General features: G+C 39.3%; 56 protein-coding genes (1 of these 56 running past the window's edge). 3 read left to right on the top strand and 53 right to left on the bottom strand.

Going from position 1 to position 57,671, the window contains the following annotated elements; all coding sequences use genetic code 11:
• The 11 genes from BMX10_RS03010 to kal all read right to left on the bottom strand — a co-directional run.
• Window positions 1-73 carry the 5' portion of a DUF1385 domain-containing protein gene (locus BMX10_RS03010; protein WP_090439145.1) on the bottom strand. 863 nt of this gene lie to the left of the window's left edge, so the window shows 73 of its 936 coding nt (coding positions 1-73); it begins with the start codon at window positions 71-73; its stop codon lies off the left edge, out of view.
• 445 nt (window positions 74-518) lie between these two features.
• Window positions 519-686, bottom strand: a complete 168-nt coding sequence (locus tag BMX10_RS17905; protein WP_170834655.1) for a hypothetical protein — start codon at window positions 684-686, stop codon at window positions 519-521.
• Between the two features lie 16 nt (window positions 687-702).
• On the bottom strand, window positions 703-1,290 hold the full coding sequence (locus BMX10_RS03005; RefSeq protein ID WP_090439142.1) for a thymidine kinase: 588 nt from the start codon (window positions 1,288-1,290) through the stop codon (window positions 703-705).
• 98 nt (window positions 1,291-1,388) lie between these two features.
• A complete protein-coding gene (gene rpmE, locus BMX10_RS03000; RefSeq protein WP_090439139.1) occupies window positions 1,389-1,586 on the bottom strand; it encodes a 50S ribosomal protein L31 in 198 nt (65 codons plus the stop codon).
• Between the two features lie 144 nt (window positions 1,587-1,730).
• Window positions 1,731-3,080, bottom strand: coding sequence for a transcription termination factor Rho (gene rho, locus BMX10_RS02995; protein WP_090439137.1), 1,350 nt, complete (start codon window positions 3,078-3,080; stop codon window positions 1,731-1,733).
• A gap of 152 nt (window positions 3,081-3,232) precedes the next feature.
• Window positions 3,233-4,201: a class II fructose-bisphosphatase gene (gene glpX / locus BMX10_RS02990; protein WP_090439134.1), complete on the bottom strand. Its 969-nt coding sequence runs from the start codon at window positions 4,199-4,201 to the stop codon at window positions 3,233-3,235.
• A gap of 42 nt (window positions 4,202-4,243) precedes the next feature.
• A complete protein-coding gene (glpX, locus tag BMX10_RS02985) occupies window positions 4,244-5,245 on the bottom strand; it encodes a class II fructose-bisphosphatase (protein WP_090439131.1) in 1,002 nt (333 codons plus the stop codon).
• Between the two features lie 258 nt (window positions 5,246-5,503).
• Window positions 5,504-6,244: a 3-oxoacyl-ACP reductase FabG gene (fabG, locus tag BMX10_RS02980; protein ID WP_090439128.1), complete on the bottom strand. Its 741-nt coding sequence runs from the start codon at window positions 6,242-6,244 to the stop codon at window positions 5,504-5,506.
• A gap of 19 nt (window positions 6,245-6,263) precedes the next feature.
• Window positions 6,264-6,908 carry a fructose-6-phosphate aldolase gene (gene fsa, locus BMX10_RS02975; RefSeq protein WP_090439125.1) on the bottom strand — a complete coding sequence of 215 codons (645 nt, stop codon included), beginning with the start codon at window positions 6,906-6,908 and terminating at the stop codon, window positions 6,264-6,266.
• Between the two features lies 1 nt (window position 6,909).
• Window positions 6,910-7,728, bottom strand: coding sequence for a 3-keto-5-aminohexanoate cleavage enzyme (gene kce / locus BMX10_RS02970; protein ID WP_090439122.1), 819 nt, complete (start codon window positions 7,726-7,728; stop codon window positions 6,910-6,912).
• A gap of 15 nt (window positions 7,729-7,743) precedes the next feature.
• On the bottom strand, window positions 7,744-8,127 hold the full coding sequence (gene kal / locus BMX10_RS02965) for a 3-aminobutyryl-CoA ammonia lyase (protein WP_090439119.1): 384 nt from the start codon (window positions 8,125-8,127) through the stop codon (window positions 7,744-7,746).
• Between the two features lie 633 nt (window positions 8,128-8,760).
• Here kal and BMX10_RS02960 point away from each other — a divergent pair.
• Window positions 8,761-10,176, top strand: a complete 1,416-nt coding sequence (locus BMX10_RS02960; RefSeq protein WP_090439116.1) for a sodium-dependent transporter — start codon at window positions 8,761-8,763, stop codon at window positions 10,174-10,176.
• 76 nt (window positions 10,177-10,252) lie between these two features.
• Here the strand turns inward: BMX10_RS02960 and BMX10_RS02955 are convergent, their stop codons facing one another.
• The 12 genes from BMX10_RS02955 to hisZ all read right to left on the bottom strand — a co-directional run bounded on the left by BMX10_RS02955 (window position 10,253) and on the right by hisZ (window position 21,474).
• Window positions 10,253-10,996, bottom strand: coding sequence for a TIGR03915 family putative DNA repair protein (locus tag BMX10_RS02955; protein WP_090439113.1), 744 nt, complete (start codon window positions 10,994-10,996; stop codon window positions 10,253-10,255).
• Between the two features lie 35 nt (window positions 10,997-11,031).
• Entirely contained in the window at window positions 11,032-12,291 is a 1,260-nt protein-coding gene (locus tag BMX10_RS02950) for a putative DNA modification/repair radical SAM protein (RefSeq protein ID WP_090439110.1), read from the bottom strand.
• 214 nt (window positions 12,292-12,505) lie between these two features.
• A complete protein-coding gene (gene hisIE, locus BMX10_RS02945) occupies window positions 12,506-13,129 on the bottom strand; it encodes a bifunctional phosphoribosyl-AMP cyclohydrolase/phosphoribosyl-ATP diphosphatase HisIE (RefSeq protein ID WP_090439107.1) in 624 nt (207 codons plus the stop codon).
• Between the two features lie 9 nt (window positions 13,130-13,138).
• Window positions 13,139-13,897, bottom strand: coding sequence for an imidazole glycerol phosphate synthase subunit HisF (hisF, locus tag BMX10_RS02940; RefSeq protein WP_090439104.1), 759 nt, complete (start codon window positions 13,895-13,897; stop codon window positions 13,139-13,141).
• On the bottom strand, window positions 13,890-14,609 hold the full coding sequence (hisA, locus tag BMX10_RS02935) for a 1-(5-phosphoribosyl)-5-[(5-phosphoribosylamino)methylideneamino]imidazole-4-carboxamide isomerase (protein WP_090439101.1): 720 nt from the start codon (window positions 14,607-14,609) through the stop codon (window positions 13,890-13,892). Before hisA ends, hisF begins: the two co-directional genes overlap by 8 nt.
• Window positions 14,606-15,211 carry an imidazole glycerol phosphate synthase subunit HisH gene (hisH, locus tag BMX10_RS02930; protein WP_090439097.1) on the bottom strand — a complete coding sequence of 202 codons (606 nt, stop codon included), beginning with the start codon at window positions 15,209-15,211 and terminating at the stop codon, window positions 14,606-14,608. The genes hisA and hisH overlap by 4 nt, the downstream gene beginning before the upstream one ends.
• Before the next feature lie 38 nt (window positions 15,212-15,249).
• A complete protein-coding gene (locus tag BMX10_RS02925) occupies window positions 15,250-16,437 on the bottom strand; it encodes an HD-GYP domain-containing protein (RefSeq protein ID WP_090439094.1) in 1,188 nt (395 codons plus the stop codon).
• Between the two features lie 207 nt (window positions 16,438-16,644).
• A complete protein-coding gene (hisB, locus tag BMX10_RS02920; protein ID WP_090439090.1) occupies window positions 16,645-17,235 on the bottom strand; it encodes an imidazoleglycerol-phosphate dehydratase HisB in 591 nt (196 codons plus the stop codon).
• 10 nt (window positions 17,236-17,245) lie between these two features.
• The gene (hisC, locus tag BMX10_RS02915) at window positions 17,246-18,322 is read right to left on the bottom strand and encodes a histidinol-phosphate transaminase (RefSeq protein ID WP_170834654.1); all 1,077 of its coding nucleotides are present in this window, start codon (window positions 18,320-18,322) and stop codon (window positions 17,246-17,248) included.
• A 1-nt stretch (window position 18,323) separates the two neighbouring features.
• On the bottom strand, window positions 18,324-19,610 hold the full coding sequence (hisD, locus tag BMX10_RS02910) for a histidinol dehydrogenase (RefSeq protein ID WP_090439084.1): 1,287 nt from the start codon (window positions 19,608-19,610) through the stop codon (window positions 18,324-18,326).
• A 15-nt stretch (window positions 19,611-19,625) separates the two neighbouring features.
• A complete protein-coding gene (gene hisG / locus BMX10_RS02905; protein WP_090439081.1) occupies window positions 19,626-20,249 on the bottom strand; it encodes an ATP phosphoribosyltransferase in 624 nt (207 codons plus the stop codon).
• 1 nt (window position 20,250) lies between these two features.
• Window positions 20,251-21,474 carry an ATP phosphoribosyltransferase regulatory subunit gene (hisZ, locus tag BMX10_RS02900; RefSeq protein ID WP_090439078.1) on the bottom strand — a complete coding sequence of 408 codons (1,224 nt, stop codon included), beginning with the start codon at window positions 21,472-21,474 and terminating at the stop codon, window positions 20,251-20,253.
• 260 nt (window positions 21,475-21,734) lie between these two features.
• Here hisZ and BMX10_RS02895 point away from each other — a divergent pair, with 260 nt between their 5' ends.
• Window positions 21,735-22,265: a ferredoxin domain-containing protein gene (locus tag BMX10_RS02895; protein ID WP_090439075.1), complete on the top strand. Its 531-nt coding sequence runs from the start codon at window positions 21,735-21,737 to the stop codon at window positions 22,263-22,265.
• 214 nt (window positions 22,266-22,479) lie between these two features.
• On the opposite strand, the gene BMX10_RS02890 is transcribed toward BMX10_RS02895, so the two are convergent.
• From BMX10_RS02890 to BMX10_RS02815, 16 genes are all read right to left on the bottom strand, one after another.
• Window positions 22,480-23,193: an ABC transporter ATP-binding protein gene (locus tag BMX10_RS02890; protein ID WP_090439072.1), complete on the bottom strand. Its 714-nt coding sequence runs from the start codon at window positions 23,191-23,193 to the stop codon at window positions 22,480-22,482.
• Between the two features lie 15 nt (window positions 23,194-23,208).
• Complete coding sequence (locus tag BMX10_RS02885) at window positions 23,209-23,991, bottom strand: ABC transporter ATP-binding protein (protein ID WP_090439069.1); 783 nt, start codon at window positions 23,989-23,991, stop codon at window positions 23,209-23,211.
• Window positions 23,992-24,005: 14 nt separating this feature from the next.
• Window positions 24,006-25,274, bottom strand: coding sequence for a branched-chain amino acid ABC transporter permease (locus BMX10_RS02880; protein ID WP_090439066.1), 1,269 nt, complete (start codon window positions 25,272-25,274; stop codon window positions 24,006-24,008).
• A gap of 3 nt (window positions 25,275-25,277) precedes the next feature.
• A complete protein-coding gene (locus tag BMX10_RS02875; protein WP_244272619.1) occupies window positions 25,278-26,237 on the bottom strand; it encodes a branched-chain amino acid ABC transporter permease in 960 nt (319 codons plus the stop codon).
• Between the two features lie 77 nt (window positions 26,238-26,314).
• Window positions 26,315-27,532, bottom strand: a complete 1,218-nt coding sequence (locus BMX10_RS02870) for a branched-chain amino acid ABC transporter substrate-binding protein (protein ID WP_090439978.1) — start codon at window positions 27,530-27,532, stop codon at window positions 26,315-26,317.
• Window positions 27,533-27,876: 344 nt separating this feature from the next.
• The gene (locus BMX10_RS02865) at window positions 27,877-28,632 is read right to left on the bottom strand and encodes a transposase (RefSeq protein ID WP_090439063.1); all 756 of its coding nucleotides are present in this window, start codon (window positions 28,630-28,632) and stop codon (window positions 27,877-27,879) included.
• A 410-nt stretch (window positions 28,633-29,042) separates the two neighbouring features.
• A complete protein-coding gene (locus BMX10_RS02860) occupies window positions 29,043-30,341 on the bottom strand; it encodes a methyl-accepting chemotaxis protein (RefSeq protein ID WP_090439060.1) in 1,299 nt (432 codons plus the stop codon).
• Window positions 30,342-30,640: 299 nt separating this feature from the next.
• Window positions 30,641-31,336, bottom strand: a complete 696-nt coding sequence (locus BMX10_RS02855) for a DUF4956 domain-containing protein (RefSeq protein WP_244272618.1) — start codon at window positions 31,334-31,336, stop codon at window positions 30,641-30,643.
• 12 nt (window positions 31,337-31,348) lie between these two features.
• Window positions 31,349-32,089, bottom strand: coding sequence for a polyphosphate polymerase domain-containing protein (locus tag BMX10_RS02850; protein WP_090439057.1), 741 nt, complete (start codon window positions 32,087-32,089; stop codon window positions 31,349-31,351).
• A 25-nt stretch (window positions 32,090-32,114) separates the two neighbouring features.
• A complete protein-coding gene (locus tag BMX10_RS02845) occupies window positions 32,115-32,576 on the bottom strand; it encodes a hypothetical protein (protein ID WP_090439054.1) in 462 nt (153 codons plus the stop codon).
• A gap of 188 nt (window positions 32,577-32,764) precedes the next feature.
• A complete protein-coding gene (locus BMX10_RS02840) occupies window positions 32,765-33,265 on the bottom strand; it encodes a COG2426 family protein (protein ID WP_090439051.1) in 501 nt (166 codons plus the stop codon).
• 1 nt (window position 33,266) lies between these two features.
• On the bottom strand, window positions 33,267-33,707 hold the full coding sequence (locus BMX10_RS02835) for a GtrA family protein (RefSeq protein WP_090439048.1): 441 nt from the start codon (window positions 33,705-33,707) through the stop codon (window positions 33,267-33,269).
• Between the two features lie 13 nt (window positions 33,708-33,720).
• Window positions 33,721-34,662: a glycosyltransferase family 2 protein gene (locus tag BMX10_RS02830; RefSeq protein WP_090439045.1), complete on the bottom strand. Its 942-nt coding sequence runs from the start codon at window positions 34,660-34,662 to the stop codon at window positions 33,721-33,723.
• Window positions 34,659-36,146, bottom strand: coding sequence for a glycosyltransferase family 39 protein (locus tag BMX10_RS02825; RefSeq protein ID WP_170834653.1), 1,488 nt, complete (start codon window positions 36,144-36,146; stop codon window positions 34,659-34,661). Before BMX10_RS02825 ends, BMX10_RS02830 begins: the two co-directional genes overlap by 4 nt.
• Window positions 36,147-36,286: 140 nt before the next feature.
• The gene (galU, locus tag BMX10_RS02820) at window positions 36,287-37,207 is read right to left on the bottom strand and encodes a UTP--glucose-1-phosphate uridylyltransferase GalU (protein WP_090439040.1); all 921 of its coding nucleotides are present in this window, start codon (window positions 37,205-37,207) and stop codon (window positions 36,287-36,289) included.
• A 103-nt stretch (window positions 37,208-37,310) separates the two neighbouring features.
• Window positions 37,311-38,525, bottom strand: coding sequence for an S-layer homology domain-containing protein (locus tag BMX10_RS02815; protein ID WP_090439037.1), 1,215 nt, complete (start codon window positions 38,523-38,525; stop codon window positions 37,311-37,313).
• 336 nt (window positions 38,526-38,861) lie between these two features.
• Here BMX10_RS02815 and BMX10_RS02810 point away from each other — a divergent pair, with 336 nt between their 5' ends.
• The gene (locus tag BMX10_RS02810; protein WP_090439035.1) at window positions 38,862-40,034 is read left to right on the top strand and encodes a hypothetical protein; all 1,173 of its coding nucleotides are present in this window, start codon (window positions 38,862-38,864) and stop codon (window positions 40,032-40,034) included.
• A gap of 65 nt (window positions 40,035-40,099) precedes the next feature.
• Here the strand turns inward: BMX10_RS02810 and BMX10_RS02805 are convergent, their stop codons facing one another.
• The 14 genes from BMX10_RS02805 to BMX10_RS02740 all read right to left on the bottom strand — a co-directional run bounded on the left by BMX10_RS02805 (window position 40,100) and on the right by BMX10_RS02740 (window position 57,559).
• Window positions 40,100-40,882: an ATP-grasp domain-containing protein gene (locus BMX10_RS02805; RefSeq protein WP_170834652.1), complete on the bottom strand. Its 783-nt coding sequence runs from the start codon at window positions 40,880-40,882 to the stop codon at window positions 40,100-40,102.
• Window positions 40,882-41,766: an ATP-grasp domain-containing protein gene (locus tag BMX10_RS02800; protein WP_090439029.1), complete on the bottom strand. Its 885-nt coding sequence runs from the start codon at window positions 41,764-41,766 to the stop codon at window positions 40,882-40,884. The genes BMX10_RS02805 and BMX10_RS02800 overlap by 1 nt, the downstream gene beginning before the upstream one ends.
• Window positions 41,763-42,398 carry a hypothetical protein gene (locus tag BMX10_RS02795; RefSeq protein WP_090439026.1) on the bottom strand — a complete coding sequence of 212 codons (636 nt, stop codon included), beginning with the start codon at window positions 42,396-42,398 and terminating at the stop codon, window positions 41,763-41,765. Before BMX10_RS02795 ends, BMX10_RS02800 begins: the two co-directional genes overlap by 4 nt.
• 163 nt (window positions 42,399-42,561) lie before the next feature.
• Complete coding sequence (dprA, locus tag BMX10_RS02790; protein ID WP_090439023.1) at window positions 42,562-43,668, bottom strand: DNA-processing protein DprA; 1,107 nt, start codon at window positions 43,666-43,668, stop codon at window positions 42,562-42,564.
• A 12-nt stretch (window positions 43,669-43,680) separates the two neighbouring features.
• Window positions 43,681-45,219, bottom strand: a complete 1,539-nt coding sequence (locus BMX10_RS02785; protein ID WP_090439020.1) for a YifB family Mg chelatase-like AAA ATPase — start codon at window positions 45,217-45,219, stop codon at window positions 43,681-43,683.
• A 22-nt stretch (window positions 45,220-45,241) separates the two neighbouring features.
• The gene (locus BMX10_RS02780) at window positions 45,242-46,078 is read right to left on the bottom strand and encodes a transposase (RefSeq protein WP_090439017.1); all 837 of its coding nucleotides are present in this window, start codon (window positions 46,076-46,078) and stop codon (window positions 45,242-45,244) included.
• 86 nt (window positions 46,079-46,164) lie between these two features.
• Window positions 46,165-47,409 (bottom strand): hypothetical protein, encoded by a 1,245-nt coding sequence (locus BMX10_RS02775; protein WP_090439014.1) that lies wholly within the window; start codon window positions 47,407-47,409, stop codon window positions 46,165-46,167.
• Window positions 47,410-47,560: 151 nt separating this feature from the next.
• Window positions 47,561-47,905, bottom strand: a complete 345-nt coding sequence (locus BMX10_RS02770) for a hypothetical protein (RefSeq protein WP_090439011.1) — start codon at window positions 47,903-47,905, stop codon at window positions 47,561-47,563.
• A 68-nt stretch (window positions 47,906-47,973) separates the two neighbouring features.
• Window positions 47,974-48,306: a nucleotidyltransferase domain-containing protein gene (locus BMX10_RS02765; RefSeq protein WP_090439008.1), complete on the bottom strand. Its 333-nt coding sequence runs from the start codon at window positions 48,304-48,306 to the stop codon at window positions 47,974-47,976.
• Window positions 48,303-48,701 carry a nucleotidyltransferase substrate binding protein gene (locus BMX10_RS02760; RefSeq protein WP_090439003.1) on the bottom strand — a complete coding sequence of 133 codons (399 nt, stop codon included), beginning with the start codon at window positions 48,699-48,701 and terminating at the stop codon, window positions 48,303-48,305. The genes BMX10_RS02765 and BMX10_RS02760 overlap by 4 nt, the downstream gene beginning before the upstream one ends.
• Window positions 48,702-48,868: 167 nt before the next feature.
• A complete protein-coding gene (locus BMX10_RS02755; protein WP_170834651.1) occupies window positions 48,869-50,083 on the bottom strand; it encodes a tetratricopeptide repeat protein in 1,215 nt (404 codons plus the stop codon).
• The gene (locus BMX10_RS02750) at window positions 50,080-53,730 is read right to left on the bottom strand and encodes a tetratricopeptide repeat protein (protein WP_090438996.1); all 3,651 of its coding nucleotides are present in this window, start codon (window positions 53,728-53,730) and stop codon (window positions 50,080-50,082) included. The genes BMX10_RS02755 and BMX10_RS02750 overlap by 4 nt, the downstream gene beginning before the upstream one ends.
• Before the next feature lie 26 nt (window positions 53,731-53,756).
• Window positions 53,757-55,448, bottom strand: a complete 1,692-nt coding sequence (locus BMX10_RS02745; protein ID WP_090438993.1) for a hypothetical protein — start codon at window positions 55,446-55,448, stop codon at window positions 53,757-53,759.
• Between the two features lie 182 nt (window positions 55,449-55,630).
• Window positions 55,631-57,559, bottom strand: coding sequence for a hypothetical protein (locus BMX10_RS02740; protein ID WP_090438990.1), 1,929 nt, complete (start codon window positions 57,557-57,559; stop codon window positions 55,631-55,633).
• Window positions 57,560-57,671 lie beyond the last annotated feature (112 nt).

The raw sequence follows: 57,671 nt of genomic DNA, 5'->3' as shown, positions 1-57,671 counted from the left end.
CTTTAGGACCCCGCATCATAACGCCTTCAATTAATGCCTGGCCCCCTATACTGGTTCGTCGTACTTCTCCCATAAATTATATTCCTTTCTAAAAATAGTTTTACTATCTTATTATATACCATCTCATGCAAATTTACTATTCTTAAATAATAACTCTTATCATTTTGCAATTCTATATTTTTTTTATTTTTTTTTATATTTAGGGTTTAAACCTTCCAAGTTTTGCGTATATATATAATATAATAGAATCCGGTAGCTCCCTATCAATCATTTCAACAAGAAATTGGCTTTTATTAGGAAGCTGTAACCTTAGAAACACAAATATGCTCCATAGTTTTACAAAACTTTTTGAAAAAACTAATGTAGAGAGGCGTTGATAGGTGAAAAATGAAAAATCTTAGTCCACCAAAGCAATTAAAGGATTGGTATAGCTACTTCCGAATCTATTATCAATAAAACGAGTGCATTCAAGTAATAAATTGAAGGCACTCGTTTTAAATGGTTTCATCTATGTTTTTTTACTCTATCCCTAAGATTACACCTAGTATAAAAATCAAAAGGGATAATAATGTAATCAATACCCATCCTTTAGAACGTTTTGATTTTTTATTTAACACCCTGAACACCGGAGAAATCACACCTGCAACTAATCCCAATAATCCTATAATCATCAAAGCATTAGACATAAAAAACCTCCTTTTTCTATTTGGCTACCGCATGGCATTTTCTACATCTAGCTTCATAGCTTTCCTTTGCCCCTACCAAAATAATAGGATCACTATATTTTGCCGGCTGCCCGTTTACCAATCTTTGGGTTCTGGTAGCAGGCATTTTGCATACCATACAAACTGCCGTCAGCTTTGTCACATACTCCGCCATCGCCATCAAATGAGGCAATACACTAAAGGGTTCACCTCTAAAGTCCATATCTAGTCCTGATACAATGACTCTCTTTCCTTTGTCAGCAACTCTTTGACAGACCTCTATAACCGCTTCTCCTAAAAACTGTACCTCATCTATGGCCAGCACATCAAAATCTTCTTTCTCTATGTAATTCATTATTTCTTCAGCACCATCTATCGCTATACATTTCAGTTGTTTGCCATTATGGGAAGTAATATTGCCGCCACAGTATCGATCATCAATAGCTGGTTTAAAAACCACTACCTTTAGCTCAGCAATCTGAGCTCTATTGACCCTTCTAATCAACTCTTCACTTTTCCCTGCATACATGGGTCCCACAATCACTTCTATACTGCCACTTTGGGCATATTCTACGATATCTACCATCAGTTCATCCCCTAACCCTAAATAGAAGTTTTTTTTGCAAAAAATCAAGGCTAGAAAGGATTCCTTCTAACCTTGATTGAGTGCTTATATTAGGAAACTTACATGCCGAATTTTTTCTTGAATTTTTCAACACGTCCACCTTTTTCTACAGACTTTTGCTTGCCTGAGTAGAAAGGATGACAGTCTGAACAAATTTCAACTCTGATTTCCTTTTTTGTTGATTTTGTTTTGAAGCTATTTCCACATGCACAAAAAACATCTACTTGATTGTATTCTGGATGGATATCCTTTTTCATTGCTTTCACCTCTTTCCGTTAAAAAACTTATGATAAAAGAATATAAACTAGTTTTATTAAGTATTGACGTACCATTGTTTTTGGTCAGCAATTTAACTACTACATTATAGCATAGTTCCTTAATAGTGACAAGAAAAAAAATCCTTAAATACTTTTCCTAATCTTTTCTATAAAATCCCTGTTTTTCTTAGTTTCCATCAGGTTATTAACAATTTTTTCAGTAACCTCCTGTACAGGATTATTGCTCATGGCTCTCCTAATGCTCCATATAGCCTCCAGCTCTGTCTGATCTAACAATAATTCTTCCCTTCTAGTACCGGATTTATTAATATCCACAGCAGGGAAAATCCTTTTCTCTGAAAGCTTTCTATCCAAGTGAAGCTCCATATTTCCTGTACCCTTGAATTCCTCAAAAATCACATCATCCATTCTACTGCCAGTTTCTACTAAAGCAGTGGCTATAATGGTAAGACTGCCTCCTTCTTCGAGATTTCTAGCAGCACCAAAAAATCTTTTGGGTTTATGTAATGCTCCTGGATCCAGTCCACCAGAAAGAGTTCTGCCGGTAGGTGGGATGGTTAGATTGTAGGCTCGCGCCAGTCTAGTAATGCTATCCAATAGAATCAATACATCCTTCCCATGCTCCACTAACCGCTGGGCACGGTTCAACACCATTTCCGCCACTTTGATATGATGACTTGGAAGTTCATCAAAAGTAGAATAAACCACTTCCCCTTTGATGGATCTTTGCATATCCGTTACTTCCTCAGGCCGTTCGTCGATTAGCAATACTATGATATCGATTTCTGGGTAATTAATGGCCACACTATTTGCAATTTTTTGCAAAAGAATAGTTTTTCCAGCCTTGGGTGGGGCAACAATAACTCCTCTTTGTCCTTTACCTATAGGGGCAATCATATCAATTAAACGAGTAGACAACTCGCTGGTTTGGTTTTCTAAGTTAATTCTTTCTTTGGGATAAATAGGGGTAAGATCTTCAAAGTTTGGTCTTCGAATAGCGGATTCAGGATTTAATCCATTAATTTTTTTTACATATAGAAGAGCTTTAAACTTTTCGCCGCTTTTAGGAGGTCTAGTTATACCAGTGATTTTGTCACCAGTCCTCATGTTAAACCTTCTAATCTGAGATGGCGATATATAAATGTCACTATCACTAGAAAGATAGTTTTCCCTTCGTAAAAAGCCATAGCCATCTTGATGTATCTCTAGTATGCCCTCTGCTATGTTCATTTCTTCGCCTTCTGGTATCTCATCAGATAGATGCTGAGGTAATTCTCTATTTTTTGCATTTATATTTTTATTTGTTTTGTCTTTAGATACTTCCTCTTGTTCTTTTTTCTCTTTTTCCTTCATTTGTGAAATGACATCTATTAATTCGGCCTTTTTATACTTTGCCCAATTCTTCAGCCCTAGCTTCTTTGCTTCCTCACGAAGCTCCGGTAGTTTCATTTCGTGTAAATCCGAATTATCCAACACTACACCTCCAAGTAATGAATACAACAGGGACAAAGAAGGATAAGCTTTGTCCCTAAACAATATTATTTTTTAATCATGCTATCATGTTTTGTCATATCTGTCAATTATTTCATGAGATTTGTTGCCTAGAGCTTATGCTGCATCTTAGATTAATAAGCGTAGGAGGGTTTTTTGTTAAGCTTATGGATAGCTTCTATAAAACGTATAGTTGCGGTTTCAGAGCGCATTACTACAGAATGGGTTTTTACTATATGATTTCCTTTATACATAACTCCCTTTAACAAATCCCCATCAGAAATCCCAGTAGCAGCAAAATATACTTCTTCTCCCTTTACCAGGTCCTCCATGTATAGTCTTTTATTGACATCTACCCCCATTTTTATACATCGCTGTTTTTCTTCCTCTTCATAAGGAACCAGCTTTCCCTCAAAATGGCCTCCTAAGCATTTTAAACCAGCAGCGGCAATAACTCCTTCAGGAGCACCTCCGATCCCCAGCATGATATCTACTCCAGTATATTCAAAGCAGGTAGCCAAGGCTGCTGCCACATCTCCATCCTTAAATAAGGTAATCCTTGCACCAGCTTCTCTACATTGCTTTATGACCTCCTGATGTCGAGGTCTATCCAGCATCGTCACCGTCAAATCTGTAATACTTTTATTTAAGGCATCTGCCGTTGCTTTAAGATTCTCCAGAACAGTAGCACTTAAACTCACCTTTCCAGCTGCCTTAGGCCCAACAGCAATTTTATCCATATACATGTCAGGAGCATTTAATAGACAGCCCCTAGGGGCCATGGCAACTACTGCGATGGCATTAGGAAGCCCTTTTGCTACAGAGTTGGTTCCCTCCACAGGGTCTACAGCAATATCTACCTTCATAGCTTTTTCCCCTTTTTTGCCTACAGTTTCTCCTATATAAAGCATAGGCGCTTCATCCATCTCACCCTCGCCTATCACAACGATGCCTTCTATGTTCATACTCTCAAACATCTTCCGCATGCCGTCAACGCCTGCTTGATCAGCAGTATTTTTATCCCCTCTACCCATATGCTTTGCAGCTCCTAGCGCAGCTGCCTCAGTAACTCTAACTAAATCCAATGCTAAGTTTCTATCCATACAGATCACCTGCCTTTCAAAAATTTGCTTGCCTTCTGTCCCTTAATATTTCTTATGCTTCTTTAATACCTCTATCATGGTTTCATTTTTATCTAAACGATGGATGGCCTCCACAAATCTTATGGTACCAGTCTCTCCCCTCATAACAACTGAATGGGTTTGCGCCTTATTGTTTCCTAGATAAAGTACACCCTTTAATAAATCTCCTTGAGTAATACCTGTAGCAGCAAAGAAACAATCGTCACTGCTGACTAGATCATCAAGTGACAATACTCGATTTACATCTTCCTCACTTAAGCCTAATTCCCTGCACCTTGCTGTTTCTTCATTACTCATAGGATAAAGAATTCCCTGCATGTCTCCACCTAAGCATTTTAAGGCAACAGCAGCAATCACACCCTCCGGTGCCCCGCCAATCCCCAGCATAATATCTACACCGGTTTCTTCAAAACCAGTAGCCATAGCAGCCGCCACATCACCATCACTAAAGAGCTTGATTCGAGCACCAGCTTCCCTCACCTCTTTAATAATGTCTTTATGTCTTTCTCTATCCTGTATAATCACTGTAACATCTTCAATATTTTTATCCAATGCCTTTGCTACAGCCTCAAGATTTTGTCTAATAGGTGCATTTATGTCTACAGCGCCCTTTGCCTTAGGCCCTACAGCAATTTTTTTCATATATGTATCTGGGGCATGTAGTAAACAACCCTTTGGTGCAATAGCAACAACTGCAATAGCATTGGGTAACCCTTTTGCAATCAAATTGGTACCCTCTAAAGGATCAACAGCGATATCCACCTCTACCTCATAGCCTTTACCGCAGCCTACTTCCTCTCCAATATATAGCATCGGTGCTTCATCTAATTCTCCTTCACCAATCACCACTGTTCCTTTAATAGAAAGCCCGGAGAAAGTGCTTCTCATACCATCCACCGCCGCCTGATCAGCACCCTCCTTATCTCCCCTACCCATATAAGAGGCCGAGGCTAACGCAGCTGCTTCCGTCACCCTGACTAACTCAAGTGATAAACTTCTATCCATTCTATTTCCTCCTTCTCATAGCTAGTAGCATTTATCTTATTTTATGAATTGCGTTATACTTATTATCCTTCATACTATCAATATAATATACTAATCTCAATATATTCTCAACAATATTATTCCCTTTTCTGCAATAAAACTATTGGTGGACCGAAGAAAATTATAAAACAATAAAATAAGAGATAGGATCCATTGCACATGCAATCATATATCCTATCTCCATTTATTATTGTAGAAATATTTTATTATCTATCTCTGCTATAGTACAATCCCACCATCTACTGATAATACTGTACCCGTCACAAAGCTAGCCTCTTCAGAAGCCAAGAACAAGCAGGCATTGGCGATGTCTTCTGGAGTTCCTAATCGATTTAAAGGTGCCTTTTCCTTCATCATGGTCAATACCTTTTCCGGCATTTTTTCTGTCATCTCTGTAGCAATAAATCCTGGGCATACAGCATTGACATTGACATTTTTCCTACCTAATTCCTTTGCCATTGTTTTTGTCATACCAATGACACCAGATTTTGTTGCAGCATAGTTTACTTGCCCAAAATTTCCATATAATCCAACAACAGAGGAAATATTAATGATTTTACCATATTCCTTTTCCCTCATGATTTTTACAGCTTCCTTAGAGCAGTTAAATACCCCCGTTAGATTGACATTGATGACATTATCCCATTGCTCTCCCGTCATTTTATACATCTGAGCATCTGCTGTAATACCAGCATTGTTTACCAAAATATCTACAGTCCCTAATTCCTTTGCAATTCTTTCAAATACCTGCTGCACCTGAGATCTATCCGTTACATCCATCCCATAGCCATACACCTCACTGTAGCTTTCCTTCATTTCCTTTATAGTCTTTTCTACATCCTCCAGGCTTCTATCAACCAGAACAATTCTAGCTCCTTCTGCAGCATATTTTTCAGCAATAGATTTTCCTATCCCTCTTGCCGAGCCTGTAACAACTGCAACTTTGTTTTTTAGTCGCATTATATACCCTCCTCCTTTATTATTTTACTGCATTTTCCCAATCCTTTAAGAAACGGTCTATACCGCTATCCGTTAAAGGATGCTTCAGCATTTGCTTAAATACCCCATAGGGTATGGTTGCGATATGGGCGCCTACCTTTGCAGTCTCCAGCACATGCATGCTATGACGAATACTAGCGGCAATTACCTCTGTATCGATTAAGTAAAGATCAAAAATCTCTACAATTTCCTTTACTAACTCTACACCTGTATGACCAATATCATCCAGTCTTCCTAAAAAAGGGCTGACATAGGTGGCTCCAGCTTTGGCCGCCATCAAGGCTTGGCTTGGTGAAAATACTAAGGTGACATTGGTTTTTATTCCTTTAGAGGATAGCACTTTTACCGCCTTTAATCCCTCGTCTGTCATAGGTATTTTGATGACAATATTTTCATGAATTTTCACTAAATCCTCTGCCTCCACCACCATTTCCGCTGCTTTAAGGCTGATAACCTCTGCACTGATGGGTCCATCAACGATTTCAGTGATTTCTTTAATTACCTCTTTGAACACCCTTCCTTCCTTAGCAATAAGAGAAGGATTGGTGGTGACGCCTTCTAGTATACCCCAGCTGGCGATTTCCTTTATTTCTTCTACATTTGCCGTGTCAATAAATAGCTTCATCTTATCCCCGTCCTATTCCTAAAATTTTTCTAGCCTCCTGAGGGGTAGCTACCTCTCTACCTAGCTCCTTGGCGATTCTCACAATTCTCTCCACTAGTTGTCCATTAGATTTTGCCAGTTCTCCTTTGCTATAGAAGATATTATCCTCAAATCCTACCCTGACATGACCTCCCAGTATAATAGCCATTGTAGCCAGTGGCAGTTCATGTCTACCAACTCCTGCTACCGTCCATGTAGAGCCTTCTGGAATAGCCCTCATCATATGCAGTAAATCCTCCGGTGTCCCTGGACAAGCTCCTGGTACCCCCAGAACAAAATCAAAATGCATTGGGGTTTCTACCAATCCTTTTTTTGCCAGTTTCTTGGCATTTTCAATCATACCTCTTTCAAAAATCTCCATCTCTGGTTTTACACCCAGCTCCTTCATTTTGGAAGCAAACTTCTCCATATACTCCTCACTATTCATAAAAACATCAGGGCCAAAATTACAGGTACCACAGCTTAAAGTAGCCATTTCTGGCTTTAAATCCACCGGCTGCAGCCTCTCATCAGGACCATGCCATACAGCGCCTCCTGTGGAGGGCTGAAAGATGATGTCACATTTTGCTTCAATCTTTTCTTTGATTTCCTTATAAATATCAAAGGATTGTGTTGGCTGCCTTTCTTTATCCCTTGCGTGAATATGAACGATGGAGGCACCCTTTAAGTAGCATTGATATGCCTCTTCAGCGATTTCATCTGGTGTTGTTGGCAGATTAGGCTGTAATTCCTTCGTCACCTCCGCTCCTGTTAAGGCAGCAGTGATTATTAGCTTATCCATAAAAACCTCCTCCTTCTACTTATTTCTCTGTTTATCTTTTTGTACTACACAGGTGCCTATAGCTTTACATACCACCATTGGCTCCTCTAAAACATCACATGCAGATTCATTAAGATCAGGACGGGGTACAATCACCTTTCTAGCTTCAAAGGTCATTTTTCTAGAGCTGTTACCAACTTTAACGATTTCACCAACGGCTTCAATATAATCCCCAGCATAAACTGGAGCAGTAAATTCTACACTTTCATAGCCTACAAACAAGCCTTCATCTCCATCATTTCGGATTAACAGCTCTGTAGCCACATCTCCAAAAAGCTGCAGCATTTTCGCCCCATCCACTAGGTTTCCTCCATAATGAGCATCATGCATACCCATTCTTACTCTAATCATCGCCTTCATATATAATTCCTCCTTATTAATACCATTATCTCTTGTAAAACCCTTTGATTCGTGATTTTGGATAATAATGGTTGTTTCATTATTATTATGATATCATATATAAAAAGTATTCTCTACAATTCCATGCTTGTTTCTCTAAAAAGCTCCTTCTTTCTTTTCTACCCTTTATTATTTTACAGAAAATTTTTTTGGAAAATAATACTTTTAAAATTTTTCCTTAAATAATTATTCACCGACATTTTTATATAATATAATTTTCAATAAAATGTTTTCAGCCTATATTAATTATTAGCATTTGTAAATTATTGTTATTTCTCTTTGTATTTTTATGCACTCGCTATTGTATATTTATTTATTTATTGCAATTTTTTAGTAGTTCAAAAAACTTTATTAATCGTTAACAAAATAACACTTGCATGTAGCCAAGCATCATTGTATAATTATTTAATATATAGATTACTTTAAATTTTCTAATAATTTTTAACAATCTACTCTCACAGTTTTTCTCCAATGGGTTAGCTCACTTGGAGTTGTATCTTGTATAGAGGGAAATAGTAATTATTAGGAATTGAGAGTTAATCTAGAACTTATTTATTTTCTAATCGTATTATTTTTAAAGGGAGGGACTTTTTAATGGAAAAAACTGCAGTAAAAAGAGAGAATTGGGGGTCCAGGATAGGGTTTATCATGGCAGCAGCTGGTTCAGCCGTTGGTCTTGGTAACATCTGGAGATTCCCATATCTACTCGGTGAAAATGGTGGGGCGGCATTTCTTCTTATTTATTTAGTTTTTGTTGTATTTATCGGTATTAGTGTTATGATTGCCGAATTTGCCGTAGGTAGAAAATCAAATCGAGCAGCTGTTGGTGCTTACAAAAGTAAGAGCCGTAACTGGACCTTTGCAGGAGCCATAGGGGTCTTAAGTGCATTCTTTATCATGGGCTTCTACCCAGTAGTTGGTGGTTGGTCAGCAGCTTATGTTGCAAAAACCTTTACTGGACTATTGGCTGATCCTGCAGCAATAGGAGATTCCTTTGGTGCCTTTATTACCGGTTCCACACAACCATTAGTATGGATGCTTATCTTTATGGTATTTAATGTAGTGATTGTAGCAAAAGGTATTGCAGGCGGTATTGAAAAAGCTGGAAAAATATTGATGCCTGTATTATTTGGTCTTTTAGTATTAATTGCCTTTAGAAGTCTTACGCTTCCAGGGGCAGCAGCAGGACTTGGTTATATGTTTAGACCTGACTTCTCAGCGGTAACAGGTCAAACTTATTTAGCGGCATTAGGTCAAGCCTTCTTCTCCTTGAGTCTAGGTATGGGTTGTATGATTACCTATGGAAGTTACCTAAACAAGAAAGAAAATCTTGCAAATAATGCTGTACTTGTAACTGGTATGGACGTTGGAGTTGCTCTATTAGCTGGTATCGCTATGTTCCCAGCAATCTTTGCCTTTGGCATGGAGCCAGCAGCTGGTCCTGGCCTTGTATTCGTTGTTATCCCAACTGTGTTTTCTGCAATGGGCGGTATTGGTACAATATTATCTCTTATCTTCTTTGTAGCCTTAACAGTGGCAGCTCTTACTTCCTCTGTATCTCTAATGGAGGTTGCAGTTGCTTACTTTATTGACGAAAGAGGTATGGAAAGAAAGAAAGCAGTTTACTCTGTATCTGCTGCTATGACTGTACTATGCGTTCTTTCATCTCTATCATTAGGTTCAATGTCAGGAGTAACACTATTTGGAGTTGGATTCTTTGACTTCTTTGACATCCTAACTGATAAGATTTTCTTAGCCATCGGTGGACTATTGCTTTGTGTATTCGTTGGATGGTTCCTTGATAAGGAAGAACTTAGACAAGAACTTACAAATGGTGGAACAATTCAGTTTGGATTATTTGAAGCATGGTATAACCTAGTAAAATTTGTAATTCCTGTAGCGATTACTATCGTTGCTATCGCTGGTATCGCATCAATAGAACAAACAGGCTTAATGATCTTTGGACTATTGATGATTTTTGTGCTAGCAGTATTCTCTAAGAAACTATAGTGTATAATAAAATAAGTTTGTAACCTAAAAGACTATTGGCTTTTCGCTAATAGTCTTTTTATCTTTGTTCTGTATTCTATTTTTTCTTCATTTCAATCAAATGCTTCCAATACCTTTTGGGTAAATAGTTCCTCTGCAGCTTGGGATTGATTCGGGTTTTAATGGCTATATTTTTAAAGTACTGCTGCCACATCTCTTGATATTGTAGCTCTTCATCATCTAATACTATTTCTCCCTGCAGATTTCCTTCCGTAATAATCCATTGATTTTTGTTATATAAGGATGCTATGTTTCTTTTTTTGTCGTGGATTACCCAGTTTTCCGATGCTAGCCGTTTTGCAAAGTGAGGAGCTACCAATGCTGTGATATTATACTGCGGCTCTATGACTGCATAGTATAATTCTCCCTTTAGCTTTTGGAATCTTATAATCCCCAGCATTAAATGAGCTTCCTTTCCTACTCTTCTACTTATTTTATGTAGCTGAAATACAGCTTCATGGGTATGATACTGATCAATCTTTTCCCCTGCTTTAAATCCTAGCTGCAGATATCTATAAATAAATGTACCAGCATCTACATCCTCCGATAGAAATCCATAAAAGACATTCTTTAAGGCTATTGGTGATATCTTGTCTCTGATGGCATTATATACCTTTTCTGCCTTTTCTTCCTCTGTTTCAATATGTAGGTAGCTTACAAAAAGATCCTCTTGGATATCTCCCTTTGCAATGATCTTCTCTGGCTTTTCCTTGCGATAATAAGCTTCGTAAATGGCGGTTAGAAGCCCCTCAAAGCTGCCGTCATAAATATAATCTATCACTGATTCTTCCTCCATTTTCTACTAATTACTATGCTTTAGGATGTAAACATAGATAGCTGCTGTCCCTCTCTTATGTTGGTTTTTTCATGCTGAGGCTCTTGTCCCACCAGCACCTGACGGATCAGCTTTTCCTTAAAGCCTACTTCACCATAATATTTACCATCACAGGTGATGAAATGCTTTGCCCGCTTTAGTACCACACCTATCTTCTTTAGACTATCATAGCTTAAAAAATGAAACCTTCTAGCTGCCACAATACGCTGGGCGGATTTTACTCCTATGCCAGGGATTCGCAGCAGCATTTCATAGGGTGCTTTATTAATTTCCATAGGAAATAGGTGGATATTTCGAAGGGCCCAATCACACTTTGGATCTAGCATGGTATCAAAATTTGGCTGACTCTCCTGTAAAAGCTCCTGGGCGTTAAAACCATAAAATCTCAAAAGCCAATCCGCTTGATAAAGCCTATGCTCCCTTAACAAAGGAGGAGCTGCTATAGCTGGAAGTCTATTGTCTGTAGATACAGGGACATAAGCAGAATAATAAACTCTTTTCAAGCTAAATTTATTATACAGTCCCTCTGATAGTCTCAGGATACTTAAATCATTATCTGGAGTAGCCCCCACAATCAGCTGTGTACTTTGTCCTGCAGGTACAAAGCTTGCTGCCCTTTTATATAGCCTTCTTTCTTCCTTCCTCTGAATAATCTGAGAGGATATCAACCCCATAGGCTTTATAATAGCCTCCTTCTTTTTCTGCGGCGCCAAAAGCTTAAGGCCATTGCTGGAGGGAAGTTCAATATTGATACTCATTCTATCTACCAATTCTCCAGCTTCATAGATAAGCCTTGGATCTGCTCCTGGTATGGCCTTCATATGTATATAGCCATTGAAGTGATACTGCTGCCGTAGCAGTTGAACAGCTTTAATCAAAAGCTCCATCGTATAATCAGGACTTTTCACGACAGCAGCACTTAAAAAAAGTCCTTCTATGTAATTTCTCTTATAAAAGTTTATTGTCAGCTCCGCCACCTCTTCAGGTGTAAAGGAAGCTCTTGGTATATCATTACTGATTCTATTTACACAGTAGGCACAGTTATAGATACATTCGTTGGTAAGCAATATCTTGAGCAGAGATATACATCGACCATCCTCCGACCAGCTATGACAGATTCCTGACTTATGGCCGCTGCCTATCCCTCCTTTGGTATTTTTTCTATTGCTGCCACTGGATGAACAGGAAACATCATACTTTGCTGCATCCGCTAAAATCTCCAGCTTATTTAATACCTCCACTTCCTTCACCTCTCCAATCCATCGCCTTCTTATGCTTCTATTTTATCTCAAAAGGAAATAGGTGTCAAACATATGTTCGTACTGGGTCGAGGTGAATTGAGGGACAAAGAACCGTCCCCCGTCCCTTTGGTTTTTTTTGATATAAAAACCTAGTGACCTCAATGTATATGCCAATACAAAAGGTACTAGGTTATAGGAATAATTATTTATTTTTCTACTTTGCTCTTTTTTTTAGCTCTTTAAATATCTCCTCTGGTGCAATGTCTTTTTCCTTCAGTAGCACCAATAGGTGATATAATAAGTCCCCTGCTTCATATACCAGCTCATTTTTATCAGTGTTTTTTGCAGCAATGATGACCTCTGCAGTTTCTTCACCTACTTTTTTTAGAATCTTATCTATGCCCTTATCAAAGAGATAATTAGTATAAGAGCCCTCCTTTGGGTTGGCTTTCCGATCAGCGATTACATCATATAGTTTTTGTAGTATCTCTCCATTGACAGCTTCTTCTCTGTCTTCCCTATAAATGGGATTGTAAAAACAACTTTTTTCGCCAGTATGACAGGCTGCTCCTTCTTGGGTAACCTTTACCAATAGGGTATCTCCATCACAATCATAGCTGATTTCTCTTACCTTCTGGATATGCCCTGAGGTTCCCCCCTTATGCCATAGCTCTCCTCTACTGCGGCTCCAAAACCAGGTCTCTCCTGTTTCAAGGGTTTTCTTTAGAGATGCATCATTCATATAAGCCATCATCAGAATTTCTTTGGTTTCCTCCTCTTGGATAATGGCAGGAATTAGCCCCTTGTCATCAAATCTTAACTCCGTTAATTCCTTCATTTTATCTACCTACCTTCGCATATGAATTCCTTTTTGCTGTAAATATTCCTTTAAGTCTCCAATGGCTATTTCCTTAAAGTGAAACAAAGAGGCGGCCAGAGCAGCATCTGCTTTTCCGGCTGTAAAGACATCATAAAAGTCCTCCATACTGCCTGCTCCTCCGGAGGCGATTACTGGTATGTTTACTGTTTCACTTATTTCTCTTGTGATATCTAAATCATAGCCGCTTTTGGTACCATCCTTATCCATACTGGTTAACAGTATCTCTCCTGCCCCCAGCCTTTCTACTTCCTTAGCCCATGCTACTGCCTCCAGACCTGTGTCCTCTCTACCTCCCTTGACATACACATGATAGCTGCCATCCGTCTGCTTTTTTACATCAATGGCCACCACCACCGCCTGAGAACCAAAAATACGAGCACAATCTGTAACAATTTTGGGGGTTTTCACAGCTGCAGAGTTGATAGATACTTTGTCAGCACCACTTTTCAGCACTTCACGAAAATCCTCCACACTGCGGATTCCACCACCTACTGTTAAGGGAATAAACACTTGCTCCGCTGTCCTTTTTACAACCTCCAGTATTATATTTCTTTCCTCATTTGAGGCAGTAATATCTAAAAAAACAAGTTCATCTGCACCTGCTACATTGTAGGCCTTTGCAACCTCTACAGGATCACCTGCATCTACTAGGTTGACAAAATTTATCCCCTTTACTACTCTACCCTTATCCACATCTAAGCAGGGTACAATTCTTTTACTAATCATTTTTCATCTCCCCCTTAACTGCTGATAAATCAATTTTTCCTTCATAAAGAGCTTTTCCAACAATAGCTCCAGCTACTCCAATATGAGATAAAAGCTGTAGATCTTCTATAGTGGCTACACCGCCTGAGGCGATGATATCTATACCTACCTGCTGCTTCAGCTGACTAATGGCCTTAAAGTTAGGTCCCTGCAGCATACCGTCTCTAGCAATATCTGTATAAATGATGGTTTTTATCCCCATCTCCTCCAATTCCTTCGCAAAGTCTAAAGCAGCTACACTACTGGTTTTGGTCCAACCATCCACAGCCACATAACCATCCTTTGCATCAATGGATACCACCACCCGACTGCCAAATCCAGCTATGGCCTTTTTTAGCATCTCCTTATCTTCTATGGCCTTGGTACCAAGGATTACTCGCTCTACCCCTATAGCCATCAGCTGTTCTATGGCCTCTATACTCCTAATGCCTCCCCCCACCTGGACGGGAATATTGACTGCATCTACAATAGCTTGAATGATAGAAAGGTTTTTTCCTTTTCCCTCCAATGCTCCATCTAGATCCACGATATGAAGCACCTCTGCTCCTTTCTCCTGCCAAAGCTTTGCTACTTCCTGCGGGTCATTAAAATATATTTTTTCTTCATCAAATTTTCCCTGTGTTAGTCTTACACATCGTCCATCTTTGATATCTATTGCAGGATAAATCATCATTTTACCAGCTCCCCAAAATTCTTTAGTATTTGCAGTCCTATATTTCCACTTTTCTCTGGATGAAACTGTAGTCCATAGATATTGCCCTTCTCCACCACCGCCGGGATAGGTCTGCCATACTCAGCAGTAGCTTTTACTACCCACGCCTCCTGTGTTTCTAAATAATAGGAGTGAACAAAATATACATAGCTCTCCTGATGTATACCTTTTAATAACTGACTTTCTTCAGTAATGTCTAATTGATTCCAACCCATATGAGGAACCTTTAGATCCTTTGGCATCTTTACTATGTTTCCCTCCATGATGCCTAATCCTTGGATCTTATCTACTTCATAGCCATAGGAAAACAAAATCTGCATTCCTAAACAAATACCTAAGACTGGTTTACCCTTCTCTACTGCCTTAAGAATCTCTTCCTCTAGTCCCCGTTCCTTGAGATTTTTCATGGCATCATAAAAGGCCCCTACTCCGGGGATGATCAGGGCCTTGGCTTTTTTAAGTTCTTCTACATTATCAGAAACAAAGGCTTCATACCCCATCATATGAAAGGCCTTTTCTACACTTCTCAGATTTCCCATGCCATAGTTAATGATTCCTATCATACTACAATCCTCCCATTTACTAAATGCTGACTATGGGATTAAATAAATTCTACATCCTCTTGGTGAAAGGTGTGGAGGGGTATATTTATAATCGATTTATCTTTTCTCCTGACATAAACATACACATTTCTGCTATCAAAGCTTAAATGACTGGTCCCTTTGTCCAGCATAATGATTTCCCCTTCTAATAAGTCAGCATTCTTTGTTTTAAATTTTTGACCAGTAAAATAATTCCCAACCCTTTCTGAAAGGGTGAAAAGTATATATAAATCCACTTCCTTTAAATGTTTTTCCTTGATTTCATGTACAGTATGGAGAGGATTGTATCCTTTATTGATCATGTAATGGGTATAAAGGTCTGCTATATATAAAATCCTTGAAAACAAAGGTATTTCTGTACCTTTTAATCCTCTTGGATAGCCAGTTCCGTCATACTTTTCATGATGATACAAAATACTATCCAGCATCGTACCAGTAAGAAAGCTACATTTTTCTAGTAAAGAATAGCTATATACTACATGCTGATAATACTGATTTTCCTCCTGCTCCTTCCATTGGTGTCTATACATTTTATCCTCTGGCAGCTTTAGAATCCCAACATCAGCCACCATAGCAGTAATAAACAAAGCTTCCTTTTGCTTCTGTTTAAGCCCCATCCAATTTCCCAGCATGTAGGCGGTTAAAGCTACACTATAGCTGTAGAAATACAGAGAGTGATCCATCTTTTTCATGGTTTCCAGCATTTGAAAAACATTAACAGAAGCTTCTATTACCTGCATGCTTTTTTTGATATCCTCTTCAATAGAAGCTATTTCCGAAGGCTCAGCACCTTCAAATAGAGCCATTAGCTTATCGGTAATGTCCTTTTTGTATTTTGGTAAAAGCCGATCAAATAGCTCCTTATCCTTCTCCTTTTTTAAACCTAAGGCTTCCCCATAAGAAGGTTTTTTATGCTGAACCGTTTCCACTTCCTTCTCCTGAATGCTCTTAAGTATTTCCATAATCTCGTTATCAGCTATGATACGAACAATTTCAATTTTATTATCGTCTAGAAATTTTTGTACTCTTTCAACCGTTTTCTGATTTTTTAATTCAAAGCCCTTGCTTACCAACACTTGTCCTGAGCTTCCCTTAATCTCCTCTCCAATCACCATGTTTTCTATTAGAGACTTTACTGGGACGCTTATTACTTCCTCCGCCCTAAGGTTTTCCTTATTCTTTGACATATCCCAAGTCCTCCATCTTCTTTTTTCATTCTTTGAGTATAGAATTCGTTAGACAGAACTGCCATTCCTTTTCTTGCTTATGATATAGGACTTTAGTCTGCAGACCTTTCTTTCCCTTCATTTTTACAGAAAGCTATATAATTTCAATGTCTTTCAGCGCCTACTCAGCGAATGATTAAAAATCAGATTAAAAACAGGACTTATTACCTAAAGGATTCCCTTAGTGGACATGACCCCTTGGATCCTGGGATCTAATCTAGTGGCAGCATCTAGTCCTCTGCCAAAGGCTTTAAAAATACTTTCTATAATATGATGATCATTTTTTCCATAGAGATTTTCTATATGGAGGGTGATGCCACTGTTAAAGGCTAAACCCCTAAAAAACTCCTCCACCAGCTGCACCTCAAAATCTCCCGTCCTTTCCCCTGTGAAGGTAACATCAAAGTGCAGATAAGGCCTTCCGCTGATATCCATGGTTACCCTGGATAAAGCTTCATCCATTGGCGTCACAATAGATGCATAACGAACCACGCCTTTTTTATCTCCCAATGCCCTTTCAATAGCCTTTCCTAATAAAATACCTACATCCTCTACAGTATGGTGAAAATCCACCTCTAGATCTCCCTTGGCCTGAATATCTAAATCCATAAAGCCATGACGGGCTATCTGCTGCAGCATATGGTCAAAAAATCCTATGCCGGTGTTGATATTGCCTTCTCCTTTGCCATCAATATTGACCTCTACTGTGATGGCCGTCTCCTTGGTGTTGCGTTCCAATTTACATCTTCTTTCCTTCATTTTACTCCCCCTAAACTGCTATTTCCTCAGCTATACCCAAAGCCTTCATCAATAGCTTTATGACCAGCTGGTTTTCCTCCTTAGTGCCAATAGAAATCCTAATACACCCTGCCAAGGGACCTGTTTCTCCAAAATATCTTACCAGTACCTTGTTGTTTAAGAAATGTTCATATACCTCTTTGGCATTTTCTAATCTGCATAAAATAAAGTTGCCGTAGCTTTTATATGGTTTCACCTTTGGTAAACTCTCCAGCTGCTTTGTCATTGCTTCTCTCTCTAGGACAATCTCCTGGATCACATCCTCCAGTATCTCTTTATTCTCTAAGCATACCATTGCAGCTATCTGACTGAGACTAGCCACATTGTAGGGAGGCTTTATCTTGTATAACACTGCCATTAGCTCTTTAGAGGCTGCTCCATAGCCTACTCTGGCACCAGCCAGTCCATAGGCTTTCGAAAGGGTCCTTAGCACAATCAGATTAGGATAATAATTCACTAAATCTATAACGCTTTCACCATAAAACTCAAAATATGCCTCATCCACCACTACAATCCCATCAGAAAACTCAACGATTTTAATGATCTGCTCCCTTGGGATAATGCCTCCTGTGGGATTGTTAGGATTAGTAAGAAAAATCACCTTTGGTTTTTGCTTTTTACTCTCCTTGATAAAGCTGTAGTAATCAAAGGAAAAGTCTTTTCCTAACGGTACCTCCACTGTAGTCCCCCCTGCAATCTGGGCTGTGATTTTATACATCCCAAAGGTAGGGGTGTGAGTCAATATCTTATCTCCCTCTCCAACAAAAGCATTGATAATGATGGAGATAAGTTGGTCCGAGCCACAGCCCATCATCAGCTGCTGTGGAGCTAATCCCAGCTCCTTCTGCAGCATTTTTCTCAGCTGGCAGCAGTCACTATCAGGATATTGATTTACCTTTAGCCCCATTAAGCTCTTTGCAATCTTCTGATTTAATAGGTAGGCTACATTATTGTTTTCATTAGCATCTAGCTTTGCTATGTTTTCACATTCCTTCACCTCATAAGGCTGGAGGCTTTGGATATTTTCCTTTACTAAATTATTAATCATATCATTCATACCTCACTTTGATAGAATTCTTATGGGCATCTAGGCCCTCCTCCTCTGCCAGTACCATTACCTCATCCTTTACCTTCCCGAGAGCCTCCTGACTATAGTAAATAACACTAGACTTCTTGGTAAAATCCTCCACTGATAATGGAGAATAAAACTTCGCTGTACCACTGGTAGGTAACACATGATTTGGTCCCGCCAGATAATCCCCTAAAGGCTCTGGTGTATAGTGGCCTAAGAAGATGGCCCCAGCATTTTCTATCTTGTCTAGTAATTCAAATGGTTTATCCACACATAACTCTAAATGCTCTGGTGCTAATTTGTTGGAAAGGGCTATCGCCTCTTCTAAATTCTCTGCTAAAATAATCTTTCCATAGTTATTAAGGGATTTTTCTACAATTTCTTTTCGATCCAGTAGGGCTGTTTGTCGCTGAACCTCTGCCGCCACTGCCTTCCCTAAGGCTTCGCTATCCGTGATCAGGATTGCTGAGGATAGCTCATCATGCTCCGCCTGGGACAATAAATCCGCTGCCACATATTTAGGATTGGCAGAATCATCAGCAATCACTAGGATTTCACTGGGTCCTGCAATCATGTCAATATCTACAAAGCCATAAACCTCTTTCTTGGCAGTTGCTACATAGATATTCCCTGGTCCAACAATCTTATCTACCTTTGGTATGGTTTCTGTTCCATAGGCCAATGCCCCTATAGCTTGAGCTCCACCTACCTTGTAGATTTCTTGGATTCCCAGCTCCTTGGCTGCCACCAATACGCCGGCAGACAATCTTCCCTGTTGATCCGGTGGTGTCACCATGGCAATCCTTTTTACCCCTGCCACCTTAGCAGGAATAGCATTCATCAATACAGAAGAAGGATATGCCGCCGTGCCTCCTGGCACATAAATGCCTACATTGGCAATAGCAGTAACCTTTTGTCCCAGCATAATTCCCTCAGAGGAGCTAAACCAAGAATTCTGTCGCTGTTTCTCATGATAGCTGGTGATATTGGTGATGGCCAACCGAAGGGCCTTTAGATACCCTGCCTTGATCTGTGAGTAGGCTTCCTCTATCTCCTCCTCTGTTACCAGCATCTGGTCCTTGGATAAATCTACCCCATCAAATTTTTTTGTGTATTCCTGTAGAGCTTCATCTCCTCTAACATGTACATTCCCTAATATATTTTGCACAGTTTCCTGATAATCTTTAAAATTCACACTGCTTCTTTCCTGTAATTCTTTGAAAAATTGGGCTTGATCCCCACCCTTTAAATCAATCATGTTCATCCTCATCGTCCCCCCTTAGCTTACTTTTTCTGCAATCAAATCAATAATGGTGGTTATCTCTTTTTTCTTTGTCTTGTAGCTAACCTTATTTAGTACCAGTCGTGCACTGATGTTGGCTATGTCCTCTAGTACCACTAAGCCATTTTCCTTTAAGGTCTTTCCGGTCTCTACAATGTCTACAATCACATCCGATAAGCCCATTAGGGGGGCCAGCTCCACTGAGCCCTCTTGTCGGATTACCTCCACTGATTGACCTTTTTGTGCAAAATATTTTTTTGTTACATTAGGATATTTAGTAGCCACCCGCAGATGTTTTTTTCCATTGGTACCGTTAGGTCTTCCCGCCACAGAAAATTTGCATACCCCAAACTTTAAATCTACTACCTCATATAGCTGTCTTTCCTGCTCCATCAATACATCCTTACCAACGATCCCCATGTCCACCACGCCATGCTCTACATAGGTGGGAACATCCACCGCCTTCAGTAAAATCACTTCTATATGATGCTGTGGCAAAGTAAATACCAGCTTTCTGCTATCCTCTTTTAGCACTTGACAATCGATGCCTATCTCTTCTAAAAGCTCAATACTGTATTTTGCCAGCCTTCCCTTAGCAATTGCTATCTTTAATGTCTCCAATCTATAAACCCCCTAACTCCTGTACTTTTTCTAGATTTCCTTCTTTGTTGATCCGCATAATCCCATCTATTTTTCTTCGACCTGTATATTCTAAAATTTCCTTCGTATCCTCTAAAAGACATACCTCCACAATATATCCTTCTTTTCTTAGATCCTCCACCTTTGCAGACGTCATTGCTGGACTGCCAGCTTCCTCCAGCAGCAGGATATGCTTCTTCTTTTTCACCTTGAGATTCTCCTGAATCTTTAAAGCCTTGGTAATCATATTCACCACAAAGGCAAAACCAGTAGCAGGACAATCCATATCAAAATCCTTCATCAGCCTGTCATAACGACCACCACTCAGCAGCACCACTCCTAAATCCTTGGTAAAGCCCTTAAAAATCACACCACTATAATACTTCAGAGATGTAACCATGCCTAGGTCTAAAGATATGTATTTACCCAGCCCATAGCTTTCTATCATTCTCCAGACCTTCTCCAGATCTTCCACCGCCTCCAGCATAGAGACTGTAAGAGGCAGCTTTTTTACCTCCTCCAACACCTCACATGGTTCACCGAAAAGCCTTGGCAGCTTCTTTAAAATGGTTTTGATATCCGCCTCTATAGGCAGCCCCTCCACCAATCTATCCAACTCAATAAAATTCTTATTTTCCATGTGATTGATAATGGCCTGCTTTTCTGTCTCTTGAATACCTATCGTCTGTAATATCCCTTTTAACAGCTTCACCTGGCCAATGTCAATCTGAAAGTTTTCTAAACCCAGGTTTTTTAAGCTCTCAATAGCTGTAATGATAACCTCTCCATCTGCTCTGTAGGAGGCCACACCAAAGAGCTCTACTCCTGCCTGACGAAACTCCCGCTTTCTACCTGCCTGTTCCTCATCGATACGAAAGACATTTTGTACATAACACAGCTTTAAAGGATACACAAAATCCTTCATTTTTGTTGAAACAATTCTAACAATCGGCACAGTACAATCAGGTCTAAGTACCAAGATACCTCCATTGGTATCAATCAGCTTAAACATCTTATCTCCATTACTGGCTAGATAATCATTGGAAAAGAGATCATAGTATTCCAACGTGGGGCTGCTAACCTCCATATACCCTGACTGCATAAAGTTTTCCATCAATTTATTCTCAATATGTCTTCGGTAAATACAGTCATCGATTAGCAAATCCTGTACTCCCTCTGGCAATAATACTTTTCTTGATTCCATCATTTCACGCCCCCATTTTATCAGTTTATCGCTTTAGCTAGCTAAATCACTAAATTAATATCTGACATCTATTTTAACCCCTAACCCTTTCCTTGTCAAGAAAAATCAAGAGATTTTTATGTATTTTATAAATACAAAAGCCACGGGGACGTTTCATCTGTCATCTTTATAATTAGGAGCTTCCTACATCTTCTAGAAGGATTTTTCTCATTCTTGTAGAAAAGATACATGAAACTATAATGAATGGATGAGGAGGATATTGTATGATTACAAAAAGCTTGGATGCTGAAATGAAGGCTGCTAAAACAGTGGCAGAATTAATGGTGGCGGCTGCTAGAACTGCACCAAAGGGTAAAGGAACTGATAATTTAGAAATCCTCATTGTAGAGGGAGAATCAAAGGATAAATTAGCCTCTGAAATGCGTGTAATTGCAGAAAAAGAAGGAGTGGCTTTCTTTAACAGAGATGCTGGTAATGTCGATAACTCTCTTGTAGTTGTATTAATCGGTACAAAGATAGGTCCAGTGGGTGTGCCTTATTGCGGCTTCTGTGGCTATGAAAACTGTGCAGAAAACAAAGCCAATGATGGTATTTGTGCCTTCAATACAGGTGACTTAGGTATAGCAGTAGGCTCAGCTGCATCAGTTGCAGCAAATCACCGCTGTGATAACCGAGTTCTTTTCTCCGCAGGGAAAACTGCCCTAAAACTAGGCTACTTCAGTGAAGAGATCAAGGTTGCCTATGCAATACCGCTATCCATCTCCGGTAAAAGTCCTTTCTTTGATAGAGGGTAAAGCTAACCTAGTTAAGGTATCTAAATTTCAACCAAAAGAAACCCAGCAACTACAATAATTAGTGTTGCTGGGTTTTTCTAGGGACGATGTCTATATAGATCTTTCTATCTTTACAAATAATAATCTCGTTATGCAATTATTAAAGAAAACTGATGTTCTTATCACGAAACCCCTTCAAGGTCATTTCATTTACTACCTTAGGCTTTTGACTGCGTTAGCCTAGGTAGGCTTCTCTTACCATATCGTTTTGTAATAATTCATCTCCTGTTCCTGTCAGCACCATACTTCCTGTCTGTAGGACATAGCCTCTATGGGCAATTTTTAGTGCCTTATGGGCATTTTGTTCAACCAATAGGATTGTCATTCCTTCTTGGTTTAGTTTTTGGATAGCTTTAAATATGACCTCCACCAGCAGGGGGGCCAATCCCATCGATGGTTCATCCAACAATAGTAGAGCTGGTTGGCTCATAAGAGCCCTTCCCATTGCCAGCATTTGTTGTTCTCCTCCGCTTAGTGTGCCGCCTTTTTGCTTCCTTCTCTCCAATAGCCTTGGGAACATTTCAAAAGCATAGTCCATATTTTTCTTTATTTTGCTGCTATCCTTAAAACGGAAGGCCCCCATCTCAAGGTTTTCTTCTACTGTCATTCTAGGAAATATTTTTCTCCCTTCCGGTACATGGGCAATACCGCCTTCTGCCACCAAGTGGGGAGGAATCCTGCTGATGGTCTGTTCTTTAAACAGGACCTCCCCCTTAGTAGGCTTCAAAAGGGAGGAGATGGTATTCAAGGTAGTGGTCTTGCCTGCTCCATTGCTGCCTATCAGCGTCACGATTTCCCCTTCCTTTACCTCAAAGGAGATACCTTTTAACGCATGTATTTTACCATAATGGGTATCTACATTTTTTATTTCAAGTATTGGCTTACTCATATGGCTGCTCCTTCCTTATGCTACTTCTTCAGTAGCAGTGTCCTCTCCAAGGTATGCCTTGATAACCTCTGGATTATGTTTTACTTCAAGGGGTGTCCCTTCAGCAATCTTTACACCATAGTTAATGACTGTGATCTTGTCTGAAAGTCCCATCACCAGCTTCATATCATGCTCAATCAACAGGATTGAATGTCCCAGCTCATCTCTGATCTTGATAATAAAATTCTTCATTGCTTCTGTTTCCTTTGGATTTAATCCAGCAGCCGGCTCATCCAGCAACAAGAGCTTAGGCTTAATGGCCAGAGCACGGGCGATTTCTAATAATCTCTGTTCCCCATAGGGAAGATTTTTCGCCAGCTCATTATCCTTCCCCTCCAGCCCTACGTATTTTAAAAGCTCCAGAGCTCTTTCATAGGCCTCAGCTTCTTCTTTTATCTTTCGCCTTCTATTGCACACAATATCAAATATATTTGAATTCAGATGCAGGTGCATACCCACCAGTATATTTTCCACTGTAAGCATATTTGGAAACAGCTTTATATTTTGAAAGGTTCGAGCCATTCTATAGGAGGCCACCCTTTCCGGTGTTAAATCCTTAAGATTGTTTCCATCAAAGGTAATGGTTCCCTCATGATCAGGATAATAGCCGCTAATGACATTGAAAAAAGTAGTTTTCCCTGCACCATTAGGCCCAATCACGCTTACGATTTGTTTATCCTCCATCTCAAAGTCTATATTGTTAACGGCTACTAGACCGCCAAAGGTTTTTGTCAATCCCTTTACTTCTAATAAAGCCATGATTTTTCCCTCCTCTATTCTACTGATACATCCTCTTCCTTTTCAATTTTTTTAAGCTTATTTACTTGCTTCTTTATATAGGCCATGGTTCTCTTGGCCGGTAGGAAGCCCTGAGGTCTAAATATACACATCAGCACCAGTATTAACCCAAAAACCAATCGCTCATATTTAGCAGGATCCAGCTGGGGTGAAATACTGACGATACCCGCCACAGTAAGCCCCCTTAGGAAATTGGATAACTCCTTTAGGATGTGGAGCTGCAGCACAACTACTGCAAAGGCACCGATGATGGCACCAGCTATATTCCCCATCCCCCCCATGATCACCATCGCCAGGATACCTATGGATTCCATGAATCCAAAGCTGGATGGGTCAATAAAGCTTTGTTTTGCTGCAAATAGTACCCCCATCATCCCAGCAAATGCTGCTCCTATTGAAAAGGCTAGAAGCTTCATCGGCACAATGGGTATCCCCATGGTTCTTGCCGCCAGCTCATCCTCTCTGATGGCGGTCCAGGCTCGACCTATGCGTGAATTGTTCAATCTATTGACAACAATCACTGTAATCACCAGCAGGATTAATACAATAAAATAATAATGTATCGTTTTATTCAGAGGAATGCCAAAAAATGCTGGTGGTTTTATAGGACTCAAACCTTTGGGACCATTGGTAAAATTAATAGGTTTATCTAAATTGTTTAAAACAATTCGAATAATTTCTGCAAAGCCTAATGTCACAATGGCCAGATAATCTCCTCTTAATCTAAGGACTGGCAGGCCCAATAGAAATCCTACAAATCCTGCCGCAATCATTCCAATCACTAGGAACATCCAAAACCAGTTTCCCGACACTGGAAATTGGAGAATAGAAGAGGTGATAAAATTATTGGCCTGAGCTGTGGCAAATATAGCGTAGGTGTATGCACCTACAGCATAAAAGCCTACATAGCCTAAGTTTAATAAACCAGTAAAACCTACCACTATATTTAATCCAATAGCAAGAACAACATAGATCCCTATCTGGGTGATAACATCTAAATAATAGGTATTGGCAAACCCTACTAAAGGCATGATAACCATCAAGTCTACAATGGCTATCACCAGCTTTACCTTGGTATTTAATCTTTTTGATAAATACAGTACCAGAAAAGATGTTAAAAATAGAATAAAAGCAACTCCACTGCTGCTAAATAAATACAATAGCAGGGGTGCTAAGAAAATGATAGCCAACTGAAGGATTTCCTTTTCCCAATACACTTGTAGCAGATTCTTGAGCTTTTCCATTTTCTACACCTTCTCTCCTACTGTTTTCCCTAAAAGACCACTTGGTTTAAAAATAAGTATAATAATAAGTATTGCAAAGGCAAAAACATCCTTGTATTCAGCACCGAATACACCATTGGTAAGGATTCCTAAAAATCCTGCTCCAAAAACCTCTAAGAGCCCAAGCAATATTCCTCCCAGCATGGCACCAGGGATACTGCCAATGCCTCCAAAAACCGCCGCTGTAAAGGCCTTCATCCCTATAATAAAGCCTACATAAGGATGAATCAGTGAATACTGAACTGCAAAAAGTGTCCCCGCTGCCCCTCCCAATGCTGCCCCAATAAGAAATGTCAGAGAAATAATAGCGTTTACGTCTATTGCCATTAAGGAGGCAGTGTTTCTATCCTGTGCTACAGCCCTCATGGCCTTTCCTAGCTTATGTCTGTTAATAAATAAATTTAGACTAAACATAATCACGATAGCTATCACCATGATATACAGCACCTTTACAGGGATTCTTAATCCCCCAGTTATATGAATACTGGCAGTGAAAAGCGTAGGGGTAGATAGATAAAAAGCATTTTTCCATAGTCCTTCTACCAGCCTCACTGCATCCTGTAGAAAAAAGGAAACCCCTATAGCTGAGATAAAGGCCACCAGCTTTGGTGCAGTCCGTACTGGTTTATAGGCCACCCTTTCAACAACTACACCCACAGTACCACTGAAAATCATAGCTATAATGATGGCAATCAGTAGAGCAACCGGAGCTGGAAGACTGCCTAGATAGCCTGCGCTTTGCATAAACAACAGTACCTCTGTTCCAGCAAAGGCACCTACCATAAAGATCTCACTATGGGCAAAATTGATGAACTCAAGAATACCATACACCATGGTATACCCTAAGGCCACAATGGCATAAACAAAGCCTAGTGTTAATCCGTCTATCAATAATTGTGGTATCATGCCTGTCATTTGTTCCATATGCAAACAACCTTTCTCTATTATAATGAAAGAGGGAGAAGAAACATCTCAGCATTTCTCCCCCTTTATAAATACACTTAGTCCTTCAAATAACCTGTTGCAGGAATTTCTTTTGTTACTGTAGCTGGGTATTTGGCTTCATCAAAGGTCAAGATATAGATATTGGCTTCAGTATTGTCTCCTCTTTTGTTAAAGGTTACATTGGTAGCAAGTCCTTTAAATCCACTGGTAGCTCTAGCGGCAGCAACAACATCCTCTCTTGATGGCTTTTCTCCGCCATTGCCTTCTATGGCAGCTTTGATAGCGTTTAAGGTGACATTCATTGCATCATAGCCATAGGAGGAATATGCCTCTGGTGCTTTATTAAACATCTTTGTATAGTTATCAATAAATACCCTTCCTTCTGGTGTACCGGAAATATCAGCAGCCAAGGAGGTATAGGTCATGCCTATAGCTGCATCTCCAGCGATGTTGATAACCTCACCTGAGTCCATACCATCAGGACCTACAAATTTTACATCAATGCCCTTTTCCTTTAACTGCTTAGTAATCAACGAACCCTCAGGATAGATACCTCCAAAGTATACAGCTTCTGCCCCTGACGCTCTTACCATTTCTAATACCGCACTAAAGTCAGATTCTCCGGCAGTAACTCCTTCATACCCTAGCACTTCTCCTCCTATGCTTTTATATTGATTCATAAACTCATCTGCTACCCCTTGTCCATAGGTGGTTTTATCCTGAAGAATAAAGATCGATTTGATACCTAATTCATCAAATGCATAATCTGCTCCAGCTGGACCTTGGGCGTCATCTCTAGCACAGATACGATTTACATTGGGAAGCTCTCTATCCGTTACATCATTGGCTGTATTTGCCGGAGATACCATGGCCAAGCTTCCATTGGCATATACCTCTGAAGAAGGTATAGCAACTCCAGAGTTCCAGTGTCCTACCACTGCCAATAAATCATCATCCATAATTAATCTTTGTGCTACTGCAACCCCAACCTTTGGATCCGCTTGGTCATCCTGAGGTGCAAATTGCAGATCAAAGCCTAATGCCTTAAACTCATCCACTCTCTCAGCTAATGCCAACTCACTTCCATTTTTGATGGATTCCCCAACTGCTGCCTGTGAACCTGATAAAGGTGTCACCGAGGCTACCTTGATAACAGAGCTGCCGCCCCCAACACTGCCTGCAACCTCGGCAGTCTCCGTGTTACTAGAACATCCCACCACTGATAAAATAAGCAATACTACTAAAGTAAACATACCAATTCTTTTGATTTTCATCCCCATACACGCTCCCTTTATTTAAATTTTATATAAAAAAAGTCTCCCCATCACAAATGTAGAATCATTTGCAATGAGAAGACTTCGTTGCCTTCTATAAATACTTTATGCTGCATCCATCAAGGTCAATAACTATGAAAAGACTTCATCGCCTTTTCAATAAAACCTTCATAGATTATCATCATTAAGCCAATAGTACCTATCTAATATTGTATTGTTTAACAACTGTTATTTTTATATAAAACATAATAATCTATTTCTACTATCCTTGTCAACAAAAAAATCTCAAAATTGTGAATATTTTTATAAAAGCCACTACGAAAGCCACGGGGACGTTTCATCCGTCATCTTTTTACCGCCTTTTCAACCACACCTCTACCAATATCTAATACCCTGCTGAGTTGTCTAATACTTACTCCTGTGTCTTTATAAATACTATTTATAATTTGATTCCTCTCTTCTATCGCCAATTCCTTTATCAATGCTGTATTTATCATTCTTTCAATTTCTTCTTGAAGAGCTTTATCTGTATATTTTTTTATCTCCTCATATTCTAAAAATTTCTCATTATTTTTTTCATCTGTATAAGTTCTAAAGCTTTCTTTAGTAGGAAAATAACCTTTAATCAATTCTGCATTGATATCCGCTGGCTTTCCATGATAAACCTTCATATACTCTCCATAGCTGCTCCACATATATTCCTCTGCCCGCTGTACTATCTTAGCCTTCACAGGGTTTTGATGAATATACCTTAATACCGCTATTAAATAGCTTTCGTCTTCTATGGTTTCACTTCTATATCGATTTTGGAAAAGATGTCCTGTTCTCCCATATTTAAGATTATGCCATTGAACATAGCCCACAGTGATTCTCTTGATACTATTCCCAATCTCTTCATTTTCTTTCACCAGCAAATGTACATGATTCCTCATCAAGCAATAACCATATACATAAAACCGACCATCCTCTTTAACCTTAAAAATTTGTTTTAAAAATTTCTTCCTGTCTTCATCCTCTAAGAATATATCTCTTCCGTCTATCCCTCTCAGCATAATATGATAAATCCCGGTTTTGCTTTTTTTCCTTGGCTCTCTTGGCATCTGATTCTCCTCCTAGCTCTATAAATAATCTGAGCATCTGACGAATGAAGCGTCCCCATGGCTTCTTTATAACAGTATAACACTTTTATCCAATTATTTACAATGCTTAACAAGGAGGTATGGAAAATTTATATCTTTTTCCCATAATAAAGCTTGTGGAGAATGTATCAACAAAATTTCATTTATGTTGCTAATTATAATGATCTTTAGCAACAATAGTGACTTAATACCACAAAGACCCTTTAAAGAAATCACTTCTTCAAAAGGTCTTTTGTGTTATAAACATTATTTTATATTAAACTCCTCGCTCCCTCAAGATAACTGAATATTTGTATGACAAATGAAACGTCCCCGTGGCCGTGGCTACGATTATTTTCCTTATTTCTTCTTTTATGATTTTAGAGAAGTATCTATGTACTAAAGGCCTCACTAACCTCCGTTAATTTGTAAATTCTATTATTTAGTTCTTGTATGGAGCTGTTGATTTCTTGCATTGAGGCAGTCTGCTGCTGAGCAGACGCACTAATTTGCTGTGTGGCTGATGCAGATTGTTGAGTTACTGTTGCTATACTGTTGATAGAATTCACCACAGTATCCTTTGCATCATTTATATCCTTTGCATCAAAGGCTAATTGGTGCACATCATCAGCAACTGACATAATAAATTCATCTAGGGTTTTAAATACCTTTTCAGTTTCTTCTAATGTACCCATAGATTGCTCCAGCTGTCCAGTAGCCTCTCTACTTTCACTACTGGTTGTTTCTATGATATCCTTAATATCTACAACAATTTGTTGAATTTCACCTGCAGATTCTCCTGATTCCTCAGCCAATTTTCTTATTTCGTCAGCTACCACGCCAAAGCCCTTGCCTGCATCACCAGCTCTTGCGGCTTCTATTGCTGCGTTTAGTGCCAACAGGTTTGTCTGCTCCGAAATGCTATTTATACTTTCTAAAATCTCTTCAATAGATTTAGACTTTTCGGATAAGACATCTATGTTCCTTGCTACATTATGGGCATCCTCTCTATAATCCACAAAAGACGCTTTAAAGACCTTTATTGATTTCATCCCTAGCGCATTATTTTTCTTCATAGTATTAGTAGCATCTGTTGTAGTCTCTAGCTTTCTCAATATTGCTTCTATTTTTATTGCTAAGCTTTGTATCTCCTGCAATCCCTTTTTTGTTTCCTGGGCTTGATTATTTACTCCACTAGCTATTTCTTCAATCGTCCTTGCAATTTCTTCACTAGATACACTTGTCTGTTCTGTTGAATCCCTAATGACATCTGACAGCTTGGTTAATTCACTAGTGGTTTCCTGCATGGTAGTAATGACACCTTTGATACTTTCTACTGTTGTGTTAAAGCTATCTCCTAATACTCCTATTTCGTCCTTATTCTTCACTTTTATTTCCTGTGTCAAATCTCCTTCGGAAACCTTCTCCATGATGGCAATTATTTCTTTAATGGGACTAATGATGAGCCTATTACTGATTAGTACCATCAAAGAAGTAATTACTAGTATATTTATTGCAGTGGCTACAAGTACAGCAAAGTTTTCCCCTACATCAATAAACCTATGTACTATACCATTGACAAACCCTGCAATTGATCCGCTGACCAGTAAAGCAAGTACAGTAAATACAATGAATTTGATTCTTATACTTCCTATACGCCTACTTAACCCCGCTTTATTAGTTTCTCTCATGCCTATCCCCTCTTTTCAATAGTAATAGTGCTTGCATCTCATGCTTCTTTAAAATTTACTTGTTCCATGCTTAGGTTTTTAGACAAAAAAACATGAATTTTTCCCTATCCCCCTTCATGATTTACTCTTTACTTCTAACTATTACCCTTTTGTATGCTAAACAAAACATTATCAATGACATAAAAAAGAAAGTCCTTCAAAATTAGTTTTTTAAAGAACTTTCTTTTTATATTAAAGGTACCTTTGTATCCAACAGTCTATTCAAAACATCTGACAAATGAAACGTCCCCGTGGCTGGTTTAGTTGTTCATCAGCTGCTCGTCCATCAAAATAGTAACATTTAGGTTGCCATTCCTTGAACGTATATCATCTATCAACGTCTTTTCATCAACGTTGTCTTTGCTTCTTATAGAATAAACCAGCTCAAACATAGTCCCTAGATTGGTGGTTCTGATACTTTGTAGAGAAAACTCCTCTAAATGCTCCTTCAATAAATCATCAAATAATCCTTCAAAGTTTAGATTCTCCGGTACAGTGATTTTTAAAATCTTTTGTTTTCCATCTCTTGCTCCAAAATCAATATGATATAAAACAAAAATAAGTGCACAAAGAATGACAGTAAATACAGCGGCAGGTATAAATAATCCAGCACCTGACGCTAACCCCGCCCCCAGCACAAAAAAGATAAAGGCGATATCCCTAGGATCTCCGATACTACTTCTAAAACGTATGATAGATAAAGCCCCAGCCAAACTAAAGGCTCTAGCGATATTGCTGCCGATGGCAACGATAACGATGGAGATTACTACCCCTAGGATAATCAAGGTATGAGCAAAGGTTTGTGAGTAAAACTTGCCCTTGTAGGTCTTAATATAGGTATAGGAAATCATCAGTCCTAAAACGAAGCTCACCAATATGGTGAAAATTACTTCTCTAACTGTGGTAATGGTTCCTATCTCATTGATCATAAAAATGTCATTAATGGTGTTTAACACTACTGCAACCCCCTATATGATATTCTTCTCTGCCACTGGTACCTCTGTGTTACTGTAGCAGCTAGAGTATTTAGAAAAGCTCTGCATTGCACATCGATACTCGCTTAGGATCCTGGCAAGCCATAAAGGCATTCGTTCACTAAGCTTTACCTCTAAAACATATACATGAGGGTCCACATACATTTCCCCATCACTTCCATTTTCCAATCGGAAATTATATTCTCGTTTTCTAAGATTTTTATCAAAGGTGATTCGAATACTCCTATCATCTATAGCTTGAAATGCTTGACGCTCGTAGGCCAACAGCACCTTAGGCTTTAACTGATAAAAGGTCTTTAAAAAATCTATTTCCTTCAAAATCTGCTGATTGGAAACATCTAGATCCGCAGTCCTTGCTCCCAGCTGTTTTTCTGCCAAAAAGCTATAGGCATCCTTCAGCCTGATCAAAGTCCTGCGTTTGTTTACAACCCCCTTATGCTTTTTCTTGATTTCAATAAAAGCATAATCATTGAGTGAAGTCTTATTATAGGTCCTCATTCTCAGCTTCTGTCTAAAGGGCTGTCCCATCATTTTTTCTTGATGAAACAAATGATCCTCTGTATCATAATAGATACTAGCAACTGTATAATAACCTTCCTCATCACCATTGGCATCTAAAGAAAGGTAGGGCCTTAAGGCATCTAGCAGCTCTACATAGACATCATGATGAATCAAATACTTTAACTCATATCGATTAAATACTTCCTTGGCCACAGTATGCCCTCCTTCCTATTTGTTCCTAATCCTCTTCGTATAATTGAATACATTCCTCAATGGTTTTGGCTCTACCGGACTTCAAGTATTTTATGAAATGATCCATTGCATTGGAGTACCAGTATTTCTGTGGCGCCATACATTTTTCTTCCAGCTTCTCTATATTGGTATTTACCTTATCTTTCCATTTTGCTATGTTTGGCATTTTTTTATGCAGCTGAAACATAAAATAGATACCATTTACAGCTACCTGCCATCCAAACCAACCGATAATCACCAGACCTCCAAAGGGCATCCCTTGACTATAAACAAGGTAGAGTATGACTCCCACAGCTAGATTGTATTTAAATGGTACAGGATAAGGCACCTTATAGGCCTGATGCACCTTCCGCTGCAGCTCCTCAGTCTCTTCTATATATACCAGGGCCTCCTCCAGGTTCTTGATGGCTTCCTTTATCTCTATCCTGTTCTCTGTTCCCTTTGTCATAATATCTTCTCCTTTATACCTATACCTTTGCCAATTTAACAGAATCTTAACATATATAGTATACCATCGTAGCTTAATAGAGTAAAGTTTAGTTTCCAGCTACATCATTATACACCTTTTGACATGAAAAATATACTGTGTCCTCAGTTAAAAAGTCCACCCCAGAGTGGACTTTTCCTTATCTTTAGCTAAAGTATATTTCCAAGCAGATTCAATGTCCTAACAGCCCCATCGCTTACCATCATAATGACAGTGCCAGCGATAAGATTTCCAATGAAGATAGCAGGAAAGGCTACCTTTAAGCGCATATCCAAAAGTACTGATGCCAGGGTCCCTGTCCATACTCCTGTACCTGGTAAAGGAATAGCTACGAATAGGATTAATCCCCAGAAGCCATACTTTTTAATCCTATCACTTCTCAGCATGGTTTTTGTAGTAATCCTATCTACAAAGCCTCGAAAGACTTTCCACTTCCTCAGCTCCTTAAAGACAGGTCTTATGGTAAGAATGATGATAGGTACCGGCAGCATGCTTCCTAGAAAGCTGATAAAAAAAGCATGGGCCGGAGACATCCCTAAGGAAACTCCCACAGGAATAGCTCCCCTCAGCTCGATGATAGGTAAAGCCGCCGTCAGCAGTACCGTTAATTCAATTGTCATAAATTCTAGGAATTTAGTCAATAGCTCCATATCAATTCTCCTCTAGCTTTCCATCTGAGGTGACAAGTGAAACGTCCCCGTGGCTGGGTTCTTTGAATACTACCCATTTGCTTAAAATATAGTTTAGTACAATGACGCCAGCATTTACAATCAGCTTACTGATGAATTCATCCATGCTGAAGAACTGAATCAGCAATATAAGCCCTATCAAATCAAAAAGATAGGTTCCTATTCTCACAGCAAAGAAAAGCCCCATTTCTTTGTAGACTTTTTTACCAACCACTTCACTGGAAAATACCCATTTCCGATTGGTATAAAAAGCCACTGAAACCGCCACTACAAAGGCCACCGTTGTACTGATGGTATAATGCACCCCTGCATCCAGCAGCAGCTTATATATGGTGAGATTTACCACTGTAGTCAAGACCCCAAACACAAGGTAGGAGCCATAGTGTTTCATTTTATTTAGCATCTTTTCTCATCACCTATCTATTATCAGACTCCATATTAATTTCCTTTTCAACTGTATACAAAGGTCGTCCTCTACTCTCATCATAAATCCGAACAATATACTCTCCTACAATCCCTAAAGCCAATAGATGCACTCCGCTTAGAAGAACAACTACCCACAGCCAGCCTGGCACATCAGTAACAGTGCCGTTGATCCATGTCACCAGACTAAAGAGCATCATCAGAAAACCAACTACCAATAGCACTACCCCCGTCCCCTCTATCCACTTTACAGGCTTAAAGGAAAAGGACAAGATGCCATCGGAGGCCAGCTTCAGCATCTTTTTTAAAGGATACTTTGTCTCCCCAGCAAACCTTTCCTCTCTTTCATAGAGAAGGGCCGTTTGCTTAAAGCCTACCCAACTAACCATTCCTCGGATAAATCGGTTTTTCTCCGGCATATCATTAAATACATCCACTACTTTTCTATCCATTAATCGGAAATCCCCAGTATCCAGCGGCATCTCCACCTCGGTCATCTGCTTTAAAAACCGATAAAAAAACTTAGCAGTAGCCAGCTTAAACCAGGTTTCTCCTTTACGCTTCTTTCTTTGCCCATAGACCACATGGTATCCCTGCTGCCATAAAGCTATCATATCAGGAATCACCTCCGGTGGGTCCTGCAAATCTGCATCGATCACCACCACAGCATCTCCCTTTGCCTTGGCTATCCCTGCTGTTACAGCGATTTGATGGCCAAAGTTTCTAGCAAAGCTGATGACCTTCACCTGCTGATCCTCTGTAGCTATTTCCTCCAATATATCAATAGTATTGTCACTGCTTCCATCATTAATAAAAACAATCTCATGATGGATAGCGTTGTCTGTCATTACCTTTTTAACTCTTTTGTAGCACTCCCTTGCAACATCCTTTTCACAGTACATAGGGATTACTAAAGAAATCAGCTTTTCCTTCATTGCTTCAACGCCTCATTTCCGTTATTATCTGAATCTCCTGACCAATACCCCATTGCAGCCACCGCTGTCAAAATGAAAAAGGGAACCACAGGATGATGATATCGAGACTGTACCTCTATCAAAACGTGGGCAGCAGCAAAAATCAATACAATCATAGCAAACAACCCTAAGGCGTCTGCCTCTCGCCTCTTGAGACCATATAGTGCCCCCAGGAGGGCAAGGATGATGATCCCCATATAGTAGCTCTGAGCCACTACCTTAACACTATCACTGTGCTCCCGCACCCATAAGCTAAAGTCTGTCTCGGGATAAAGCTCCAGCATACTCCAGTAGTACCCATAATCATCTGTTCCCCACTGGATAGCAAACTTTCTCTCCGCCAAACCAATAAAACCAATAGGATCATTCTTTATCCTTTCTATCGCCCTTCTTTGAGCTTCACTGTGGACCCGATCAAAATCATGATCATATTCCTCAATAATCTCCCAAGCAGTAGGATTCCACATCCCATCCCGTTCAGGATCCGTCCCTACATAGAGATTGAAGCCGCCAGCGGTTTTCCCCAATGGCACCTTCACAGTGTCTATATAGATAAGATTTAGCATCCCTACAGTAAGGATAAAGCCTAGAAACACCAAAGCAATTTTCTTGCCTTTTTCTAATAAAAAGTCCTTCGCCGGTCTGTCTACCCTTTGAAAAAATAGTAGATAGGCCAGCATCGGTGGAAACAATAAGGATGAAACCGGACGGACGATATGGGCAACCGCCATCACTATCCCCACCACCAGTAGCTTTAAAAGGCTCCAGCCCTTTAATTCTACACTAGTATATCGAATAAATAAATATAAGGCCAATAAAAATAATAGTAAAAAGATATGCTCCGAAGCCAGCAAGGTATTGTACATAATTTGTGTAGGATACAAGGCAAAGATAACTCCTGCAGTTTGCCCTGCCGCCTCACCAAATACCTGCCTCCCCAGCAGATAAATCACAATGGCCGTCATAATAGAACAGAAGATATTGAAGGCCTGTCCCACTGCAACTGTCTCCCCAAAGATTCTGTAGACATAGGACAACAACAGAGGATATCCCGATAGATGGGGAAAAACATTCCTTATCTCTAAATAAGCATCATATTCTCCATGAATCAATGCTATGGTATAATTATGAAACCTTGCAAAGTCATAAATGGGCACTGTATTGATCAATCGAACCCATACATAACGAGGAGCAAAGGATATAAATGCAAGAAAAGGTATAAAAATCTTGGGATTTTGTAGAACAGTTATTTTCTTAAATACATAGTATAGGGCAATGAAAATCCCACTAATCGCCATACCATAAGCCACTAGATAACCGGTGGATCTTTGGAAAAGATAAGGTCCTCGGTTAAAGTTGCCTTGGACAAAAACCAATATAAAAAAAATCAAATAAAAAGCAAGTACTGCTGGACGTACAATGCGTTTCCCTAAATCATGTAGCATGTATTTTCTCTCCATATCTAATAATACTTATTCAACTATCCTGTTACCAGGTTTTCCTGTCAATCATTATAGCATATTTTCCTGTAATAATCTATGGGGACAGCCACTCTACCATAATTAAGCAGCTATCCCCAAAATATCTAACCAGTTATTTTCTCTATACTTACTTCTATCTCACTTGTATTTTTCCCATTTTCCTCATCTACTATCCTAGAAAGATACTGAAGGAATTCCTCCCTTAAGCCCTCTCTCTTTAAGGCAAACTCTACAGTAGCCTGCAGGAAGCCTAATTTATCTCCAACGTCATATCGTCTGCCTTGAAAATTGTAAGCATACATTGCCTCTCTTTGAGCCAATACCTTCAAGGCATCCGTCAGCTGAATTTCTCCCCCTTTGCCAGGCTTTGTTTCCTCTAATATAGCAAATATCTCAGGACTAATGATATACCTGCCTAAAATTGCTACATTGGAAGGAGCATCCTTGACAGCAGGCTTTTCCACCAAATCCTTCACCTTATAAACCCTATCCTCAATGTATTTTCCTGCTACGATACCATACTTATTGACATCCTCCTGCGGTACCTCCTGCACCCCTAGGATGCTGGTTTTATACTCATTATATACGTCAATCATCTGCTTTAAACAAGGTACCTCACTATCGACAATATCATCTCCTAAAAGTACCGCAAAGGGCTCATTGCCAATAAAGCTTTTGGCACAATGGATGGCATGACCTAATCCCTTTGGTTCTTTTTGACGTATATAGTGGATATTGACCATATCGGAAACCTTTCTCACCTCTGCCAATAGCTCTTCCTTGCCACTTTTCTCCAGCTCCAGCTCCAGCTCAACAGATTTATCAAAATGGTCCTCAATGGATTTTTTATTTCTTCCTGTTATAATCAGTATTTCCTCTATACCAGAAGCTACAGCCTCTTCAATAATATACTGCAAAGTAGGCTTGTCCACGATAGGCAGCATCTCCTTTGGCTGTGCCTTTGTAGCTGGTAAAAATCGAGTCCCCAGCCCTGCTGCTGGTATGATGGCCTTTTGTACCTTCATGCTATTTCCTCCTTTATCTTCAACCTTATACACTCTATTGTAACACAAAGAAGCCCTCTAGGGTAGGTAATCTATCCTAGAGGACTTGCATAGCTAAAGAAGATTACACTTCTTCTGTGTTATTTTCTTCATCTTCATTATTGTCTTCGTCTTCATCACCATTTTGGTCTTCATCACCATTTTGGTCTTCATCACCATCTTGGTCTTCATCACCATCTTGGTCTTCATCACCATCTTGGTCTTGGTCACCATCTTGGTCTTGGTCACCATCTTGGTCTTGGTCACCATCTTGATCTTGGTCGCCATCTTGGTCTTGGTCACCATCTTGATCTTGGTCACCATCTTGGTCTTCATCAATTACACGGAACATGTTGTTGATTACTACTACTGCTTCTGCTCTTGTGATGTTGTTTGTTGCCCCAAAGGTTCTAACCCCTTCTGCATCTACATAACCGTTCATATAACGAGCAGCCGCAACTGCACCTACATATCCTGTAGCCCAACTAGAAATCTCATCAACAAACACTTCTGATTCTTTAGCATCTCTTTCTAGGTTATGGATTTTGCTAATGATAGTAGCTACTTCTTCACGAGTAATATTTGCTTCTGGCTTCATGATGCCATCACCATATCCTGAAATATAATCAGCTGCTTCAGCTCTTGCCACTACTCTATAGTACCATTTATCTGAAGCTACATCAGCATAATTGATAGGCGCTTCCTCTACATAACCCATGGACTTATTGATTAGAGACATAAACTCTGCTCTTGTAATGTTGTTTTCTGGTTTGAAGGTTCCATCTGGATAACCGCTAACTACACCATTTTCAGCCCAGGTGATGATTCTTTCAGCAGCCCAGTGACCTTCGATATCACTGAAGGAAACAGGCGTTTTTTCCTCATTAGCATCTTCGTCTGTATCTACATCTTCGTCTGTATCTACATCTTCGTCTGTATCTACATCTTCATCTGTGTCTACATCTTCGTCTGTATCTACATCTTCGTCTGTATCTACATCTTCGTCTGTATCTACATCTTCGTCTGTGTCTACATCTTCGTCTGTATCTACATCTTCGTCTGTGTCTACATCTCCGTCTGTATCTACATCTTCATCTGTTTCTACATCTTCGTCTGTATCCACATCTCCGTCTGTATCTACATTTTCCTCTACTGGTTCAGTTGTCTCAACAACCTCAACCCCATCATTGTTTTCAGTAACTACAGCATCCTCAGCAAAGGACGCTCCTACTGATGTAAGAATCATAGCAGCAATCAATAAAATACTAGCTGCTTTTTTTGCAGTTCTATTTCTTTCCATTTGCAATCTCCTCCATCCAAAATGATTTTCTGATGATTCTCTCACGGATTTAATTTATGTTATGTAAACTAACTCTCGTCAGAGAATCTAAACTCATTGTATAGAAAAAACATTGCAATTGCAATGCATATAGGGAATAGTTGCCAATGTAAATACTGGGTAGAGATGCTTTTGTAACCAAAAAAAGAAAAGGGTGCCTTATTTTTATTGAAAAACAATAGAAAAAGTGGTAAAATATAGGAGCCAAAGATTTAGTTTTCCATAGCATGGCGTGGCTTAACAATAGTTTAGACATGGTATATGCTAAAAATAAAATGCTAAAGGGAGTGCACAAAAATGAAAAAAATGCTAATTGTTATGCTGTTGGTTGTTTCCATGCTTACAATGGTTGGATTTGCACCAGCAGAAACATCCTACTGGGAAGATATGAAGGCAATTTATGAGTGGGATGGTTTAGAGGGAGAAGCAGAAATGCAGCTTAAAGTAGTAATCCCTCCTGATGTAGATCTTCACTATAATGTGGAAATGTATTCAGTATCAAATCTAAAGGACTTTGTTTCCTACATGGAAATCGTAGTAGAGGACGTAGAAGGGTTGCAGGAAATACCAACTATCAAGCTTTATACTGTAGGTACTGACTTCTACATAAACACAGATGCTGTTCTTCCTCTTTTATCTGTAATGGGTTTAGAAGAAACAGTAGATATCCAAGAAGAATACATTCTATTTAGAAATACCGAAGCTCCTATTGACATGAACTCTAAGATGCTGCAGGACATCATTCAATTTATTGAAGAGATGGATTTAGGCATCGATCTAGGTATGACCAAGGAAGGTAATACCTACACCCTAAAGCTTGATTCAGATAAAATGATTGATCTTTTAGAGGCCTATATGCTCTATGTCATTACCAATATCGACAAGTTACCTGCAGAGCTTATGCCAGCTGAAATGCCTGAGCTGACAGAGGAAGATCTACAAGAAGTTCTAGAGCTCTATGATACTTTTATCGCTCCAAACATCCCAATGGCCAAGGCTTTTATCACAGGAAGCTACTATCAACAGGTCACCACCTTTGAAGAGGATGCAGTGACAGAAGAAACTGAGTTGGCTTTAATCACCCCTATGGCTCAAATCCAAGTAGAAGGCTTAACTGTATCTAGAAAGCTTACTACCACTGACATTCAACTGCCTGAATCAGTATTAGTTTTTACACAAGAGGATTTAGAAGCATTCATCATGAGTCAATTTGCAGTAGAAACTCAGGTAGGATTTAAAGCCATCGTTGACCTAGAAGGATCCTATGTCAAGCCTGCAGAGGGAACCTTTGAACAAGGTACAGTTCAGTTAAAGGTAGAGGACGGTAGATCCTTTATAGCAGTTGCAGATGCTTCCCAGCTACTGGATATCCAGCTAGAAGGAGAAGGTTTCATCCCAGTAAAGGATTTAGAAGATTATGGATTCTACGTAATATGGAATTCTGATATTGATGCCATCGAAATATACTAAATACCAAAGAGGTCTTAAGAGGGCTAATCCCCTCCTAAGACCTCTTTTCTAAATAAGTTAAAAAGTTAGGTGCCAGGCACCGTTGCTTTGATATGCTGTAAAAACAGCTTTGTGGTGTTATTTACCCCTAGTTTGCTGAGCATTCTACTGCCAACAACATCCTCGATTTCATTGAAAACCAGTTTTTTATCCTTGGTTAATAAAAAATCTACCCCTGCATAATCTATAACCAGGTCTTTGATAAAAGCTTCCACATAAGCCTTTTCATGGGCATTATAGTCATACAAGCTTATCTCCCCACCTTGGCTAAAGTTGGAGATGATTTTATTGCTGGCCCTTCTCAAGACTGCATGGATGATCTTGTTATTGAGGATATAAAATCTGATATCTCCTATCAAATCCTCCATAAATGCTTGCTGTAATCGGATATTACCATCATATAGGTTAACGTCCCTTAGTAGCCCTACCCCTTGACCCCCATGACCATCATTGGGTTTGGATATTATCTTTTCACCCTGTGACCAGGAAACTAATATTTCTGGGTACTGGATACCTTTATTTTTTGCATACAAATAGGCTGCCAGCTTGTTATTACCCAGCAGGGTAATCTCAGGATGATTAAAAGCCCTGATATTGTTTAACTGAAACATGAGGCTGATCTCATAGCTTCTAGTCCTATTGATAACAAATCTATAGTTGGCTGCCCTAGGAACCCCCTCAATGAGAAACTCCTCCTTCAGCGCCAGCTGTAAATCTATCCGATTTTCTTCTGCTTCCTCCTGAAGCCAATGGACATAGTCTTTATTTCTTTCATAATCCTCTTGATTGTATAGCAATAACCCCTTCATCATAATGCCTCACGAATCCAATCCAGTAGGAGATGACTAAAATTGACACCGGATGCTTCCTCAAAGCTTAGATAGTTTACATTGGAGTTTACCTCGCACAGAATCGGTTCATTGTCTTCACCAAATAGTAAGTCAATACCACTAAAATCAAGATTTAGAGCAGCATGTGCCTTCAGTGCGATTTCCCTTTGCTCTTGATTTAGCTCCACCAATTCTCCCGTGGCCCCTAGTGTTATATTGGTTCTAAAATCTGATGGGCTGGTTCTGGCCATAGCCCCTACCATCCTATTCCCAATGATGTTGACCCTGATATCTCTCCCATAGCTGCTATGGATATACTGCTGCATGATAAAGGGTCTGTTGCCAAGGTTGAGAATCTGCTGTTTTAAGGCTTCTCTGCTGTCTATCATATGAACCTGCATACCAAATGAGCCATAGGCCTCCTTCAGTATAATCCGCTCTCCCAGCTGGGCAAAAACTTTATCCAAATAGCCATCGCTTAAATTATGCTGATGAAAGGTAAAGGGGCCTAGTATGGTTTTGGGAACCCTTATCCCTGCCCTTGCTAGCTTCAGGTGCATCAAAGCTTTATTGTCACAATCCTCTATAGCCTCTGGTGTATTAAACAATCTAAATCCCATCAACTCCAGATGCTTCGCCAGTAAGATATCCTTATCCCAAAAGATTACAAAATCAGGTTCATCTAGCTCTAATACTGAATGTAACTGAGGCTTTCCAAGGGAACAGTAGGCGGGAATCAGCTCATTATTTTTGATCAACTTTAAATGATATCCCTTTTTTTTACCCTCCTCAGCAAGCTTGAAGACCAATGCCTCCATCTTCTTTATCCTCAATGCGCCATTATAAATAATCCATCCCTTCATAGTAGTTCCTCCAGCTTATTGATCATCTTTGCCATGGTATTGACAAAGATTTTAGTTTTCTCATAATCATCCACTTTACTCCAGTTGATTTCTATCTGAAAAGCCGGTATCCCCAACTCCCTTGAAGCAGTGGCAGAAACAGTATGTGGGTAGGAGCCTGGAAAGGTATCATCTACCTCTACATTTTGGTAAACAGCTTCAAAGCCTCCCTTGATACAGCTAAGCAAATCTTCCCTACCCTGAATCAGGGACCTACGTCCTGTACCGATATCTATAGAAAAAGCCCTATTGGGAGAGGATAAGTGAAAGTCCAGTACCAGCTTAATATCATTCTCTTTTATATACTCTAATAAGTCACTTTTGAAGTTACAATCCCTATCATAGTTGGCATCGTCTCCTAAGTTTTTGGTTTTATATGCCCTATGGCAACCTGATAATTCTCCTATTAGCTGTACGATGACCCCAGTTCTAAACTCACCAATTTTTTCTTTTTCCTCCCTCAAGTGGCTTACGCTATGGGGAGCAGTCAAAATAATAGGATTTTTCCCTTTGACGATTTGATGACCGCGGGGATTGTCATCTATTTCCTTGATAAAGCATTCTTCCATCTTCTTTAAGTCTAAAGCCTCCATATGTACCTCCAATGATTATCTATTATTTATGTGCTATCTTTTCCCCCACTACAGAAAATGATAAATACATTAGCTTAACTTTATGCTTACAGTATATCATTCCTATATCCTTTTAAACAATCCTATCCTATTCACCTAAGCCTTCTTTCAATAAGTTAAAAAGTTAGGTGCCTGGCACCGTATATTTGAATCTTCCTGCAGATAATGCTTCAATGATTCCTTCTAGCTCCAATATAGAAAGATGTTCTATCAGCTCTACTTGACTAATTCCTGTATCTTCTTCAATCTCTTCAATGGTCTTGATGGAACCCTGGAAGCTATCTAATATCTGCTTCTCGATAGGCATAAGTTCTCTAAAGGGTTTTTCAACTTCTCTTCCTTTATACTTCTTTGATTCTAGGGATTTTGTCTGTATAGATTCACGTTCCTCCAGCAGCTGAGAAGGATGTAAATATACAGTAGCCCCCTGAGCAATCAAACGATTCGTGCCTCTTCCAGTAGGGCTATACATCTCATGGGGAGGAGCTAACACTTCTTTCCCCTGAGCCTTAGCTAGATTAGCTGTAATTAAAGCACCACTTTTTTCCGCCGCCTCCACCACCAGTACCTTTTTGCTCCAGCTGCTGATGAGGGCATTCCTTTTGGGGAAATACTCTTGCCTTGGTTTTGTATTAGGTGGATACTCTGAAATGACAACACCTTTTTCTATGATGCCCTCCATTAACTCTATATGCTCCTTGGGATAACACATATCCAATCCATGTCCCAAAAAAGCTATCGTATATCCACCGGCTTTCAAGCAGGCGATATGGGCATACCCATCTATTCCTTTTGCCATACCGCTGATGACAGGTATATGATTTCTAGCTAGATAGTCAGCTGCCTCTATTGCCACCTGTTTCCCATAGCCAGTACATCTCCTAGAGCCCACTATGGCCACGCCTTCACTATTATCCCTAATATTTCCTTTATAATATAAAACTGTAGGTGCTTCTGGATATACCTTGGCATCACTAGGGTATAGAGGATCATGATAGGTTAATATTTTTATATCCTTTTTCCTAATTACCTCTAATAGATTTGATGCCTTATCTAAAGATCTCGATTTTTTTATAGTTTTTGCTGTGGCCTTACCAATTCCTTCTACATCCATTAATGCATCTTCTTCTGCTTCATAAATTGCTTGAGGGGTTTTAAAATGCTTTAGAAGCCTTTTTTCTATAGTAGCACCTATGCCTTTTAGTTGTCTTAACCAAATCCAATAAACCATACCAACTACCCCCTAAAGCACCATCATGGCAGCACCTTCTTTTTCTAAATCTCTTGCCATTAGAGCCGCTGCCACATCCTTTTTGCGAATTTTTGTTGAGGCTTCCATATCTGCAAAGGTTCTAGCCACCTTCAAGTATTTGTGAAAGGTTCTAGCGCTGTAATTAAAACGTTCATAAGCCAATTGTAACAATCTTTCTCCCTCTGCCTCCAGCTGACAGTATTCTTTAATCAAAGCATGTCCCATTTGAGCATTACAGTTAATGCCATCTATCCTGTCGTACCTTTTTTTCTGAATACTTCTTGCAAACTCCACTCTTTCTCGAAGCTCCTGAGAGGTTTTTCCTGAGGTACTGCTGGATAATTCCTTAAACTTTACTGGCTGTACATATTTTTGTATGTCCATCCGATCCAAGATCGGACCAGATATCTTTTGCCTATATTTTACTACCTCATAATCACTGCAGCGACACTTATCATTACCAAAATATCCGCATGGACAAGGGTTCATTGCCGCCACCAGCATAAAGCTAGCAGGATAGGTATTGGTATATTTTACCCTAGAGATGGTGACAATTTGATCCTCCATTGGCTGTCTCAAAGCTTCAAGAGTTTTCTTGCCAAACTCAGCAATCTCGTCTAAAAATAATACGCCGTTATGGGCCAATGAAATTTCCCCCGGGGTAGCATTATTGCCGCCACCAATTAAGGAATTGGTAGAAGCATTATGATGGGGTGCTCGAAAAGGTCGATCCTTGATTAAATGTCCCCTTCCCCTCAACAATCCTGCCACACTATAAATCTTTGTGACCTCAAGGGCTTCCTCTTCTGTCATACTAGGCAGAATGGTGGGGATCCGTTTAGCAATCATGGATTTACCACAGCCTGGTGTTCCAACCATCAAAAGATTATGTCCTCCAGCTGCTGCAATGACAATGTATTCAATCATAGCCTCCTGTCCTTGGACCTCTTTAAAGTCTACTCTATAGGGATCTACTTCGCTAACAGTCACCATTTCCTCTTGATTCCCCATATACTCCTTCTTATCCTCTAAAAATTCCACTACTTCCTTTAAGGTATCAAATCCATATACCCTAATCCCCTTTACTAAAGAAGCTTCCTTTACATTATCCTTTGGTACAATGATATTCGTGATCCCAGCCTCCTTTGCTGCAATGGTCATAGGCAGTACCCCTGTACAGGATCGCAGTCTAGCATTTAAGGATAATTCCCCGATACATCCATAAGCTTCTATCTTTTTCGTCTTTAATTGTCCCGTTTCCATTAACAGTCCCAAGGCAATGGGCAAATCAAAATGAGAGCCACTCTTTTTTAAATCACTGGGGGCCAGGTTAATAACCACCTTCATTTGAGGAAACTCATAGTTCCCATCATTTAATGCAGATTCAACCCTTTCCCTTGCCTCCTTTACAGCAGTATCTCCCAATCCTACAATAGAAATCATAGGCAGCCCATCGATGGTTTTTGTTTCAACGTCCACCAGACAACCATCTACGCCCGATATAGAAAAGCTCTTTACAATAGAAGCCATGCATTTTCCCCCTTATATTTGTTCATCTGTGATACATTTTAAATACAGACGTTTCACTAATAGATAAGCTCTCTCCAATTTCCTTCATGGTATAATTAGCAGCCAAAGCTTGCTGGATATATTGTTGCTTAAAATTTGTTAGATTTCTTTTTCTAGAACCTTTTTTAATTTCCTCATATAAAGTCCTGTCCTTTGTCACCTCATACAGGAGATCCTCAAGGCTTTTTCTTTCAATAGATGCTACAGTCTCCTCAACAGCCTTCTCCTGACCCTCACCAATAGCTTCAACCTCCTCAAAAACACTGCCTTCCTCCATCTTCTCCATATCCATAAATCCTCCATAGGCCTTTATTGCTTGATACCTGTTTTTAGAGAAGATATTCAAGACAAAATCTATATCCACGATTTCGCCCTTTTCATTCCTTCTATAATATGAATCACTACTCCATCCATAGTCTCTCACTTTGTTACACAGCTTTGCCCTCACAGGGTTTTGATGAATATATCGCAGCAGAGACAGGATATAGCTATCCTCCATTACCAAAATACCCTTATATCTATTTTCAAAAACATGTCCTGTTCTACTATTCCTATAATTATAGTATTTACTATACTTATTATTGATTCGATGCATAATCTTCTGTAATGGTGTATCCAATGTCTTAATGATGAAATGATAGTGATTGTTCATTAAAGCAAATCCATAGAAATGAAAATTCAGCATCTCCTTATATTCCTTTACCAACTCCAGTAGGTATGCTTTATCTTTATCTTTCTCAAAGATGTACTCTCGATTATTTCCCCTTTGAATAACGTGATAAACACCGCCCTTATACTCAATCCTAGGTTTTCTTCCCAAAGAAAAACACCTCCCAGTATTATTTTACCAAAAGGTGTAAATATTTACAATAAGTTAATAAGTTAGGTGCCTGGCACCAGCTTGGTTTATTTATGGGATATCTTTTCTCGAACCTCCGAAAAGGATAAATACATAAACAGGATGATTAGGGCTATGATGGACAGAATCCTAACGTAAATATTGGCGATCTCATTCACCACCGTCAAGGATAGAATCAATCCAATGATGGTCATGATTTGATTGTTTGAATGCTTTCTAAAAAAATACCCTAGGTCTCTCTCAACAGAAACATTGGTGTTGATATAGGGGAGATCTAATTCCCTCCTCATATAGGTTGGAAGGCCTATCAGCAGGTTTATGTCCTGCTGTGATTTGATTCTATTTTCGTTGGTGACAATGCACCAGTCATCGATGCTCAACACTCTAGCCTTACAGCTATACTTTCCATTTCGTATAGTCACTGTGTCTGTTTCCTCTAGTCCTAATAGCTTCATAGCTGTTTCCGACAGTCTTATGGCATTTTCACTTTCATCTATGGGATAGGGTCTTATTACCCTCAGGTCAATACTTTTTTGTCCTATAAAAAAGCTCAATGCTTTTTCTTTACCCTTCTTTACTAGTTCTGTGATGCCCTCCAGTAAACTTCTTTTCCTCTTTTCTGTGTACATAGGATAGACAGATAAAAAGTCTATCTCTTTTTTCTCCAAGTGGTATTTCAATTTTTTTGCCGCTTCATAATAGTTTTCATAGGTTATATTTTTTGATTCATCCTGATAATACTGATCTAAGGACCCATCCAGGCTATCTAGATACATCTGACTGATATAAGTAGGCAGGTCTATCTCCAGCAACTTTCTATGCTTGATGCTTAATCTTACCTTATCTACACTATGGGCATCTACAAGTATCTTATCCATAGGCAGCTTCAAGCTATAGCCATTCAGCTTGTTGAGCAAAACAATCCCGTCCAGCTCTCCATCCCTGCTAACGCTGTCTATGATGTTTTGAGAGACCTCTACCTTATCAATCTTTACATTTTCTACCTTTGTGATAAAGTATCTTTTTAGGTTGACATGGCTGATTTTTTTTATGATAAATTTATCTCCATCGCTGATTTCCTTTAACGGAGGTGATACATAAGCATGGATATCAGAGTCATCGCTGCTGTAGGAAATCATACATATCATTGATCCCTTTGAGCTTGTTATCTCAACAAATTCATGGTCATCAAAAAAACTGGTATCCACTCGATTGCTATTGAGCGTTATTTCATTTTGCATTGTGTAGTGCTTATTTCTAAGAAAACAAATATCCTTTACCTGCAGCTCCATCCTGCCACCCCCGTGTCTATCAATAGCAAAGCAAAAAAATACCTCTTGGTCTTATTTTACCAAAAGGTACTGTTGCCTACAATAAGGCAGTTATAATAAAGATCCTCTTTCATCAGAATAAGTTAAAAAGTTAGGTGCCTGGCACCAGATTTTATTTTGCTGACTTTAATATCTGCAATCTTATTTCTTGATTTTCAACCCGATCAGTTAGTTGATCCAATTTAGCTTTTATTTCGGTAATATCCTCAGCGTTTTGTATATATCCATCATATAAAGCTTTATGGTTGGCATCCATCTTGTTTTCAAGCATAGCTAAATCTTGTTTTGTAGCCATATTTGACTTTATTCCTAGCATATCAGTTTTCATTTCTTGCATATCAGTCTTCATTTCTTGCATATCAGTCTTCATTTCTTGCATTTGTACATCCATGTTATCAATTTTACTACTTAAATCAGAATACATTCTTTCTAGCAAGCTAAAAACCTTGTCCTCCATCCGAAGCTTCCCCCTTCGATTCAGCCTTTAATAATTATAGTATAACACTTCTGTAGCTATATCTACAATTAATTAAAAAAAGTTAGGTGCCTGGTACCTTTCTCATAAAATATTTTGCTATGTTTGTCTATATGCTCTTTTAGGCCCTCATGTTCTAGAGTTTCATAGTGAACAATATCAAAATAGTAGGGTAAAGGAAGCTTTTCATTTAATTCTAAGCTTACTTGATTTACTACTTCAACTGTGATGCTATCACCATAGATAACAATATCGACATCTGATCCATTTTTATAATTGCCCATGGCTCTACTTCCAAAAACCGATGCCTTCTCAATTTCTTTTTTCTCTACTAAGGTATTCATAATTATTTTCATGCTTTTGGTTGGTATTCCAAAACTCATCTTTTTTCTCCTAAAAATCTATGCACCTGTGTTATAGGGCCATAGTATTCTTCTTTTATCTTTTTTATAGCATAATTAAAACGTTCTTCATTATAGGTATGGGCTAAAAGATTTCGCTTCTCCAACATATCTATCCACACCTCTCCATCTTCAATAAGCTCATAATGAAAAGCTGCTTTTATTACATCTCTAGGAAATCTTGCTTCTACCTCTTTTCCTTCCAAGTAATCCCTTAAGGTTTTCCAAGCCAGCTCAAAGGTATACTCAAATCGGTGGATCAATCCTTCTTTTTCTAGTACACTTAGCTTGTCAAAGTCTAAAATAGCAGCATGAAACTGTTTATAGGCCTTGTCAAAATTTTCAAATCTTTGTCGCCATCTTATCTCCTTATCCATACTGAATCCACCCCTTTTTTCCTCACCTTTATTCTCTATAAGTATATCATTTCTACTTTTTTCTAAACAATCCTGCTACATAAAAACCACCTTCTAGCTTTTCTTCGCCAAAAGGTGATGTTAACTGTTAATTACAATAAGTTAAAAAGTTAGGTGCCTGGCACCAGCTATTCCTCCAGCCACACTCTTTTATGGTAAAGCATCTCTATATCCATATCCAGTTCATCTACTTCTTCACCATAGGCATACTGTCTCATGACATTTAAATCAATCCTATTTTGACCTCCATACCTTTCAGCAAACAGGTCTCTAAAGTTATATAGCTGAGAATTATTTGCCATCGTCAGAAACAACAGCATTGCTAGAAAAGCGGTTATTATTATCCCACTGAGTATTGGGCCTGCCTTTGGGAGGCTTTTCCAGAGGGCAGGATTATTGGCTTTCCATTCCTGAAAGCTATGGTCCGCCATTTGGTACTGACCTACATATTGATATACAAAGGAACCAGAAAGATAACCCCATGCCTCCTGTGGTGTTATAATGGTGATCTCTCCATACATCTCCAATGCCTTCTGATACTGGCCCAGGTGAAGATAGGCGTTCCCCAGCTGATAATAGATGACTGTGTTCCCTGGTTGATTCAGTAGGGCTTCCTCAAAATAAGAGATAGCTTTTTGATACTGTCCTTCTCCATAAAGCTCCATAGCCTGTAAATAAGCATCATCAGGATTTCTGTAATAGTAGCTTTGCAGTCTCCTAAAAACCTCCAAGGCCTCCTGCTGGTTTTGGAGCTCCCCATAAATCTTCACCTTCAAAAGGTCTATTTCCTCTGCACTAGGATGTAAGTCCCCTGCCATCTTCAAAGCAGTCAAGGACTCTGTATAGGCCTCTATCTTGTATAGGGAATATCCTAGATGAAAATAAGGTATTCTTTGAGTCCTGCTTAAAAAAGACAATCCACCATAAAAACTCATTTCCTCTAGCCTTTCTTCTATAGCCCTCTGATGTAGCAGAACTGCTTCATGATAATCTCCTGCCTCCTCTAAAATCAATGCCTTTATATAATATACCTCAGGAGCTGTTAATCCCGTCTCTAGAAAAGCATCAAGATTTTCCATCGCCTCCATAGGCTCCCCCAGCCTATAGAACAAAATCCCTTTTTCCTTATAGGCTTCATAAAAATCTGGTTCAAGCTCCAGAATCTTATCATAGATTTCTATGGCCCTTTCCAGCCTTCCATTCATTCGGTGATCAATCACACTTCTTTTATAACCAGCTAATTCATCATAGGGAATCTGAAATCTAGCCTCACCAGCTATGGTGGTTAGCCCCACAAGAAGCATCGTCATGATTATACATCTCACTATTGTTTTCTTCATCATCTCCATTGATTTCCTTTCTCAGAGAAATATTGCTTCATATAATCCTTCCCGTGCCTTACACCATAGCCTAGCAGGAATAATACCACCACAAATCCTCCCCTAGCCCAAGAAAGCTGTATTAGGTTCATATTTTTATATAAACCAAGCTCATAATACATGATGGCCTCCTTTGAAAAAATCCTAGCAAAGCTTAGACTCCCTATCATGTCAAAATGATTGCTCCAAGCTAGGCTGATGACTCTCCCTATGACGAGATCCATAATCCTTGTTATATAAAGCAGAAGAGGAAATAAACTATACCCCAGCAAAGCATAGAGATTTTTATGCATCTTTCCATAGCCTGCTGACCAGGCTACCCCCCCTAGGATAATAACAGTCACCATACTATAGTAAGGAATCCATCTAGTAGGTATAAAGATCAGACCTATAGCATTCATAATAACTAATAACAAAAATACATATAAGGCAGGCTTCCAGCCACCGCTTTTCATTTCATTTAGGTTTACAAGGTGCTCTGGTAGCTCCATAGGATTTTCCTGAAGCTGACCATCTGCTGAAATCTGCTGCTGGAGGGATTTATCGATATAGTCTGCCTCTAAATCATTGCTAAAGGAAAGTGTACCCCTTAAGCTGAAGGATAGTTTTTTAGCTGAATTCACCGTGGCGGGGTGACTGCTGCCGTAAACCTTTTTTTGTATCTGCCAAGCCCTTCGAAAATAAGAGATAGCCTCCTTTGTCTTGCTAACATCTCCTAGGTGATGCAGTACATTTGCCACCTCAGGATGATAGCTGCCATAGAAATTTTCTCTAATTTGTAAGGCTTTTTTGAAGTGCTTTATACGGGCTTTGCTATTGAACCAACCTCCATGATTCATAGCCAAGTGAATATAGCTGTCGGCAACAGCAGGATGAAGCCTACCTAGGGTCAGTTTCTTTATCTCCAGTGCCTCCTTCAATAGCCTTCCCTGACGCTCAGTGTTTCCTTTAAATATATCCCCTATCTGTCCAAAGCTATATTTCATTTCGTAAAAGAAAGCAGCTGCATGTCTTTTGATCCAAGGCAGATCCTTACTATCTAAATAGTGCTTTTTAATCTCCAGCCTTTTTTCTTGAAATTCCTGTAAAAATTGATCTGTTTCCTCTTTGTCGAAGCGCTTCTCCTCTTCACTTTTCTTCCAGCGTCTCATGAGGGAATTAATGGCAATCGCCAGCATCTCCATTGCCTCTGCTGTTTTAGGATGAAAATCACCATAATGGCTTTTCTTTATTTCCAAAGCCTTACTACAGCTTTCTATAGCCTCCATCCATTTTTCTGCCTGCATCTCAGCAAAAGCCAGATTATGATAAGCCCTTGCTGCCCCTAGGCCGCTATCACCAGAGGCCTCCAGCTGTTTTTTTAATTCCTTCTCCGCCAGCGCCAGCCCTAAATCATAATTGCCTTCTTTTAATAGCAGCTTGAGATACATGGTAAAGCTCTTTTGTGTTTTAGGATGCCCTTCCCCGTATTTCTCCTGGTCAATATGAAAGATATGGGCATAAATTTTTCTAGCTTTTTCAAATTCTCTATTAAGATGAAATAAGGAAGCAACACTCTTGAAAAACTGTAATTCTTTTTTCCCTAAGGCCTTATGGAACAAACCCTCTGTCTCTAGAGAATTCATCAGCTTGTCATATAAATCTCCCTTTTCCTCCTGAAGCTGTTGAAAATATTGTAGCAGCTCATACATATGATGATGACTAAGCTCTTGAAAAATTTCCTGCTGTAAAACAGTTTTTTCTAAGGCTTCCCAGTCCTTTAGCTGATAATACTGATAAGGTACCTCCTCCGCTTGCCTGCTGAGGACAGTCCCTTGACTGAAAAAATCCACCAGCCTCCTGCGGCAGGCTTCCTCCTGCCCCTCTTGAGAAAAATATTTTTTCACAACAGATTGTCGTATATAATCATGAAAGAAATCCAGCAGCTGTCCCTTTTTCATCAAATGAAAATCAAGACCATGTAAGCAGTCCACAATATCTAAGTATTTGATCCCCTCCTGATGGGCTAGATGTTTTAGCTCCTCCTCCGATAAGCCATTACGGGAGAAACAAATACTGCCTAAAAGAAACCCTATCAACTGAGAACCAAAATCCTCCTCCATTCTTTCTAGTACCTTATGAAATAAAGCCTCTAAGTCTGCTGCAGAAAGATAATGGTTGATTTTTTCCTGGAGATTATCATACCTTCCCGTTAGCAGCAGCTCAATGAGAAAGGTTTTTAGAAAAAGAGGATTGTTGATATTGCCGTAGGACTTTCTCTGAGAAAATCTAGAAAGGAAAGAGACTTTTTTCTCCTCTACCTCTCCCTGAAAATCAACAATCTCCTCTATCTGCTGCTGAGTAATGCTCTTTCCATGCAGCTTTAGAAAATCTATGATCATTTCCTTCATCTGCTGCTTTGACAGAGGCTTTATGGGGTATTCTAACCATTTTCTCTCCCTGATTTCCTTTATAATACCATTATCTATCGTAGAGATAATCAGCTTCATATTGCCTGGCAGCTTTTCAGGTACCCAGTTTAACTCCTGAGCCTTACTGTCCAGCTGGTTCAAGGCATCAATAATAATCACGACCTTCTTCTTTACCGATTGAAGAAGATCATGAAATCTAATCCTCAGCTCTTGCGGGTCAGTAGGGATCTCTACCTGAAAATCTGTAGTCTTTTCCTTGATTTGCTGAAGAATATACAGCATCACATCGATGTCCGTCATCTCCGATGCTGCTCCTCCATAATACTGCACCACAAGGGTTTCAGGATGGTTTTCTTGATACTCCCCTGCCCAGTTAGCCAATAGAGCGGTTTTCCCTAATCCTGATTTTCCCCACACCACCAGAGGCATAGTCCCCTTCTCAGCATAGCTGTTTAAAGCAGCATAGGCCTCATTATTTTTTAGATAATACGCTTTTCTACTGGAGGCCAGCTCCAGGTGCTTTTTATACTGCTGCTCCTCCTCTGTTTGTGCTTCTTTGATGGGAAATCTTTCATCCAGGGTCTTCTTGATATCCTCATAAACCCACTCCCCCAGCATTTCCTTGGATATGAAATTTTCCCTCACAGGATAATCACTCTTTTTTATGCTGTCCTTTAATGCCTGCAGCTTTTCCTTCCGTTGTAGATCCTCCTCTATCTTCAGATATTTATTTTTTTCTTCAAAGTATTTCTTGTCCTCAAAATAAAATAAAGCATTGACCTCCCCCGGCTGCCTAAATACCCCTTGAAGAATTTCCATTTCAGTAATACTTATCCTATTGTTTACAGCCTCCCTGATGACAGTCTCATATCTTTCCCCTAGATCCTGATCCTTTAAAAGCTCCTCTGCCTCAGGCACCCATCCATAACGGTGACCTAATATACAGATAAAATAAGGCTTACACTTTTGAATCTCGTCTAAGCACAGCCTGATGGTTCTCCCCTGCTGTGCCTCCTCCTCTGTGATGCCCCACCGAAGGTCTACTCCCGTAAAGACAACATCCCTTTCCCTGCAGAGACCTGCCAACCTCGGAAAAATTCTTCTTATCAAATAATCCCTTTCCTCATGAAGATCTTGAAAGGTGGAGGAGATAAACACCCTGATCTCTCTAGGTTCCTCCTGTTTTTTTATCAAGTCCAAAATCCATCCCTCCCAGCTGTTATTCCTTATTTAGGCAAATCAATGGTCTTTTCTCTATGCATGGATATCCAATCTCCATTTTCGTTTAAGGATTCCTTTCCCAGCAAAAAGATAATCCTTTGCGCCTTTTCCATCTGGTTTCTTTTCATAGACTCCTCCAACAAGCTGGAGGCCCTTTCATGGATGGCCCCAACCTGACTATATCTTTTGGATAATTCCTTAAAGGATCGATTCTGATCCTTTGCCGCCAGCAGGGCACCTATGGCAGGAAGTATGGTGGAAAGACCCAGAAGCAAAGCGGTACCATCCTCCGATAGACTTTGTCCAAATAGATGCTTCATCACCAGGATCATCAGGGGAATACACAGCCCTATGACAAATAGCTTTTTCCACTTACTGGTTCCCCTAGAGATCTTATCATCATGCCTCAGGGTAGCCTTCTTGAAATATTCCTTTTGAGAATCAATCCAATAGCCCTTTACCATGGCTAGAGACTCCCTCTGGAGGCTGGCTTCAGTATTAAAATTCAGGATTTGGACGGATTTGATTGCAGATCGAACCCATTCCAGCTCGCTTCTATTTTTATTGAGATAATAATTTTCTACCTTTTCATTTAACCCTGCTAGATTCCAATAAAACTGGATCCGCAAGCCCTCTGCGATGGAGCGATAATCCAGGTGCTTATTATTGAAATCATATCTAGTAGAAACCTTATAAAGCACCATGGCTATCAAGTATAGAGATAAATACCCAATCAAGATAGCATCCTTCTCAAAAACTCCATAGAGATTAAAGCAGAGTATCCCTATCAGTACTAGACAGAAAATCCCTTCAATGAAGCGGTTTTTAATCCTCTGATACTTTAAGCTCAGCATATCCGCCACCAAAAAAAACTTCAAGATCTCCATATTGCCATTCCCATTCATCTTTTCAGGATTGGGAAAATACCCCTGGAGGATATTATCTTGAAAATTCTTTTCTACCTTCTCTTCCTCTAGCTTCAAAAGATCCTTGTTAAAGTTATTAAGATGCTTTAGATAACGCTGGTTCTCATCCTCTCCCTTTGGGGCGTATACATTGATGTCAAAGGCATTTTCCAGGGGTGCTGTATGTCTCCTCCTGGGTGTTAGGATATGATGGACATAGCCTGTCTCCACCATAGAGAAGAGATAATCCTTTTGCTTGTATTCCTCTGACACGCCCGCTACCTTAAACTTCACCACCTGAGAGGTGCCTCCCATATCCTCAAGGTATTTCCCATCCCATAGTGCGATGAGAAAATCGCTATACTCTGCCATCAGTACCCCTACATCCTCATAGTACTTGGCTCTCTCTCCCTGCTGATTTTGCCAAACCTCTTTATAATAGGGGCCTTCGTAATACTTATAGGCCTTCTCCAGTAAAGACAAAAAGGTTTTTCTAGCTGTCTCCTCCTGAAAATCCTCAAGATAGTCTTCCTTTTTCATGGGCAGTGCCACAATATATGGAATCCCCAGCTTTAAAGCTATCTGGGCCATCAGGGTATCTGCCCCCTCCGCCAAGGCCGTCATGATATAGATGGGGGTCTCCTGGTATTTCTCCTGTATTCCCTCAAGAATGCTTTCTATCTTTGTCTCCAGTATAGGAACATCCTTCTCCACCAAATCTCTATGACCTGTCATACCTACAATAATAGGAATCCTAGTATCCTTCAACTGAAAGTCTATGGGTTTCTTCATGGTTTAGCTCCTTTATGCTAGAAATATTTGGTTAGTTTTTTTATTCAAAATACTAATTCGTCAAAAAACGTCAAAATCCTGTTGATCCCCAATAAAAAACACCTCTCGGCATTTCTTCGCCAAGAGGTGAGTATATTTATAATAAGTTAAAAAGTTAGGTGCCTGGCACCAGCTTTACAAGTTTAATTATATTGAAGCCATACATGATCATATGTGTAACCATCATAAATTTCTATTTGAATCCATAGATTTATATCATCATCTACATGATAATCTACCACATACCATGTATCCGTATACTGTAAATCTCCTATCAGCTGACTACTTCGACTAGGACCGGTTCTACATTCTGTTCCAGCAGGAATCTCTACCCAGGTTTGCCATAAATCATAGCCTAAATCCACGACTTTACTTACTTTCACTTCATAGGCAGCACGTTCTTTAAATTCCTCCAGCTTCTTATTCAAGGTTTCTCTATTCACTCTTTTGAACCTATCTCCATCCACTATGACTATATCATTGCTTAGCATGTCCACATAAAATAAATACGTATATTCATTAGGATAGTCGTTATCATGCTCCGTATACTCTCCATTATGATATTGCATTATAGCTTGACTAAGATTGCCTTCTAATCCTCCAGTAGTTTCTGAATCACCCTGTATTTGTATAGGCATTTCACCTTTTACTTCATCATCATAAACAATCAAAGTCCCATCTCTTAGTATTTCCATAAATATATTATCTTCTTGGTTTTCCCATATGCCAACTAAATCACTTAATCCCAGCATTTTTTCAAATACCACTTCATTGCTTATGTATACTTTAGAATATTTATCGGCATCTTTTATCACTCGCTTTTCTTCCTGATTATTACTCAATACAAATACTTCTTTATTCTCATTATAATAAGCAAGTGCAGTACCATTTTCAGAGGAATTGAAATACTTTACTGACGAAGCTACCTTGACAGGATCATTATCAAAGTCATATAAATACAACTCCTCATCGTCATTGATATAATATAGAATATCAGACACTATCGTATAATCCACTAAATTCCCTGCAATTCTTTTTCTCTCTTGATCCTTACCACTTAAATACATAGTATCATCATCTGTGATATAGAGTACTTCTTCATTTGTAAAATTTGGTACAAAGTCATATACATTTGACGCAATTAAAGTATTGTTATCTTCCTTTATATCCCTGTAGAACAATGCATTATCATCATTGATAAAATAAAATTTATTTATAAGCTCATATGTTTCAAATCTTTTTACATCTGAGGCTATCCATTTTGGCGATTCATCTTTCTCCAGCACAAACAGTTCCCCTTTATAGCTCGTGAAATTGTAATCAGCAAGATAGACTATGTTTTTATTAGCATGAGATATGATAGCACTACCTACACTGCTGGCATTAACTTTTCTGTTATCATCTTCTTCAGTATTTCTGATATAAAGCTCTCTCTTATCATTTAAAAAAATAATTGTCTTATTATCGTCTGTCACATAAGCATCAAAAGCATTTGAAGCTATTCTCCTGGAAGACTCCGTACCTTCTTTTATGTATAGCGTATTCTTATTATCAAAATAAGCTAGAATACTTCCATCCATAGAGAGACTATATGCTCCGATATATATATCAGAGTCAACTCTTATCCTATCATTAACACCATCATCTACTATATGCTGTATATATAAATCCCATGAATCTCCTTTCAAATATGCAAAAGCAGACTCATCCTCTGACACCACAAGAGAATAAGGTATAACTTCATTGGTTATGCTTACTCTTTCTCCTTCAGCACTTTGATAATACAAGTTTTGATCTTTGTCTACATACAACAGGGCTTTATTATTTCCTAAAAACACAAATGCTTCTTCGATCACATTGGATGCAATTCTTTTCCTCTCTTCATCTTCTACGATCATATACAAATCACCTATTTTAGGATCATCTTGACTACCTATATAAACCAAAATATCATCCTTTACAATAGCTTGCTGAGAAACTGATGAACTACTAGTATCACTAGCCCCTCCACAACCTGCTAAGAACATAAAAATCAATACCATAACAATAGCTAATATGTACTTTTTTTTCATTTGCCTTCCCCCTCATGATTTTTCGTAGTGTCAAGTTTGACACTCTTTTTTTACTAACTAATCATTATATTTTAAAGGTTTCAAAGTTTTTTTGTATAAAAAAACAATGCCC

This window comes from Natronincola peptidivorans (assembly GCF_900111615.1).
Classification (GTDB): Bacteria; Bacillota; Clostridia; order Peptostreptococcales; family Natronincolaceae; genus Natronincola_A; species Natronincola_A peptidivorans.
Note: the sequence above shows the minus strand (reverse complement) of the source record. Positions and strands in the feature narration are given on the sequence as shown.

Bases quoted from the DNA above. Each gene is read 5' to 3' on its own strand.
- BMX10_RS02845 (WP_090439054.1), bottom strand. From the start codon at position 32,576: ATGACAAAGGGAACAGAGAACAGGATAGAGATAAAGGAAGCCATCAAG.
- BMX10_RS02925 (WP_090439094.1), bottom strand. From the start codon at position 16,437: ATGTCAAAGAATAAGGAAAACCTTAGGGCGGAGGAAGTAATAAGCGTC.
- BMX10_RS02860 (WP_090439060.1), bottom strand. From the start codon at position 30,341: ATGAGAGAAACTAATAAAGCGGGGTTAAGTAGGCGTATAGGAAGTATA.
- BMX10_RS02825 (WP_170834653.1), bottom strand. From the start codon at position 36,146: ATGCTACATGATTTAGGGAAACGCATTGTACGTCCAGCAGTACTTGCT.
- hisIE (WP_090439107.1), bottom strand. From the start codon at position 13,129: ATGAAGGAATTAACGGAGTTAAGATTTGATGACAAGGGGCTAATTCCT.
- hisF (WP_090439104.1), bottom strand. From the start codon at position 13,897: ATGATTAGTAAAAGAATTGTACCCTGCTTAGATGTGGATAAGGGTAGA.
- BMX10_RS02810 (WP_090439035.1), top strand. From the start codon at position 38,862: ATGAAAAAAATGCTAATTGTTATGCTGTTGGTTGTTTCCATGCTTACA.
- rpmE (WP_090439139.1), bottom strand. From the start codon at position 1,586: ATGAAAAAGGATATCCATCCAGAATACAATCAAGTAGATGTTTTTTGT.
- BMX10_RS02880 (WP_090439066.1), bottom strand. From the start codon at position 25,274: ATGGAAAAGCTCAAGAATCTGCTACAAGTGTATTGGGAAAAGGAAATC.
- BMX10_RS02740 (WP_090438990.1), bottom strand. From the start codon at position 57,559: ATGAAAAAAAAGTACATATTAGCTATTGTTATGGTATTGATTTTTATG.
- BMX10_RS02760 (WP_090439003.1), bottom strand. From the start codon at position 48,701: ATGGATAAGGAGATAAGATGGCGACAAAGATTTGAAAATTTTGACAAG.
- BMX10_RS02875 (WP_244272619.1), bottom strand. From the start codon at position 26,237: ATGGAACAAATGACAGGCATGATACCACAATTATTGATAGACGGATTA.
- BMX10_RS02865 (WP_090439063.1), bottom strand. From the start codon at position 28,632: ATGCCAAGAGAGCCAAGGAAAAAAAGCAAAACCGGGATTTATCATATT.
- hisD (WP_090439084.1), bottom strand. From the start codon at position 19,610: ATGAACATGATTGATTTAAAGGGTGGGGATCAAGCCCAATTTTTCAAA.
- BMX10_RS02800 (WP_090439029.1), bottom strand. From the start codon at position 41,766: ATGAAGGGATGGATTATTTATAATGGCGCATTGAGGATAAAGAAGATG.
- BMX10_RS02895 (WP_090439075.1), top strand. From the start codon at position 21,735: ATGATTACAAAAAGCTTGGATGCTGAAATGAAGGCTGCTAAAACAGTG.
- BMX10_RS17905 (WP_170834655.1), bottom strand. From the start codon at position 686: ATGTCTAATGCTTTGATGATTATAGGATTATTGGGATTAGTTGCAGGT.
- BMX10_RS02960 (WP_090439116.1), top strand. From the start codon at position 8,761: ATGGAAAAAACTGCAGTAAAAAGAGAGAATTGGGGGTCCAGGATAGGG.
- BMX10_RS03005 (WP_090439142.1), bottom strand. From the start codon at position 1,290: ATGGTAGATATCGTAGAATATGCCCAAAGTGGCAGTATAGAAGTGATT.
- BMX10_RS02785 (WP_090439020.1), bottom strand. From the start codon at position 45,219: ATGGCTTCTATTGTAAAGAGCTTTTCTATATCGGGCGTAGATGGTTGT.
- hisB (WP_090439090.1), bottom strand. From the start codon at position 17,235: ATGAAGGAAAGAAGATGTAAATTGGAACGCAACACCAAGGAGACGGCC.
- glpX (WP_090439131.1), bottom strand. From the start codon at position 5,245: ATGGATAGAAGTTTATCACTTGAGTTAGTCAGGGTGACGGAAGCAGCT.
- BMX10_RS02870 (WP_090439978.1), bottom strand. From the start codon at position 27,532: ATGAAAATCAAAAGAATTGGTATGTTTACTTTAGTAGTATTGCTTATT.
- BMX10_RS02805 (WP_170834652.1), bottom strand. From the start codon at position 40,882: ATGAAGGGGTTATTGCTATACAATCAAGAGGATTATGAAAGAAATAAA.
- kce (WP_090439122.1), bottom strand. From the start codon at position 7,728: ATGGATAAGCTAATAATCACTGCTGCCTTAACAGGAGCGGAGGTGACG.
- hisZ (WP_090439078.1), bottom strand. From the start codon at position 21,474: ATGATGGAATCAAGAAAAGTATTATTGCCAGAGGGAGTACAGGATTTG.
- BMX10_RS02770 (WP_090439011.1), bottom strand. From the start codon at position 47,905: ATGGAGGACAAGGTTTTTAGCTTGCTAGAAAGAATGTATTCTGATTTA.
- BMX10_RS02755 (WP_170834651.1), bottom strand. From the start codon at position 50,083: ATGATGAAGAAAACAATAGTGAGATGTATAATCATGACGATGCTTCTT.
- BMX10_RS02745 (WP_090438993.1), bottom strand. From the start codon at position 55,448: ATGAAGAAACCCATAGACTTTCAGTTGAAGGATACTAGGATTCCTATT.
- dprA (WP_090439023.1), bottom strand. From the start codon at position 43,668: ATGGTTTATTGGATTTGGTTAAGACAACTAAAAGGCATAGGTGCTACT.
- hisA (WP_090439101.1), bottom strand. From the start codon at position 14,609: ATGATGATTTATCCTGCAATAGATATCAAAGATGGACGATGTGTAAGA.
- kal (WP_090439119.1), bottom strand. From the start codon at position 8,127: ATGAAGGCGATGATTAGAGTAAGAATGGGTATGCATGATGCTCATTAT.
- galU (WP_090439040.1), bottom strand. From the start codon at position 37,207: ATGAAGGTACAAAAGGCCATCATACCAGCAGCAGGGCTGGGGACTCGA.
- hisC (WP_170834654.1), bottom strand. From the start codon at position 18,322: ATGATTAATAATTTAGTAAAGGAAAATATCCAAAGCCTCCAGCCTTAT.
- BMX10_RS02815 (WP_090439037.1), bottom strand. From the start codon at position 38,525: ATGGAAAGAAATAGAACTGCAAAAAAAGCAGCTAGTATTTTATTGATT.
- BMX10_RS02885 (WP_090439069.1), bottom strand. From the start codon at position 23,991: ATGGCTTTATTAGAAGTAAAGGGATTGACAAAAACCTTTGGCGGTCTA.
- BMX10_RS02835 (WP_090439048.1), bottom strand. From the start codon at position 33,707: ATGCTAAATAAAATGAAACACTATGGCTCCTACCTTGTGTTTGGGGTC.
- glpX (WP_090439134.1), bottom strand. From the start codon at position 4,201: ATGGATAGAAACTTAGCATTGGATTTAGTTAGAGTTACTGAGGCAGCT.
- BMX10_RS02840 (WP_090439051.1), bottom strand. From the start codon at position 33,265: ATGGAGCTATTGACTAAATTCCTAGAATTTATGACAATTGAATTAACG.
- hisH (WP_090439097.1), bottom strand. From the start codon at position 15,211: ATGATAGGAATCATTAACTATGGCATGGGAAATCTGAGAAGTGTAGAA.
- fabG (WP_090439128.1), bottom strand. From the start codon at position 6,244: ATGCGACTAAAAAACAAAGTTGCAGTTGTTACAGGCTCGGCAAGAGGG.
- BMX10_RS02795 (WP_090439026.1), bottom strand. From the start codon at position 42,398: ATGGAGGCTTTAGACTTAAAGAAGATGGAAGAATGCTTTATCAAGGAA.
- BMX10_RS02775 (WP_090439014.1), bottom strand. From the start codon at position 47,409: ATGGAGCTGCAGGTAAAGGATATTTGTTTTCTTAGAAATAAGCACTAC.
- BMX10_RS02890 (WP_090439072.1), bottom strand. From the start codon at position 23,193: ATGAGTAAGCCAATACTTGAAATAAAAAATGTAGATACCCATTATGGT.
- fsa (WP_090439125.1), bottom strand. From the start codon at position 6,908: ATGAAGCTATTTATTGACACGGCAAATGTAGAAGAAATAAAGGAAATC.
- BMX10_RS02830 (WP_090439045.1), bottom strand. From the start codon at position 34,662: ATGAAGGAAAAGCTGATTTCTTTAGTAATCCCTATGTACTGTGAAAAG.
- BMX10_RS02765 (WP_090439008.1), bottom strand. From the start codon at position 48,306: ATGAGTTTTGGAATACCAACCAAAAGCATGAAAATAATTATGAATACC.